The sequence below is a fragment of the Hymenobacter sp. UYP22 genome (genome assembly GCF_040547285.1).
Classification (GTDB): domain Bacteria; phylum Bacteroidota; class Bacteroidia; order Cytophagales; family Hymenobacteraceae; genus Hymenobacter.
In genome coordinates, this window is record NZ_JBEPPK010000005.1 from 1 (window position 1) to 57301 (window position 57301).

Here is a 57301-nt window from a genome sequence, read left to right on the forward strand (position 1 = left end):
ACTCACTCACTCACTCACTCACTCACTCACTCACTCACTCACTCACTCACTCACTCACTCACTCACTCACTCACTCACTCACTCACTCACTCACTCACTAAGTCTTCGAACGGAAGGTTGAGCAGGTCAAAATCGGCCCAGCGCTGGTAGTCGTAGTGCCACCACTCGTTGGGGTAATTGATAAAGCCCTGGCGTTTCATGGCGGCCAGCAGTACGCTCCGGTTGAAGAGGATATGGGGCGGCAGCTGGTTAAAGCGGGAATGCGCCTCGGGCGTCATTTCGTCATACTCAGTTGGCAGCGGCAAATGACGGCCAGTGGTATGTTCAACCAAGCCTACATCGACGGAGCAGCCCCGATTGTGGCGGGAGCCCCGCCAGGGTGGCGCAGCGAAATCCTCGTTACGCACATGCTCGAAAAACCGCACCGTTACGGCGTAGGGCCGGTAGGCATCATACACGCACAAACCCAAGCCCAGGAGGCGCAAGGCCTCTTGCACCCGTTGCAAAGCCTCGGCGGCTGGCTTGCGCAGAAAGGCCCTGGCTTGCGTATACGCGGGCTCGCCCAGCAAATTATGCGGTGTAGCATACCGGATATCCAGCACCAGATCAGGAATCAGACTGGTCAATTCTACCAGCTCGCGCTCCGGGTGGGCGGCTACTCGCTGGCGGTACTCCTGCACGGAAGAAACAACGGTGAGCCCGTACGCATTAACGGCCATACATTCAACTAAACCCTATGAAACCGCTGATTACGGGACTAACCGTTGCATACGCCACGGTTCAGCTTTTCGTTATTGTTTAGCCGTTTTTCAGCAAGATTCTACCGCTGCCGGCTTCGTTCCAGCTGGTACACGGCCTCACCCAGTCGCCGCAAAAAGGGCAAGCCCACCGCATCGTAGTCGTAGTGGTCATCGTTGAGCACCTCGTCCGCATTCACGTACAGCACCGCACTCAGCAGAAACTCTATTTTGTTGGCCTGGTCGGTTACGTAGGCGTTGTCAATGAGGAAGCCGTAGGCCTGGCCAATTTTGTTGTAGATGCGCACTCCTTCGGGCAGGCCCCCCGGGGCACCACCTGCCAGCAGAAACTTGGCGTAATTATCGGGGTAATGGCTGGGGGAGTAGCGGGGCCAGTGGCTTTGCCGGGGTTGCCGGTGCAAGTGGTCGAGGAGCAGCCGGCGGTCCAGGGTATCCAGGGCGAAGCGCTGCCGGGCGGGCACTGAAGCCGGGAACAACAAAGCACGTAATGTACGCTGCAAATCCGGCAGCGTGGTGGCGTTGCGGGCAGCAAAGGGCATGGGCTGGCCGATGCGCTGCTCGCTTTGTAGGTAGGCTTGGCCGACAGTACGCCGCCGCGGTGGCCCTTTCCCCCATTTGCCCGTGAACGTGGCTGGGGGTTGCACGTACAGGGGACGGCTCAGGCTGGAATCCGTGAACAGCGCAACGGGGTTGGTGTTTCGGGCCGTGGCGTCCTGGTCGCCTACCGACAGGCGGTGGCGTAGCACGGTACGACGCAGGCCGTGGCGGCGCAGCTCGGTTTGCAGGGTAGCGGGCCCGACAAACTCGTAGAGGCGGTTGTAGGCATCATTATCACTTACCAGCAGCAGTTTGCGCACGTACTGCCCCACGCTGGCCCGCTGGTTTTGGCTGCTGGTGTCGCGCAGTACCCGGTTTTGTCCGGCTGCAGCTGAATCGGTGCGCATGGGCGAGTTGCTGGAGAGGCCCGGCACCTGTGCAGCCAGGCGGTGTACTTTCTCCAGTGCCAGTATGGCCGCGGGCAATTTGATGGCGCTGGCCGGATAGAAATACTCCCGGGGCCGCAGCCGGTAGCTATACTGCCGGAAATGGGGCCGTCCCTGCCCGTCGCGGCGGATTTGGGTGTACAGCACTTGCAGCCGGTGCCGCCGAGCGTCCCGGGCCACGGGCGCCAGCACCGCATCGGTGCGGAACAGTCGGGGCAGCGGGTTTTGCGCCCTGCCTTGGCTATTGACGCCTCCCAGCAACGCACACACAATGAGCAACCATTTCATGCCGCTTAATATACCGGTATCTACCCAGCAACGCCCGGCCACATGCGGGTCAGGCATACGGTCGGGCGCTGTTGTAGGTAGCCGCAGGGCTATTCGTCAGTGTCAGGCTGAGCTGCTGGCTCACTGTTTTCCTGGGGCGAATCGGGGCCGCCTTCCAGGCCGTTGGTTTGGTCAGAGTTGCCGTAGCCGCCCCGAATGCCGGCGCCGCTGTCGGTGGATAGTTGCTCCTGGGTGGTTTCGGGCGTTTTAGCAGTGTTGGGCTGCTCTTGGGCAGGTTCTTGCGGATGCTGAGCCATAAGGGGAGAGAAGTGAAGAGTTACAGATTTACTTGGCCGGTTTCGCCGCCCGATACGCCGGTGCCGCTGCTGGTAGTGTTGCCGCCTACGTCGCCATCCTCGGCATTGCCGGGGGCATCGTAGTTAGGTGCGCCGGAGCGTACCCGGCTACCGCTAATGGCCTGGCCACCTTCGGTGCCGCCACTGCCGGAGTTGTCATCGGCGTTCAGGCCGGTATCGTGGCTGCCAGCCGCCTGGCGGCCTTCGGGCTGACGCTGAGCCGGCTGATTATCAGTGGCCTCGGGCAGGTTGCGGGCGTCGGTGGGTTTTTCGGGAGACTGATTCATGGGATAGGAAGAGTAGGTGGAAAAGCCCGGCCCGGGGGCTGAGCACTTACCAGCCTATACGCACCCGGCCGGGTCGCGTTCAACTCAGGGCTGTTGAAATGCGGCGGCTTTTCGGCAATTTAGAGCCGCTTTTACTTCCGTTACCCGTCGCTCTATCCACTCATGTCCTCGTCCTCCGATTCTTTTTTGCAGAAATCCAGCGAAGAGTTACTGTACCTGGTGCAGCACCCGGAGCTATATCATGCCACGCTGGTAGCCGAGGCCGGCCGGGAGCTGCGCCGTCGGGGTGTCGATTTACCCCGCCCCCACGTGCAGGCTCAAATGCCGGAGCAGGCACCGCAGCAAGCTGCTCCGGCATTTGAGCCTGCACCTCACCACTACGCGGAGGAGGCCCCCTCTCCCCTGGCCCGCTGGTGGCCCGCCGGCTTGATTGCCGCCGCTGTGGCCGGCCTTGCCTGGTGGGGCCTGCGCGAGTCCACTGCCACTTCGGCGGCCGTGGCGGCCAAGCCGGTTTCAACCGAGCCCATTGTGCTGGAGGCAGTGAAGGCCGACCGGATGCCCGATTTCGAGGCAGAAACCAGCCGGCAGGTAGCTACCACCCGTCGGCAGCTCTCCCCCACCGACCGCGCTGATACCACGGCGGCCGGGCGCTACGCCCGCATGGCTCGCCGTTATTGGCTGGCTGAAAACGCCGCCGCCTACCTCACCAAGCAGGCCGCCGGCAAAAAAGTATCTACCGTATTTCCGGGCCAAGTGACTATTGCTCTGGAGCGCATTACCTGGTTTATGAAGGCCAAGGCGTATAACCAGCACCTCACCCCCAAAATGGAAGAGCGCCTGGCCCTGATGCAGCAGGGCTTGGTGCTGCGCCGCAATTCTCTGGAAAACCTGAAAACCCGCTACGAAACGTACGGGGAGACTTACCTAGACCGGGACCTGAACCGCGCCGATTTTGAGGCCTCTGATATTGGGGGCGAATTGCTGGGCCAACCGAGCAAGCGCGCACCTATGCAGGGCAATATTTCGGAACTGTAACGGCTACTCTGCCCGCCGTGTAATCCTGTCAGGTAGCGGGGCCTGGCAGGGTTTATGACGCGTCCCGGCTGGCTTCACCACCGAAGCCCTGCTGTGCACGTTGTGGTATGCCTGAGTTACCTACACCCGCTGATATATTCGCCGAAAAGACGGATGCCGAGTTGCTGTACCTGGCCCAGCACGCGCAACAATACCCGGAGGCCGTGGGGCAGGCCGCCGTGCGGGAGTTACAGCGCCGGGGCCTGATACCGGATGTTTCGGCTGGCCCGCCGGTACCGCAAGCCGCTCCCCCCACTCCTACTGCAGACGCCACCATCGGCAGCACGCTGCTGGGAGTTTTCGGGTTTCGGGCGGGCTACCGCGTCACGCCCCTGCTGCTTTGGCTGAACCTGTTGGGGTATGTTCTGTTAGCATCGGCTGGCCGCAACTTCTGGCAGCCCCCGGCCGCTACGCTGGTGCAATGGGGCTCCAACTTTTCGCCCTTTACCCTGCACGGGCAGCCCTGGCGGCTGCTGACCAGCGTGTTCCTGCACGGAAGCGTGGCGCATTTGCTGATGAATATGGCCTCCCTGGTATTTCTGGGGCTGCTGACGGAACGCCTGACGGGTTCCCTGCGGCTGCTGCTCCTATACCTGCTGTGCGGGGTGGCGGGCAGCCTGGTTAGCCTATGGTGGCACGCGCAGGGCGTTAACTCGGTGGGGGCCTCGGGGGCTATTTTTGGGCTGTACGGGGTGTTACTGGCTACGTTGCTACGGCGGCCCGGCGCCTTTTCCAGGCCGCAGCGCTACACGGTGGGGCTGTTTGTACTCTACCTGCTGGCGGGTAGCCTGGCGGGCGGCCTCCAAACGTATACCACCGACAACGCCGCCCACATTGGTGGTTTGGTAACGGGGGCTGTGCTGGGGGCAGCCTTTCCGCCGCCTGCAGCGGCTACCCCGGCCAGTTGAGTTACGTACGCTCGGGGGCTGTAACAGTAACCTGAGCTCTTGGTTACGTATATTCTCCCCTTCCCTCCAGAGCCCAACCGCCTATCCACTGCTGACCCTGTGACCGAAACGCCCGACCTGCCCACTGACAACGCGGGCCCAGACAATGATGCGCCGCGCCCTTCGCGCTGGCGGCGGGCGGCAGCGGCCGTGGGCCGGGCCGCCCGCGCACCCTTCAATGGGGCGGGCTTGCTTTACCGCGTAGGCCAGGAGAACCTGCATTTCACCTTGCCAGTGCTCAACGGCGCGTTTGGCGACCAGTTGGCCGCCTGCCACGACCGGCGGGCCATCCGGATGAGCTTCCGCCGCTATGAGGCCGATGTGCCGGTGGCGGGGCTAAGCCTGCAGCCGGCGGCTGAAGGTAGGCCGCGCAAAACCGTGGTGTTTCTGCACGGGCTGATGGGCGACGAAATCATCTGGCAAACCGGCAACGGCCCCGAGGATTTGCGCTTCGGCCCGCGCCTGCAGCAGGAAACCGGCGTGTGCTGCCTATATGTGCGCTACAATTCCGGCCTGCACATTTCCGAAAACGGCCGCCTCCTGCACCAACTGCTCACGGAGCTACTGGCCACTTACCCCGACGCCGTGGGCGAGTTGATATTGGTGGGCCACAGCATGGGCGGGCTCGTGATTCGCTCCGCGGGGTATTATGGAGCAATTAAAAATGAAGAATTAAAAATTAAAAAAGAGTCAGATTCGGCTGATCCTCTCGATAAAGAATCTGTTCCTCCAACGACGAAACACCAACAACCAGCAACCAACAACGAACCACCATCCTGGCTAAACCGGCTGCGGGACGTATTTCTGCTGGGCGTGCCGAATGACGGCTCGTTTCTGGAGCAGAACAGCCACCTCACCAGCCTGATTCTGCGTAAAATCAACCTCTGGCCCACCCGCGCCATCAGCGGCCTGATTGACAAGCGCAGCAACGGCATCAAAGACCTGCGCCACGCCCGGCTGGTGGATGAGGACTGGCAAAGTGAGCACGCCGACGACCTGTTTCCGCCCCGTACGGTGGTGCCGCCGTTGCCGGGAGTGCGCTACCACATTCTGGTGGGCTCGTTGCTGAAATCGGCCATCTCCGCCCTGCACGACTACTTCGGCGACGGACTGGTGGGCGCGGGCAGCGCCCGGGGCCGCATCTTCCAGGACCCCGCCGCCCCGCCCGAACTGCTCATCAGCACCCACGTCTACGCCAAGCTCCACCACGGCACCCTGCTCAGCAGCCCCGAGGTGTACCATTACCTGCGGGAGCGGATTAGGGAGTGAGTTAACGACACTAAAACCTGTCATCCTGAGCACAGCGAAGGACCTTATCACGCAGAAACGACAATCGTAACAACGACTCGTTCAGGCGTGATAAGGTCCTTCGCTGTGCTCAGGATGACAGGTTTTAACTAATTACGCCCCCTTTACCCTCACACCCTATTCTACCCAATTACCAGCTCCGTGAAGTCGGCACCAACTACCACGGCGGGCAGGGTGAGGCCGGTTTCCAGGGTGGCTTCGGTAGCTTCGGCGGGCTGGCCGTCGGTGCTGAAGGCGGTGGGCTGGAACGGCAGGCCGTGGAGCACCACGCGGTAGGTGGTCCAGGTGGGCTGGTAGGCGCCTTCCGTTTCCTGTTGCAGCAGCAGGCCCTTTTCGGAGCCGGTTACGCGGAAGCGGCGGGTGGTGCTGTGGCCCTGCTGGTAGCCGTAGCCTTCGCCTCCATCCTCGTACAGCACGCTGGTTTCGGTACCCTGCTTGAAGTACACGTGCAGGGTTAATTCTTCCACCACTCTCTCTCCCACGTACTGCATGAGCGGGTACATGGGCACCACGGCTCCCGCCTTGATGAACAGCGGAATGCGGCTCAGGTCGGCGGCGGCCCATACTTCCTGGCCGCCGGTTTTGGCCTCGTCGGTGTAGTAGTAGAACCAGTCGCCGCGGGGCAGGTACATCCAGCGGCCATCGGCACCGGGCGTGGTAATGGGGCACACCAGCAGATGGTCGCCGAGGCTGAACTCGGCCATGCGCAGGTAGGTGTCCGTGTCGGCTTGGTCGAGGAAGGCCAGGGGGCGGAGCATGGGCGTGCCCTGGGTGGTGTGCTGCCAGAACGTGGTGTACATGTAGGGCAGCAGGCGGTAGCGTAGCTCAATGAACCCTTTAGCTAGCTCCATGAAATTCTCCCCGAAGCTCCAGGGCTCCTGGTCCCCGTGGTCGCCGGAGCTGTGGGTGCGGAAGAACGGGTGAAAAGCTCCCAGCGCCACCCAGCGCACGTACAGCTCGCCGTCGGGCGTGTCAATAAAGCCGCCAATATCGGAGCCGATAAAGGAGAAGCCCGAAATGCTCAGGCGCTGGCACTGGATGTTGGCCAGCCAGAGGTGCTCCCAGCTGGCAATATTGTCGCCGGTCCAGCCGGAGGAGTAGCGCTGCCCGCCGGCGTAGGTGCTGCGCGTGATGGTGAAGGGCCGGTTGGGGTAGCTGAAGCGCTTCACGCCCTCGTTGGTAGCCCGGGCCATCTGCATGCCGTAGATGTTGTGGGCCTTTTTGTGGGAGGCGTGGTGGCCATCGTAGCCAAAGCGCACATCATCCGGAAAGGTGCCCTTTTCGAACACGGCCGGCTCGTTCATGTCGTTCCACACGCCTTTCACGCCTATTTCCTGCACCAGCTCCTTAAACAGGCCGGCCCACCACTCGCGCACGTCGGGACGGGTGTAGTCGGGGAAGTTGCAGAGGCCGGGCCACACGGAGCCTTTCATCAAAGGCCCGTCGGCGCGGCGGCAGAAGAAGTCGTTTTTCAGTCCCTCGCGGAACACCGAGTAATCGGGGTCAATCTTGATGCCGGGGTCGATAATTACCACGGTTTTGAAGCCATCCTGGGCCAGCTCCTGTACCATGCGCTTCGGCTCGGGGAAGTGCGTAGGGCTCCAGGTAAAGCACCGGTACCCGTCCATGTAGTCGATGTCGAGGTAGATGGCGTCACAGGGAATTTTCCGGTCGCGGAAGCCTTGGGCAATGGCCTTCACGTTGCTCTCGGGGAAGTAGCTCCACTTGCACTGCTGGTAGCCCAGGGCCCACAGCGGAGGCAGTTCGGGCGGGCTCGTGAGGCGGGTGTATTCCTGAGTCACCTCCATCAGGGAGGGACCGTAGATGAAGTAGTAGTTCATTTCCCCGCCCTGGGCCCAGAACGAGGCCACGTCGGCCCGCTCGGCGGCAAAATCGAAGGAGGCTTTAAACGTGTTGTCAAAGAAGATGCCGTGGGCCACTTTCTGGTGCAGGGCCAGGAAAAACGGAATGTTTTTGTAGAGCGGGTCGGAGCCTTTCTGGTAGCCGTAGGTATCGGTGCCCCAGTTGGTGAACTGCTTGCCGCGCAGGTTCATGTTGTCGGGCTTGTCGCCGAGGCCGTAGTAGTGGGCTCCGCTCTGCACCTGCTTGCTCATCTTCACGATGTCGTTGCCCGACTCGTACTCGTACTCCCAGTGGAAGCCTTTTTCGTCGTCGGTGAGCACCAGGCCGGAGCGGTTAAGCACCCGGGTGCGCAGATTTTCCTTGTCCACCACGCAAATCAGGCGGTCGGTGGTGATGCGGTAATGGTCGGGCTTTTCGCGGAACTCCAGAAACTCCAACTCCTGCCGGGCGGGCACGCCATCGGAAAACGCATAGCTGAAATCAGGCGGGAATACGCCTTCCGTGATGTAGCGGAAGCGCAGCACTTTATCGGTAATTACCTGCAGACTGAGCTGCACGCCATTATCACAGCGGAAAATGAAGTCGGTACCCTGCCGCTCACTTGAAAGTACCCGGCCGGGGTACAGCTCCTGACGAGCCTGGGCGGCCAGGTCATTGACCATGTAGTTCAACTCCTGAATATTGTCGGCCATGCAAATAGGGTGTCGAAGAGAAAAAGTTGTGTATTCTGCGCGGCGGCAGCGCCTTACCGGAAAGGCATTCCGTAAAGGTAAACAGCTGGCGGGGTACGGCCCAGCGGAAAGCGCGCCGTTTTCGACCGGCCGCAGTTTTCGCGCTACCGGTACCTTTTTTCTCTACCTTGCCGTACTCCGGATTACTGCTTAGCTTACTTTCTATGCCCCCTGCCCCCTTGCATGTGCTGCTGCTTGGCTGGAACGATGCGCCCCGCACCGGGGAGTTGGTTCCAGCCCTTGGTTCGTTAGTTGGAAATCTGGCCCCGGCGGCCACCTTATCGGTGGTAGTGCCCCACCAGCCGACTACCGCGCTGGGGCAGGTGGCCCACGTCACTTCCCTGGCCGATCTAACGCCCGAACAAGCCTCCGCACCGGTTTCCCTGCCCCATCAACGGCCGGCAGCTTGGCAGCGCCCCGCCGCTCCTTACACCGGCACGGCGGCCGATGGCGCCGCTGGCCCCGATGCTCCGGCCCTGCCTAGCGGGGCCAGCGGCGGCTGGAACACTCCGGCCGCGCCCTACCTGGGCGCCACACCGGGCTTGCCGGACACGGCAACCAGCGCCGTGTTAACCGACGTGCACGGTTTTGCGGCGGCAGAGGAGCGCCCGGCGGTTATTGACCAGCGTGCGGCCCGGGTGGCGGTGCAACACTCGGTAGTTTCGCAGCTGGAAGCCGAAGCCTCTGAGCTGCCCGCACAGGATTTGCTGTTGAACCGCGACGAATTTGCCCAGGGCGCCGAGCCGGATTCAGGCGAAGCTACTGACCTCCAAGAACTCGCCGACACCCTAAGCCCGCACGCCGAGACCAGGACGGCTGCCCACGCTACTTTACCCGAGGCCCTGGCCGTGCTGGGCCTGGACCTCGCCCCCACTGCCGACCTCAATTTTCAGGTGATACAGTACGCCCGCTTTGCCACGCGCCAGGCACTGCAGGATACTTTTTCCGTAATTTACGCCTCCGATTGGCCTACCTGGCTGGCGGGCCTGGAAATTCGGCAGCAGACGGGCCGACCTTTGGTGCTACACGTGCACAGCCTGGCTCAGGAGCGCGCCACACCGGCCGACCGGGGGTGGGCCCTGGAGCTGGAGCGGCTGGCCCTGCGCCGCGCCGACCTGGTACTGGCTGCCTCCGATGAGCTGGCTCACCTGCTGCAAATGCGCTACCAACTGGGCCCCGAACGCCTGCAGCTAGTAGATCCCGCCGATACGGAAACGCTTCGCAGCCTGCTGCTGCAACTTGAAACCCGCACCCCCGGACGCTAATCCGCAGTTTTTTTGCCTACCGCATGAGTTTAGAAACACCCCTCCGCCACGAGTTCGATGCCCCCATGGAAATGGATGGGGCCGACAGCGGCGTTTTCCTGGTTGTCCCGTTCAGTGTGCCCGATACCTACGGCACAAAGGGTCCGTTGCCGGTTATCGGCACCATTGACGGGTTTCCCATCCGCACCAACCTGGTGCCGTTCGGCGACGGGCAGCATATGCTCAGCATCCGCAAAGAGGTGCGCAACGCCATCAACAAAACCTGGACGGATACGGTGCACCTGGTATTGGAGCGCGACACCGAGCCCGGTGGAATTGAACTGCCCACCGACTTTGAGCAGGCTTTGGAACGGGCCGGCCTCCGCGTGCAGTTTGACGCGCTGCCTTTCACCCAGCGCAAGGACTTAGCCCTGCGCATTGCCCGCACCAAGAAAGACGAGGCCCGCTCCCAGCGCATTGAAGACGCCCTGGAAGTTGCCCGGACCGGCCGCAAAACCAAGCAGTAGATTTGTACAGATATCAAACAGAAAAGCCGCTCGGTTCCTAAGAACTGAGCGGCTTTTCTGTTTGCTATCTGTTCGAGTCCGTTGAAATGCTGCCTGATTGGCACCGGCCGTTTTTCCAGTTACACCCGAGCCAATACCAAGGCAGTGCGACTAGTTACGTAGAGGCTCAGCTTGTTAACGCCATCATCCTGGAAGGTTTCGTAGGTCAGCCCGTCGTCAACCCGGCCGAAGCCGCCGAATTGCGCATCATCGGAGTTGAGTACGATGCGGTAGCGGCCGGGCGTGGGCACCACAAAGCGGTAGTCGGGCACGCTCCGGTCTACGTGGAAGCTGAACACAAATACCAGGTTGCCCCGCTCAAAAATCATGACCTGATTATTTGAGTCGATGTTGAGTTGGTGGGCCGGGCCGGCGGTGAGCAGGCGGTTGGATTTGGCCAGATTCAGCATGGCCTTATCAAACTGCAGCAGGTACTGGAATTTCAGGTCCGGGTTGTCGGCCAGGCTCCACTGGCGGCGGGCGAAGTGGTGGCTCCAACCGTTGCCCTCGCGCGGAAAATCCACCCACTCGGGGTGGCCGAATTCGTTGCCGATGAAGTTCAGGTACGCCTCGCCACCCAGGCTGAGCGTAGCTAGCCGGATGAGCTTGTGCAGGGCCACGCCCCGGGCCGTAATGGGGTCGGGGTCGGCGCGGTGCATGTGCTCGTAAATAGCTGAGTCGAGCAGCCAGTGGGCCAGGGTTTTGTCGCCTACCAGGGCCTGGTCGTGACTTTCGGCGTAGGCCACGGTTTTTTCGCCGGCGCGGCGGTTGGTGAGCACGTGCCAGAGGTCGTGGAGGTTCCAGTCCTCGTCGCGGGTGTGCTTGAGCAGCTTGATCCAGTAGTCCGGAATGCCCATGGCCAGGCGGTAATCGAAGCCGATGCCGCCCTCCTCAATGGGCCGGCACAGGCCGGGCATGCCGCTCATATCCTCGGCAATGAGCAGGGCGCTACGCTTCAATTCCCGCACCAGCGTGGTAGCTAGTTGCAGGTAGAGAATGGCGTCCTCGTCGGCGTCTTCGCCAAAGTACTGCTCGTAGCTTCCAAACCCGACTCCCTCGCCGTGGTGGTGGTAGAGCATGCTGGTAATGCCATCAAAACGGAACCCATCAAAGTGGAATTCCTCCAGCCAGTAGCGCAGGTTGCTGAGCAGAAACTGCTGCACCTCGGGCTTGGCGTAATCGAACAGCTTGGAATCCCAGCCGGGGTGGTTGCCGCGGGGCCCTTCGTGGAAATACTGCCCGCCCGAGCCGTCGAAATCAGCCAAGCCTTCGGCCTCGTTTTTTACGGCGTGGGAGTGCACCACGTCCAGCAGCACCGCAATGCCCCGGCGGTGGGCCTCGTTGATGAGCTGCTTCAGCTCCTCGGGCGTCCCGAACCGGGATGACACCCCGAAGAAATTGGCCACGTGGTAGCCGAAAGAGCCGTAATACGGATGCTCCATCACCGCCATCAGTTGCAGGCAGTTGTAGCCCTCGGCCTGAATACGGGGCAGAATCTGCTCGGCAAACTCTAAGTAAGAGCCCACCTTACCTTCTTCTAGGGCCATGCCCACGTGGGCCTCGTAAATCAGCGGCTCGCGCACAAAGTTGGGTACCCGAAACTTCTGATCCGACCACACAAAGGGCTGTTCCGGCTTCCAGACCTGCCCGGCAAAATCGTGGGTGTTGGGGTTTTGCACGGCCCGGCGCAGCATGGCCGGCAGCCGGTCTTTACCGCCCTTGGCCGTTACCACGTGTACTTTATAAAGTGAGTGGTGGGTGAGGCGGTCTTTGTAGTCTTTATCGGCCAGAAATACCTCCCATACGCCATCCTGGCCGCGGGTGAGCGGGGTAGCCTGCCGGTCCCAGTTGTTGAAGTCGCCTACCAGATACAGTGCTTCGGCGGCGGGGGCCCATTCCCGGAACCAGTAGCCCCGGCGGCGGCCATCGTAGTTGAGGCCCAGGCGCTGGTAGGCCAGGGCAAACTTGCTCAGGGAGCCGCACTGGGCCGTTATTTCGGCCAGGCGCTGCTCCAGGCGCTGCTGGCGCTGCCGCAGCACCGGCTCAAACGGGGCCAGCCAGGGGTCGTGCTGCACGAGGGGCAGGTGAGCCGTGGTTTCTTCGGTAGTAGCGGGGGCCAGCGGTTCGGTAGTCATAATCAGGAGGCACAGGTCTGGTTCAGGCCAAAGCTACGCGGATTAGGGAACCGGGGTTGGTTGTCGGTTAGCCGGTACTGGTTGCCGATTGGCCAGTTACTGGGTAAACCGGCACGCATGCGCCGCCTTTTGGCCGCGCCCCGGTCCGGCGGGCGGCAGCCCGTCGGGCCGGTTGAAGTTAGCTGACACCCGCGCGGCACGCCCGGCCCGGACGACAACCGGCCCGACGGGCTGCCGCCCGCCGGACCGGCGCATCCGGCACGAAAACTACTTGCGGCCTCTCGTACTTTTACATTCCTATGCGACACCGTATCCCCTTCCTGCTCCTGACGGCCCTGGCCGCCTGCACCACTGCCCAGCCCACCACAACCGCTCCGGCATCTGCCGCTGCCACCCTGGCCGCGCCCATTCCGGCGGCTACGCCCGTAGTCACGGCCAAAGCCATGGTGGTATCGGCTCACCCCGAGGCTACCCGGATTGGCGTGGAAATTCTGCAGAAGGGCGGCAATGCCTACGATGCGGCCGTGGCCGTGCAGTTTGCGCTAGCCGTGGCGTTGCCAGTAGCTGGGAACATTGGCGGCGGCGGATTTTTGCTCTACCGCGGAGCCGACGGCCAGGAAGGGGCCCTGGATTTCCGGGAAACCGCCCCGGCCGCTGCTTCCCGGGATATGTACCTGGATGCGCAGGGCAACGTGATACCCAACTTGAGCACGTTGGGCCACCTGGCCGCCGGCGTGCCCGGCACCGTGGCCGGCATGTGGGAGTTGCACCGCAAGCTGGGCAAGCTACCGTGGAAAGACGTGGTGCAGCCCGCCGTTGACTTAGCCGCCAAGGGCCTGAAGCTGACGGAGAAAGAAGCCGCCGGCCTCAACGGGCAGCACGAAACGTTTGCTAAACTCAACCCCGGCAGCGCGTATCTGAAACCGAACCCCTGGATGGCCGGCGAGATTATCCGCCACCCTGACTTGGCCCGCACGCTGGAGCGGGTTCGAGAACAAGGCAAGGCCGGTTTCTACGAGGGCGAAACGGCCAACCTATTGGTAGCCGAAATGCAGCGCGGCGATGGCATCATCACCAAGCAGGACCTGCTGAAGTACGAGCCCAAATGGCGCACCCCACTCCACGGCCAGTATCGGGGCTACGAGGTGCTGACGTTCCCGCCGCCCAGCTCCGGCGGGGTAGCCCTGCTGCAGATGCTGCAGATGCTGGAGCCCTACAACCTGGGCCGGGCCGGCTGGCACTCGCCCCAGGCTACCCACTGGATTACCGAAGCCCAGCGCCGGGTGTACGCCGACCGCGCCACTTACCTCGGCGACCCGGACTTTGGTAAAGTACCTGTGGCCCAGTTGTTAGAAAAGCCTTACAACAAGCAGCGCATGGCCACTACTCTGCCCTACCGCGCCACGCCCAGCGCCCAGGTTACGGCTGGGGCCAACCTGCCCGGCTACGAATCGGATCAAACCACGCACTACAACGTGGTGGATGCTCAGGGCAACGCCGTCAGCTGCACCACCACGCTCAACGGGGCCTACGGCAGCAAAGTAGTAGTAGCCGGGGCCGGATTCCTGCTCAACAACGAAATGGACGACTTCAGCAGCAAACCCGGCACACCCAACTCCTACGGGCTGGTGGGTGGTGCGGCCAACGCCATTGCCCCCGGTAAACGCATGCTGTCTTCCATGACGCCGGCCATCCTCACCAAAGGCAACAAGCTGGCTCTGGTAACTGGCACCCCCGGCGGCAGCACCATCATTACCAGCGTGCTGCAATCCATCCTTAACGTGGTGGATTATGGCATGAACGCCCAGCAGGCCGTGGCCGCCCCCCGCCTGCACCACCAGTGGCTCCCGGATCAGATTGACGTGGAACAGGGTGCTCTGTTGCCCGTCGCTCAGGACACCCTCCGGGCCCGGGGCTACACCCTCAACCCACGCAATGCCTGGGGACGGGTAGAGGTAATCCGGGTGCTGCCTGACGGCAAGCTGGAAGGTGGCGCCGACCCTCGCGGCGACGACGCGGCGGCGGGGTATTAAACGGTAAGCAGTGCTCTTACTTCTTCCGGAAGGTAGGCGGTGAGCCGCATGAATTCCAAAAGAAGCAGTACGCTACATTCACGGATGTTGTAGAAACGGTCCTGCTGGTCCGGTGGTTGATGGCCGCCGAACTGGCAGGACTGTTTGCGCAACCACTATTACCTACAAAGCGCACCTGGTTATTGCATATATTCAACTTTACATTAAAATACAAATATTCCTTTATCGTGTAAAACAGATCCTATATATTCGTCCCGCTTTCCGCTCCCCTTAGCCCCTGTGCGGGCTCCTTTCTCCTCTACCTACCTATTGCCAACTGCATATACCGTGTGGTTTCACACGCGGCCGGCATTTCCATGTCCATTCTTTCCTAAAACTTCCTCTATGGAACCAATACTTGGAGAAATCCGCGCAGTCGCATTTCCTTTTGCCCCGATGAACTGGGCTATCTGCGACGGCTCATTGTTACAGATTCGCTCGAACGCCGCGCTTTTTTCCATACTCGGCACGCAGTTCGGCGGCGACGGCCGAACCACCTTTGCCTTGCCGGATATGCGGGGCCGCGCCGTAGTGAATGCCGGCACCGGTGCCGGCCTGAGCTCCTATCCTGTGGGCACTAAAGCAGGGCAGGAAACCGTGACGCTGGATCCAACGCAGATGCCGGCACACACCCACACCCTGGGCAATATCAAGGTAAACCCAACCGATGCGAACGTCAGCTCGCCTAGTCAGGCTTACCTAAGCAATACCAGCAAAGCTCAATACGGGGAAACGCCTGGCACCAACACCGCCATGGCCCCCGACTCGGTGCAGGGCACGGGTATACCAACGGGGGGCTCACTGCCGCACAGCAACATGCAGCCCTACCTTACGCTCAACTATATCATTGCTCTGCAGGGCATCTTCCCGCAGCGTCCTTAGTTTTTCCTTCCCTCTCTTCGCATTCTATTCATGGAACAATACCTCGGAGAAATTCGCATTTTCGGCGGCAACTTCGCCCCGGTTGATTGGCTGTTCTGCCAGGGCCAGCTGCTCCAGATTGCAGATAACGACGCTTTATTCACCCTGCTGGGCACCACTTACGGCGGTGATGGAGTAACTACCTTCGCCCTGCCCAATATGGCCAGCCGCGTGACGGTTGGCCAGGGCCAGGGCCCCGGGCTGGCCAACTATGTCGTTGGGCAGGTAATGGGTACGGAAGATGTAACGCTGACTACGCTGCAGCTACCAGCGCACACGCATCCTTTCAATGGCACCATCAACGCCATTGCGGGCGACAGCGCTACTGGTCAGACCAACCCCACCGGAGCCTACTTCAGTGACCGGGGCGAATCGGCCTACAACACCGCGTTGGGTGATACTCCCGCCACGCTGGGAGCCGACGCCCTCAGCGGGCAAATAGCGCCGGCCGGCGGCTCCAGGCCCCACACAAACATCCAGCCGGTAACGGCTATCAACTACATCATCGCCACTGCCGGCATCTGGCCCTCACAGCCCTAAGCGCGGCCGGTAGTCGTTTTATCCTTTCATTTTTTTACGTACCTCCTTCTATATGGACGCTTTTATCGGGGAAATCCGTCTGATGGGTTTTCCTTTCGCACCGAAAGGCTGGCTGTTTTGCCAGGGCCAACTGCTCTCCGTTTCGGCAAACCAAGCCCTGTTCTCCTTACTAGGCACCATGTACGGCGGCGATGGGCGCACCACGTTTGCGCTGCCTGACCTGCGCGGCCGCGTAGCACTGGGTGCAGGCCAAGGGCCGGGGCTGGCTCCTTACGCTCAGGGCCAGATGGGCGGCACGGAAATCATAACGCTTACTGCGGATAGTATGCCGAAGCACGAGCACGCGTTTACGGGGGGCACCATCAAAACCGCCGCCGCCGCTGAATTCTCCCAGGCAGATCAGTCGTATCCGGCACCCGGCGCCGTTACGCAATTTGCCGTGGGTAAACCAAATGTTACGCTGGCCCCTGGCAGCCTGTCAACTACACTGTCGCCCATGGGCGGCAACCAGCCGCACGAGAACCGCCAGCCCATGGCCGTGATGAACTACGCCATTGCCACCCAGGGGTATTTCCCTTCGCGCGGCTAACGCATTCCCTTTATTCCCGAACGCCCCCGCGCTGGTAACCCTATGTAGGCAACTGGTTACCAGCGCGGCTTGCTTCCGGAACCTGCCCCATGCAAGTAGCCGTTATCATTAGTAGTACGCTGGGTCTGCCCGCCCTGCACGCCCTGGCGGCCCAAGGTGCCGTGGCGAGTGTAGCCGTACCGCTACTGCCCCAAACCGACGAGGCCGAGCAGCTGGTGCGGGCGGCTGCCACCCTGGGCCTGCCCGTGGTGCGGCTGCAACGCCCCGGCCTGGGTGCCGCTCTTGCGGAGTGGCTGACCCCGCTGGCCCCCGCGGCCGTGCTGGTGTTTACCTTCTCCTGGCGCATCCCGGCCGCCGTACTCGATCTGCCAGCCCACGGGTTTCTCAACTTTCACTTTGCCGCCCTGCCCGGCTACCGCGGCCCCGAGCCCCTGTTCTGGCAGATTCGCAACGGTGAAGCCGCCGGCGCCGTGACAGTGCACCGCATGAGCGCTGATTTTGATACCGGCCCGGTGCTGCTGGCCGAGCCCGTACCCATCGGGCCGGCCGATACGCACGGGCTACACCGCGCCCGGCTGGCCGCCCAGGCCGCCCCGGTAGCCCTGCGGCTGCTGGCCAGTCTGCGCGGCGAGGGGCCCGCGCTGGTGCCCCAGCCCCAGGCGGCGGCCCAGGCACGCTATTGGCCTCGCGCCACTCTGGCCGATGTGTGCGTGCGCTGGACCGACCCCTCCCCAGCCATTGACCGGCTGGTGCGAGCGGCCAACCCCTGGAACCGGGGGGCCCTGACCACGCTGCGCGGGCAGCCGCTTCGGCTACTGGGCGTGACGCCCCACCCGGCCGCCGCCACCGGCCCGGTGCCGCCCGGTACGGTGCTGCACGCCAACGCCACGGCCGGCCTGTGGGTGGCCTGCGGAACGGGCGAGGCCCTGCGCCTCGACATGGTGGCCCTGGACGAGGGCTATTTCAGTGGCATGCAGCTGATAGGCGTGGGTATTCAGCCGGGCGAGGTGTTGGGGGATTTCTCCGACATGATTCCCACATAGGCATAACTCCCGATAACAAGTCGACACTCTTGGTTTTCACTACTTCATCTGAGCTATATGAGACAAAAAATACTCTCACTCTTATTATTTCTTGTCGCCTTCGGGGTCAGGGCCCAGCAACTGACCATGCCAGTTGCGGAGGTTTTTGAGACGGACGGGAATAATGACCGCTACACGTCCAATTCGTTCGTGAAGAACAATCTGGAATATTTCCAGCGGGCAACCGTTGCCCAAGGGGCAGCCTACACCACTTTTCGGCAAGTAGCGCTGGGCAACCAGCAGGGAACCGGTTTCTGGGTGACGGAAGGCACGCGGAGCCAGGTCGGTTTTGCTTACGAACGGTCAGCCGGGCACGTAACACTTAGGGAAATCGATACCCGGAACTACAAGAACATTGTGGTTAAGGTGGCCTTCGCGGCCCCCCGCGGCGCGGGGGCCACCGGTGGTGGCTTAAACGCCGCACGAAACACTGACCGGATCAGAATCCGGTATTCCTTCGATGGCGGGGCGTTTGTTACGGCTGGCTTGCTGCTGGGCAACAACGCCAGTGGTGGCGGCGTGTTTCAGCAGGACATCAGCTCGCCGCTGGATAGCATTCCGGATGCTGCCGGGCCGCAGCTGGGCCCCAATTTTCAGGATGTTACCGTCAATATACCCGCCACCGGTAATGCGCTGCGCGTGCAGGTGGTGGTGGATAGCCAGGAGCCGGAGCTGGCCTTCGACAACATCCGGGTGACGGGTACGCTAGAAGAGACGGCCAAGCCGGTGCTGAGCAACCTGGGCACTACTGCCCTGAGCTATACTGAGGGCGGCCCGCCCGTGCAGCTTACCAACACGCTGACGGTTGCTTACTCCGACAACTCCGCCACCACGCTTACGGGCGCGACGGTCAAAATCACCAACTATCAGGCCCAGGACCAGCTGAACTTTACCAATCAGAATGGCATCACCGGCTCGTACAACAGCAGCGGAACGTTGACGCTGTCCGGCCCGGCCAACCAAGCCGCTTACCAGGCCGCCCTACGCTCGGTGACGTATTCCAGTACCAACACAACTACGCTCAACGGCGTTACGCGGCAGGTGGAGTTTCAGGCCTACAACGGCAGCGCGCTCAGCAACAACCCCTCGCGCAACGTGGCTGTTATGGTCACGCTCAATGCTCCGGCACCTCTGAACTACACTGAGAACTTTGATACGGACGGGGAAAGCACCCGGTACTTCGGCAACGGCTTTCAAAGTAGCAGCTTCGGGGCCGGCTTTTTCCGCTCGACAACCAACCCGGCCACCGGCAGCTCGACTACCTTTGGCGGCGTCAGCGGCGGCTTCTGGTACGGAGAGGGCACCAACGTTTCGGCTAACCCAACCACGCCTATCAGCACGCTGCAGCTGGCCCCGGTAAACGCTGCCGGCTACATCAACCTGCGCTTCACCATTGCCTTGGGCGCAACCACGGGTTGGGAGAACAGTGACTATTTTACGCTGTATTACCGCACCGACGGCGGCAGCTGGCAGGAGTTTGGCTCCTTCGTGGGCGGCGGTACCAATGGGGCCGTCAGCGGCAACGGCGCAACCCTCAGCACCACGCTGCAGGACGTGACGTTCAACCTTCCTAACGGAGCTGCCACGGCCAACCTCGACTTTAAACTGGAGCTGCGCTCGGACGCCGGCGAGGAACTGGCCTTCGACAACATCCGCATCACGGGTACGCAGCAGGTAGCCCCCACCGTAACCACGGCCACCCCGACCAGCGTGGCGAGTAACAGCGCCGTGCTCGGCGGCAACGTAACCGCCGATGGCGGGGCCACCGTGACGGAGCGCGGCGTAGTGTACAGCTCTACCAACACCACGCCCACCATCAGCAACACCAAAGACACCAACGGCTCCGGTACCGGCACTTTTTCCGAAACCATTGCCGGTCTGACGCCCGGTACTACTTACTACGTGCGGGCGTACGCCATCAACAGCGTGGGCACCAGCTACGGCGCGGTGCAGACGTTCAGCACAACCACTACCGTTACGTCCATCGTGCGGGCCGGGACCAACCCCACCAACGCCAGCCAGGTACCGTTCACGCTGACGTTTGCCACGCCGGTGACCGGGCTGACAACCGGCAATTTCAGCCTCACGACGACCGGTGCCCTCAGCGGCGCTTCGGTGGCCAGCGTGTCCGGCTCGGGCACCACCTATACGGTGGTTGTTAGTACCGGCTCGAACTCGGGTACGCTGCAGCTGAACCTGGGCAGCAGTACTGGTCTGACGCCCACGGTGAGCAACCTGCCCTACACCAGCGGCCAGGCCTACGACATCGACAAAACCCAGCCCACGGTAGCCCTCAGCAGCACGGCCGGTGCCTCGGGCAGCAGCACCACTACCACGCCCATTCCGTTTATGGTGACCTTCTCGGAAAATGTGAGTGGTTTTGTGGCCGGCGACGTGACGGTAACCAACGGCTCGATTACCGGCGGTACCGTGAGTGGTACCAGCCCTGGCACCGTCTACACCTTCACGGTGACGCCTACTACGCCCGGCACCGCTACCACGGTAGCCGTACCCGCCAACGTGGCTCAGGATGCGGCTGGTAACGGCAACACCGCCGCCCCCGCGTCATACAGCATTACGTACAACCAGCCCAACACCACGGTTACCTCGATAACGCGCCTTACGCCCACGCCTACCGCCACAGCCCAGGTAAGCTACCAGGTAGTCTTCGCCAATAGCGTGATGGGCCTAAGCGTCAGCAACTTCAACCTGACTACTTCTGGCCTGACCGGAGCCAGCGTGAGCAGCGTGAGCGGCACAAACGGCACGACGTACACGGTGACGGTGAATACCGGCACCGGCAATGGTACGCTAACCCTGAACCTACAAAACAGCACGGGCATCTCGCCCACGGTAACAAACGTGCCCTACACGGCGGGTGAGCAGTATACCATCACCAAGAGCTTTGCGGCCGCGCCCAAGCTGCGCATTCAAGCGGCGGGCAGCGCCAGCAACAACGGCGACGTGACGGCCTTCGTGGACGTGGTGCAGGTGCTCAATGCCAGCAACGGCAGCGCCGTGACCACCGGCCTGCAAAACGGCAGCTTCGAAACTAATAACGTGCCGACCAACTTCAAGAAAACGGCGGATGGGGTGACAGCCGACTTTTGGAGCTTCACCGGCCTTGCTGGCATCTCGCGCAACGGCGGCGACTTCGGCTCGACGGCGGCCGACGGCACCTCGGTGGCCCTGATCCAGAGCGCCGGCGACAACAATGCCAGCATCTCGCAGAACCTGGCCGTGCCCACAGGCAGCTACCAGGTCAGCTTCCGGGCTATCCAGCGCAATTACACCTCGCTCGACCAGCGCTTGAACGTGTTCGTCAACGACGTGTTCGTGGGCAACATTCAGCCCAACAACATCCCTACCTACGACCCCTTCATCTCGGCCTCGTTCAGCGTGACGGCCCCGGCCCTGACGGCTACTATCAGCAGCACCGCCGGCGCTTCGGGCAGCACCACGTCCACCTCGCCGCTGCCCTTCACCGTGACGTTCTCGCAGAGCGTAACCGGCTTTACCGCCTCGGATGTGGCCGTATCGGGGGGCACGCTCTCGGGCTTCTCGGGCGCGGGCACTACCTATACCTTCAACGTAACGCCCTCAGCCAATGGCACCGTAACGGTGAACGTACCGGCCAACGGCGCCGTGGATGCCAACAACACCGGCAACACCGCCGCCACGCCGTACAGCCTCATCTACGCGCAGCCGGTAACGGCCGCCCCGGTAGTAACGGCCCCAGCCAACGGCAGCCTGCTTAACGTACCCACACCCACCTACCAAGGCATTGCCCCGGCTGGCAGCCTCGTCACGGTGTACGTCGATGGCTCGGCCATCGGCACAACCACGGCCGCAGCCGGCGGCACGTTTAGCCTCACCCAGCCTGCGCCCTTGGCTCAGGGTTCGCACACGGTATACGCCCGCGCCCAGAGCAGTGGCTCGGCGCAAAGCAGCAACTCAAACACGAACACCTTCACGGTGGACACCACCCCGCCGGCCGCGCCGGTGGTAACAGCCCCCGCCAACGGCTCCACCACCCCCAACAACACGCCAGTATATACGGGCACGGCGGAAGCTAATTCAACGGTAACTGTCATTGTGGACGGTAGCGCCATCGGTACTGCTACGGCCAATGCCAGCGGTAACTGGAGCCGCACTCAGCCCACGGCCCTGGCCCAAGGCAGCCACACGGTGCGGGCCACGGCCACCGACGCCGCCGGTAATACCAGCCCCAGCAGCAACACCAATACCTTCACGGTGCTGGACCCGGCCACGTATGTCAGCAGCACGGCCGAGCAGCCGAACACCAGCCTGGTGCAGGTGAGCAGCATGAACCAGGAAATCCTGCGCGTGGCCGTAGTCATTAGCGGAGGCACTTCGGCTCCGCTCAGCGCCACGTCACTCTCCTTCACTACCAATGGCAGTACCCGGCCGGCCGATATTGCTACTGCCCGCGTGTACTACACTGGTACAACTGGCACCCTGAGCACAAACACCCAGTTTGGCAGCGCCGTGGCCAGCCCCAATGGCACCTTCACCGTAACGGGCAACCAGCTGCTCACAACCGGTACCAACTACTTCTTCCTGGTGTACGATGTGGCCGCTACCGCCACGCCCAGCGGCGTGCTGGATGCCACCCTGACGAGCTTGACCGTTGGTGGCACTGTGCGTATACCAACGGTAACGGACCCGACCGGTAACCGCCGGATTGTACAGACCAGCCGCGTGGCGGGTACGGCCCTGCGCTTTGTGGGGGGCAGCACCCCGGGCTACGTGGATTTCAGTGCCAGCACGGCATTGCCTGCCCCGCTACTGAACACACCATACACGCAAATAGCCTGGGTGAAGCCCAGCGTTAGCACAGGTAGTACCACTTATTACGTGCTGGGCAACGGCTCCGACAACTCGGCCGCTCCTTACATTGCAATTACTGGTAACGGCCGCATTGAAGCCGGCTACGGCACGGGGCAAGCATTACGCAGCATTCAAACCGGTCCACAGGCGGTTAGCGCCAACATCTGGAACCAGCTTGCAGCGGTGTACAACGGCAACTCGCTGACGATATATGTGAATGGCCAAGCCGAAGCGACGCTGAACAGAGCCGATACCCCAGCCGGCAACCGCGTTAACTATATCGGCAGCATTGGTACCACGGGCAGTAACTTCTTCCCCGGTGATATTGATGAGGTGAGCCAGTGGAACCGGGCCCTGAGCCAAACGGAGCTGCGCCAGCTGCAGCACCTGACGCTGACGGGCTCCGAAAATGGCTTGGTGTCGTACGTGCAGTTCAACGACAACGGCTCCACCACTATCGACGGGGTTAGTGGCTCGGCGGGCACTTTGGCAGGAGCTACCCGGGTAACCAGCACGGCACCGGTGGGGGCTGGTGTAAGTAACCTGCAATCCGTTACCAGCCCCAGCAATTACACGTTCACAGGTACCAATGTGGCCATCAACTTCACCTCGGTGCAGGGTACGCCCTACGACGTGGTGGTAACCCGCCTGGAGGGCACACCCCTGGGCACCCAGGTAAACGACCCAAACCTACGCAACACCCACACCCGGGCTTACTGGGTTGTGGACAGCTACAATACCAATAACTTCACGGCGACTGTTACCTACACCCTCGACCAGGGCCTGATCAGCGCTGGTGATGCCGCAGCCCCCAGCAACCTGAAGCTGTATAAGCGGGGCAGCAACAGCGACGGAGCGTTTGAGGCGCCCATTTCGGCTACGGCCGCCAACGCCGCCGCCAGCACGGTGACCTTCCCGGTTAACTCGTTCAGCCAGACGTTCATTGGCACCTACGGTAGCTCCCCGCTGCCGGTGGAGCTGGTACGCTTCACGGCGGAGCGCAAAGCCAACACCGCGCTGCTGCAGTGGGCCACGGCTCAGGAGCTGAACAACGACTACTTCGAGGTGGAAAGCAGCGTGAATGGTCGTACGTTCGGAGCCGTTGGCCGCGTAACGGGCCACGGCACCAGCAACCAAGCGCACGAGTATCAGCTCACGGATGCAAACCTGTCGCGCTACGGTAGCCCGGTGGTGTACTACCGCCTGCGGCAGGTAGATACCAACGGCAACGTGTCGCTGTCGGCGGTGCGTACGGTACAGGTGCCCGGCGTAGCCTCCGCGCTGACGGCCGTAGTGTTCCCCAACCCGGCTACCGATCAGCTGACGATTCGGTTGAGCAGCCCGTACGCGGGTAAAGCCCAGGGCTGGCTGTTTGATGCCCAGGGTCGGAAAGTACAGGAGCTCAGCCAGCAGTTGGCGGCGGCTACCAGCACCGATATTCCGCTGTCGGTGAAACACCTACCCAACGGGGTGTACACGCTGCGCCTGGTGCTGGATGGCCAGGTGCTACATCAGCAACTCGTGGTGCAGCACTAAGCGGTAGCCCGCAGTGAAAAGCCCCGACACACTACGTGTCGGGGCTTTTTTCTATATCCGGCAGCGGAATTGGCTAGCTAACTTTCAGGTTGCCGGCGGCGGTGATGAGCGTTTGGCCCAGGTGACGGAGCTGGTCGCCGGTGCTGTCGTGCAGGTTGCGGGCAATGAGGGAGGTTTCCTGGCCGAGGTGTTGCAGGGAGGCAGCAATGGCAGCCCGGTCGTCGCGCTCCACGTAGCCGCGCAGGTTGCGCAGCTCGGTTTGCAGCCCCGTCAGGGCCGAGCCACCGAGGCCATCGAGGGCAGAAATCCAGCCGTCGATGTAGCCAATACCGTTTTCTACGGGGTGGTCGTGGTGATTTTCCAGGGCATCGTAAATGTTCTGGATGGTTTCTTCGATGCGGGCGTTATGATTCATAGGGCAGTGAGATTGAGAGACGGTAACGGGTTTTCAGAAACTGTACGCCGCCGGGGGCGCTGGTGTTGCCACGGGCACTACGGGGCGGCAGTTGCTTACCAGGCAGCCGCTCCCGCTGCCCAGGCCTATCAACGGCCCTCCTTTTCTCTCACCACATCGAAGGCCAGCTTGAACCCGTTGCGAATGGCGTAGCTATCCAGATTCTGAAAAAAGCTACTAAAGTTGCAGTTAAAGCCGCTTGCCAGGGCAATGCCCTACCGAGTGAAATGCTGGGCGCCGGGGGGGCGACACAGCGGCGCTTTGCCCTATCTACCCGGTAACTGAAGAGTGGCGGAAATGAGCCGGGGCGACAGGCCAGTATGTGCCACCAGCAGCGCCTGCGCCACCACGGCCCACAGCACCACAACCAACGGCCTAGAGGGTTATTTGCATGAGCGAGGCGGTATCTTTGGCTGGTTCCAGAAAAACAGCCGTTTCTTTTTACCCACCCGCATGAAAGCCAAAGTCGTGGAATGGATGCGCCGCTACCTGCCGGCCGAGGGGCTGTCGGTGGTGGCGACGCTGGGCGGCGCGGGCCTGGCCTGGCACCTGGCCCCAGGCCGGGAAGTGCAGGCGGCGCTGGCCGGTACCTGGGCCGGTAACGTGGCGTACTTCGGCTGGCTGCTGCTCCAGGATGTGCGCCAGACCCGCCGCCAGCTGCACCGCGGCGGCCAGCGGTACACCCGCCGCACCTTCGGGCAAAATGTGCGGGCGTTGGTAGTGGAGTTTGGCCCCGCTGAAGTTCTCGACAGCCTGCTGATTCGGCCCACTCTAATGGTATGGCTACCCCGCCTGTTAGGCAACCGCAACGGCGGTATTCTGGCTGCCAAACTGCTGGCCGATGTGACATTCTACGTGCCCGCCATCATCAGCTACGAACTCAGCAAAAAGCGCCTGCGCCGGTTTGAGGAATAGAATTGGCGCCCACAGATCAGATCAAAGCTACAAGCTAGCTTCCCTCCTCAGACGAGGAGGAGTTAGGGCTGGTTGATGAACGACAGAACGATTATTAGAACTAGAGCTAGGTGGTGTTCAATGGTTCTCAGCCACCCCTAGCCCCTCCTCAGCTGAGGAGGGAAACTAGCTTGTAGCTTGACTAATGCTCTCTCACAACACTCTTCCGTTACACACGGGATGCCGTTTCCTAGTCGCCTCCTACCTTCACGCCCGCTCACCCTCTTATCCTAGCTGTATGTCCCTGCCCGTTCTCACGCTTGAATCCTTTCCGCAGGGACGGACGCGGCGGCCGTGGTACCTGGAGCGGCTGGCCCAACACGTGGCCAATTTTCCCGGCGTAAGCGTACCCCACGCCCACGATTTTTACCTACTGCTCTACGTTACGGAGGGCCACGGCACCCACACCATCGACCTGATCAGCTACGAGCTAAAACCAGGCAGCGTGTTTTTTATGACGCCCGGCCAGGTGCATCACTGGCAGCTCTCCGACGACGCCCAGGGCTACGTGGTGCTGTTTGAAGCCGATTTTTACCTGCTCCGCTACCCCGATAACCGCCTGTTCGAGTACCCATTCTTCGACCACGCCCACGCCCCAGTGCTGTACTTGCCCGCCGCCGAAACTACGCTGCTGCCCCTCATTGAGCGTATGTGGCAGGAGCATACCGCGCCGGCTCCGCAGCAGGATGAGGTTTTCCGGGCGTACCTGCTGCTGTGTCTGGAGTTAGCCGCCCGCCAGTATCCCGCAGCCCCGGCGCGCCAAGTGGAGGAGCCCCGCCATGCCCAGCAGTTGTTACGCGAGTTTGGCAGCCTGCTCAACCAGCACTTCCGGCAGCAACGGGAGGTGCAGCAGTACGCCGATTGGCTGCACCTCTCCCCTAACCACCTCAACGCCCTGTGCAAACGTCACCTGGGCAAAACGGCCAGCGCCCTCATTCAGGAGCGGGTACTCATTGAAGCCCGCCGCCTGCTGCGCCACACCGATGCCACCGTGGCCCAGATAGCCGACCAGTTGGGCTTTGAGGATGCGTCCTACTTCGGCCGCTACTTCCGCAAACACACCACCCAAACCCCTGAAACCTTCCGGCTGGCCGGTAGTGCGGTAACAGGTAACAGGTAACAGGTAACAGGTAACAGGTAACAGGTTGGTACGTCATTCCGAGCGCAGCCGAGGAATCTCGCGTGCTGAGGTTGGGCTAGTAATCTAACGAAGCGGTAGAGATGCTTTGACTTCGCGGACGCCAGATTAAGCATGACAGATAGTTTGGCAACCGCAGCACGCGAGATTCCTCGACTGCGGCTGCGCCTTCGCTCGGAATGACGTTCTTAATTTATATGGTACTGGTTTATCAGCGCCGGCATGTGAAAGCCTTTCCCTAATACTCTTGCCACCGCACCTGGCCTCGTTGATTTGTACCAGACAAACCCCGAAACGCCTCTTACGCCCGCGTAAGGGGCGTTTTACCTTTGTTCTGTACTTACTCAAGCACTCAATCCAGCATGGCAACTATAGATTCAAATACCCTGGCGCTGTTGCAGCAACGGTGCCCCCGCTGTCACGAGGGTCACTTGTTCACGCATTCGGCTTTTAATCCGGTACGCTTCGCCGAAATGCCGGAACGCTGCCCCGTGTGCAGTCAGGCTTACGAGCCCGAGCCCGGCTTTTACTGGGGAGCCATGTTTATCAGCTATGCTTTTTCCACGGCCATTATGCTGATAACGGGCTTTCTGGTGTACCACCTGCTCCACGACCCGGCTGTGTGGGTGTACGTGACCAGTGTAGCGGTAGGAGCCGTGCTGCTTACCCCGCTGAGCCTGCGTTACTCCCGCACCATTATGCTGTACCTGTTTGGGGGCGTGCAGTACCAGCCGCGCCGCTACCAACCGGCCGGCCACCGGTAGCGGAGCAGCACTTCGGGCTAACAGGGCCGTGGAATTCGTAACGGCAACCCCGCGGCCCTATCGGCGGTATGCAGGGCGGCTCCGGCCGCGTTGTTGCCCCTCCCGCATGACTGATTTTGCTCCCCTGTTCCTGACTCCCGATGGCCCGCTCCTGGGCCACTACCACGCCGGCTTGGTGCGCGCCAGCGGCATCCGCTACGCCCGCGCCGCCCGGTTTCAGTCCCCCACCGACGAGCCCGCTCACCCCGAAACCCGCCAGGCCATTGCCCCCGGTCCGGTCTGCCCCCAGGTGCCCGACCCTGCTTTGCAGGAGGCCTTGGGCCCTGCTCTGGCGGGCCGCACCTTCGAGGAGGATTGTCTGCGGCTGACCGTAACGGCCCCGGCTGATTACCAAACGGGTCCGGCGCGGGCGGTGTTGGTCTGGATTCATGGGGGCTCCTACGTGAGCGGAGCTGGCGACCTGGCCTTTTACGACCCCGCTCCGCTGGTGCGCGAGCAGGGGCTGATAGTAGTAGCCGTGAGTTACCGGCTGGGCATTTTAGGGTTTCTGGGCCATCAGCATGCCCCCGCCAACCTGGGTCTGCTCGATTTACTGGCCGCTCTGCGCTGGGTGCAGCGCAATATTGCCGCCTTCGGGGGTGATGCTGGGTGCGTGACACTGCTGGGCCATTCCTCCGGCGGCGATGCGGCTGCACACCTGATGCTCGTCGAGGGCGCAGCCGGGCTGTTCCGGCGAGTGATTCTGCACAGTGCCCCGCTGGGCCTGGCCCCCGGCCGCGCCCGCATGACCCGGGCCATGGCCGGCGCCGTAGCGCCCCTCCCACTTGATGCCCCACTGGAACAAGTGTTGGCCGCCCAGCCCCGAGCAGCGCGGGCCGCCCGGTGGTCGGGGTTGAAGGCGGGCATGCCGTTTGGAGTGCAATACGGGGCGGCTCCTTTGCCACCCGAAGCTGCCGCCGATGCGGCCTGGCGGGCGGCAGCTACTCACTTCGATGTGCTGATTGGGGCCACCGCCGACGAGTTGCGGTTCTTCGCCGTTATTGCACCACCACTACGCCGCCTGCTCACGCTGCCCCGGCCGGCTCCGGCTCTGGTGCAGGCTCTTATTGCGGCGGGTTCCCAGCGTATTTATGTGGGGCCGGCGGCTGCTTTTGCCCGCCGCCACGCCCGGGCCGGCGGCCGCGCTTACCTGTTTACGGTGCGGTACCACCCAGCGGGGAGCGAGTTTGGCGGGGCCCACACCGTTGATTTGCCCTTGCTGTTTGGCTCCGCCGAAGCTTGGGCCCCCGTGCCGCTGCTGGGCCAAGCAGCCTGGCCGGAGGTAGAAGCTGCCGGCCGCCCCGTCCGCCAGTTCTGGGCGGATTTTGCTCGCACCGGTCAGTTGCCAGCTCACATTCACCTGCCCGGTGTTCTGGACGTGGAAGAGGTCTAAAAAGCCTATACAAAAGGCTCTGGCTAGGTAGTCGGAGCCTTTTTTAATTTCATTACCACAGATAGCCAATACTTTACCGGAACACACTATACGGCGGGCAACCCTTCCGGTTAGCTGTCCATCTGCCCTATCAACTACCCGGTTGCAACCGCACCGCGGATACCTGCTCCTCAACTCCCTTCTACTATGAAAACGCCTTTCCGTTCCCTGTGTGCCGGTCTGCTTGGCAGCGCCTTGCTCTTGACATTGGGCCTTGCCTCCCCCGCTGCTGCGCAAACCGCCCCCACTACTACCCAAACTGCCCCGGCCGACAGCGTGGATATGCTAGTGCAGCAGGCTATGCGGCAGCTGCGGATTCCGGGCCTGCAGCTGGCGGTAGTGCGCCACGGTAAAGTCGTGAAGCTGGGACAGTATGGCCTGGCTAACATCCAGGATTCAGTATCCGTAACCGGGCAAACGCGCTTCTTTCTTAACTCCATCACCAAAGCCTTTGTGGGGGTGGCGGTAATGCAGTTGGTAGAAGCTGGTAAGCTGGATCTGGATGCTCCCATCGGCCGCTACCAGCCCGAGTTACCCGCCGCCTGGCACCCCGCTACGGTGCGGCAGCTGCTCACCCACACCTCTGGACTGCCCGATATTTTGCCCGAGGATGCGTTGGTGACGGAAAACAACGAGGCCGCCGCCTGGCAGCAGGTGCAGAAGCAGCCACTGGAGTTCAAGCCCGGGGAGCGGTTTGCCTACAACCAGACCAATTACCTGCTGCTCGGCCGCCTCATCACCCAGCTCAGTGGGCAGCCATTTACTGAGTTCATCCAGCAGCGGCAGCTGCAAGTGGTGGGCATGCCACGTACCAGCTTCGGCGACGCCCATAATGTGCTACCCCACCTCTCCCGCGGCTACACCTACACACAGTACGTGAACGGTGCGCCGCGCCGGGGTAAAGAGCTGCGTAATCTGTTCGAGGTGTTTCCGCCATCCTTGCGCACCGCGGCTGGCATGAGTTCCACGGCTCAGGAGGTGGCCAGCTGGCTGTTGGCCTTGCAGCAAGGAAAACTGCTACAGGCCCAGAGCCTTACCACGCTCTGGACGCCGGGCCGCCTCAACGACGGCTCCACGCAAAGCTTCGGGGGTAAGCTCAACGGCTACGCATTGGGCTGGCCCACGGCCGACCGGCCCGAGCACCCGGCCGTAGCCCCGGTGGGCGGGGGCCGCTCCGCCGTGTTCGTGTACCCCCAGGATGAGTTGGCCATTGTGGTGCTGACCAACCTGCAGGGTGCCAACCCCGAGCGGTTTGTAGATGCCCTGGCGGCCTGCTACCTGCCCGATATGCGCGTAGCCGATGGGTTCGGTCTGCCACCTACTCTGCGCGCGTTGCATCGCACCCTGCGCCAACGTGGCTTCTCCCACCTAAATGAAGAACTACGCAAAGTCCGCCGCCAGAACCCCGCCGCTGAGCTGCCCGAAACAGCTGTCGATGCCTGGGGCTACTCGCTGGTGGGGCAGGGCCAGCTAACCGACGCCCTGGCCGTGTTCCAGCTCAACACGCAGCTTTACCCCAAAAGCGCCAACACCTACGACAGCCTAGCAGAAACCTACGCCGCCCTGGGCAACAAAAAGCTGGCCACCCAACACTACACCCGCGCCCTGGCCCTCAACCCCAAAAACCGCGCCGCCGCCGAGTATCTAAAGCAGTAGAAGTCATTGAATCATTGAACGTCATGCAGAGGCGGAGCCGAAGCATCTCGCGTGCTGACGCTGTGAACCATAAACCGTCATGCTGAGCTGGTCGAAGCATCTTCTACCGCTTCGCCTGAACTGTTGCAACGCAGCGGTAGAAGATGCTTCGACCAGCTCAGCATGACGGTCTGATTCTAGTATAATGTTCTGGCTTTCCAGGTCTTTTGCCGTACTACCTCTGAAATAAGAACCTCCACCGCTGCCCGTCGTTCAACCGCAGGAAACGACCATGCCATGACTGCCGAAGAACCCTTGCACCCGCACTCCCATCTGTTTCGGGTGCGCCACCCGGAGTGGGCCACCAACGCCACCATCTACGAGGTCAACCTGCGTAATTTCACTTCGGAGGGCACTTTTCGGGCGTTTGAGGACCACTTGCCCCGGCTGGCGGCCATGGGCATTAGCATTGTGTGGCTGATGCCGATTCACCCAATTGGCCAGGTAGAGCGCAAGGGCACACTGGGCAGTCAGTACGCCGTGCAGGACTATTTTGGGGTGAACCCCGAGTTTGGCACCCTGGATGATTTGCGCCACTTGGTGCAGACGGCCCACAGCCTGGGCTTGCGCGTGCTGCTGGATTGGGTAGCCAACCACACCAGCTGGGACAACCCGCTGGTGCAGCAACACCCCGAGTGGTACCAGCACGATACGCACGGCCAGCTCGTGCCGCCCGTAGCCGACTGGACCGACGTAGTAGCTTTCGACTACACCAACCGGGAGCTACGCCGCTACATGACCGGCGCCCTGCTGTATTGGGTGCGCGAGGCCAATATTGACGGGTACCGCTGCGACGTAGCCGGCCTCGTGCCGACCGATTTCTGGGACGAGGCCCGCCTGGAGCTGGATGAGGTGAAGCCGCTGTTTATGCTGGCCGAGTGGGACGAGCTGTACCCCAGCGGTGGCCTGAGCTGGGAGGAATTCAACTCCGACACCAAGCTGCTGGAGCGGGCTTTCAATATGACCTTCGGCCTGCGCCTGCACTACCTGCTCGACCACATTGCCGAGGGCAAGGCCCGCCTGGAGGATATTGATGTGTACCTGGCCGCCGAACGGGCTAAATACCCGCCCTCGGTGTACCTGATGCACTTCACCAGCAACCACGACGTGAACAGCTGGGACGGCACCGAGTACGAGCGGCTGGGCCCGCTGGCACTACCGTTTGCTGTACTCACGGTGCTGCTGCCTGGCATGCCGCTGGTGTACACCGGCCAGGAAGCCGCCCTTAGCCGCCGCCTGCAGTTCTTCGACCGGGACACTGTGGGCTGGTACACCATCCCGCTGCAGGACTTCTACACCAAGCTGCTCCAGCTCAAGCGCCGCCACCCCGCCCTGCGCAACGGCGACGTAGCCAGCCGCTTCAGCCGCCTCCCTGGTCCCGAACAGCTGTATGGCTTCCTGCGCGAGAAAGAAGGCGCAACCGTCCTCTGCGTTATCAATGCCGAAGTCCGGGAAACGCCGCTTATCCTACCGTCGGAAGCAGCCGGGACTTGGCTGGATGTGTTCAGCGGGCAGCAACTACTATTCCAGCAGGGCGACGAATTATCGGTACCCGGCCACGGCTGGCGTGTGCTGGAACGGGTGTAAAAAAAATCCTGTCATCCTGAGCGCAGCGAAGGACCTTGTCACGTTGGAATAGCTCTGCTAACGTGATAAGGTCCTTCGCTGCGCTCAGGATGACAGTTTCATCAATCTTCTGTGCTACTCCTTACCCGGTCCATACAAGACCTGCCCAGCGCGTTGGCCGGTGTGCTGGCCTTCGCGCACGGTGAGGCGGCCATTGACCAGTACGTAGCGCATGCCGACGGAATACTGGTGGGGCTGGGCGAAGGTAGATTTATCCGCTACCACGGCGGGGTCGAACACGACGATATCCGCCGCGAAGCCGGGGCGTAGCAGGCCCCGGTTGGTGAAACCGAAGGTTTGGGCGGGTAGGCTGGTCATGCGGCGGATGGCTTCTTCCAGGGTGATGACGCGCAGCTCCCGGACGTAATAGCCCAGTACGCGGGCATTGGAGCCGTAGCCGCGCGGATGGGGCACGCCCTCCTGCCACACCCGAATGCTGGCATCCGAGGCCACCATATTCTGTGGGTAACGCATGATGTTCTGCACATCGGTTTCGCTCATGCCGTGGAACACCATGCCGGCATCGTACTGCAGCACCAAATCCAAGATAGTGGCGGCTTCGGCGCGGACGTTGTGGGGGCGGTGACGTAGCTGGTTGATTTCCTCGATACTCCGGCCGTTGTAGCTGGGCTCGGGCGGGAAGCTGGCTACCACGGCGTAACTGAAGTGCTTAAGACCCTTGCGTTTTAACCGGTGCGCCAGAAACTGCTCAACCTCGCGGCGCACGATTGGGCGGGCCAGACGGGCACGTAGGGAGTCGCGGCCATCAGCCTGCACGTCGTCGGGTAGCAGGGTGCTGAGGCTGGTGGAGCTGGCAGTGTACGGGTACTGGTCGATGGTGACGGGCTGCCCCTGCTGGCGGGCGGCTTCGATGAGGTTGAGCAACTCATCCGTATGGCCCCAATTCTGCTGCCCGCCCAGCTTGAGGTGGGAAATCTGTACTGGCAGCCGAGCTTCTCGGCCTATCAGCAGCGCCTCCTGAATAGCCTGCCGCACGCTGTCGGACTCGTTGCGCATGTGGGTAGCGTAGAGGCCGTGGTAGCGTCCGGCTACCCGAGCCAGCCGCACTAGCTCGGGTGTGCGGGTGTAAGTACCCGGAATGTAAATCAGTCCCGACGATAAGCCTACCGCCCCGTCCCGCATGGCACTGCCCGTCAGAGCTTCCATACGTTGCAGCTCGGCTTCGGAGGGTTGCCGCTGGGTCCGGCCCATCACGGCTTTCCGCACCGTACCCTGTCCTACCAGTGAAGCCACGTTTACAGATAAGTGCAGGCTGTCAAGCTCGCGGAAATAGCGGCGCAAGTTGGGCCGGGAGGAACCGCAGTTACCGGTTACTACCGTCGTCACGCCGTCGTAGAGGAAATTATCGGCCGTGGGCTGGCGCACTTCGTCGTCCTCAATATGCGTGTGCACATCAATGAAGCCGGGCGCCACCGCCAGGCCGCGGGCATCCAGCACAGTATCGGCGGGGTAGCTTGCGGGTAGTTGACCTACGGCCACAATGCGGCCGGCGCGCACGGCCACGTCGCCCAGCGTCCAGGTGTTGCCGGTGCCATCATACAAGCGGCCGTTACGAATCAGAATATCGACCCGCTGGGGCGTTGTTTGGGCAACCAGCAGCTGGGGCAGCAGAAGTATTGCAAGCAATAAATAAAGGCGCATGCTGCTAAAGTAAAAGGAGACGACTGACCGGATTGTGTCTGAATCAATAAATAGCGTCCTGCTGAGCGCCGCCGAGGCATCTCTACCGCTTCGTCTGCATTGATTCAACGAAGCGGTAGAGATGCCTCGGCGGCGCTCAGCAGGACGTCCCTATTCGCCTTATGAACCTTGAATTGCTGGTACAGTCCGTATCCCTTCAGCTTACAGCCACTTCAGTTCCCGCAACACGGCTTCGGTTACGGCGCGGCGGCTGGCAATGAACTGGTCGTCGTTGAGGGGGCCGGGCTTGGGCGCAATGTTGAGGGCGAAAAAGGCGCGGCGGCCGTTGGCCCGTGTTATCCAGCCTACCAGCCAGCCGTTATCGGGGTTACGGGCCGAGCGGAAGCGCCAGCCGGTTTTGCCGTAAAGCGTGTATTCCGGCGTCTTTTTGAGAATGAGCAATTGCTGCACGGCGCGTTGGTGGCGCTTTTCCACCGGCAGCGTTTCGGCCTGCAAGCGGCGCAGGAAATCCACCTGCTCAAACTGGCTGATCTGGGACTTGCCATCCAGCCAGAAGGTCTCCAGGGTGGCCGGCGTGATTATCATGCCGGGGTAGCCCAGTTTCGGAAGCCACTGCTGGTAGCGGGCCACGCCAATGCGCCGGGCCAGCTGCTGGTAGCACGGCACGCACGACACCCGCAGGGCCTGGGCATAGCTCATATCCTGATTCCACTGCGGGAAACTGCGTTTTACCCCGTCCCAGCGGCAAATTTCGCTTGTATCAGGCAGGGCGCCGGTTTGCAAGCCAATGAGAGTGTTCGGAATCTTGAAGGTGGAAGCCGGCAGAAACCGTTGGCGGCAGCGCTTCAGGTTGTAGGCTACGTACTGCCCGGCTGGCTCATCATAGAGCAGAAACGAGCCCTGCACTCCGTACTGGTCGAATTGCGACTGAAAATTTCGCTCCACAACAACCGGGGCCGGAGGCGCCGACGCAGTAGTCAGCAACAGCAGGCTCAACAGAAATACGGGTATCCAACGCATGGCGCGAAGATACGGCAACCTGTTGCAGAGGCCCAGCTTACACGGCCCGCTCGTTGCGGGAAGCTTTTTCTATGATGCGGGCAATGCGCTGCCGGCGGGTTTCGGGGCGTTTCACGGCTACCAGCTGCTGCAGGATGTGCTTGCGGGTGCTGGGCGGGAAAGCCTGGAAGTTCTGGTGCGCCGCTGCATGTTCCGCAAAGGCAGCAGCCAAATCCGGTGGCAGCTCCAGGGCATCCACCGTATCCAAGGTGGCCCAGCTGCCATCCTGTTGGGCCGTTTCTATCTTGGCTATTCCGGCGGGGTGCAGCTGGCCCGCTGCCTGCAAGGCCGCAATGCGCCGCTTGTTCAGCCCCGACCACACGCTGCCCGTCTTGCGAGGCGAGAAATACTGCTGGTAACATAGCGCGTCGCCTTTGCGGGGCACCGAGTCAATCCAGCCGAAGCACAGGGCCTCTTCCACGGCTTCGGCGTAGTTTAGGTAGCCAAGCCCCTGGGCCTTTTTGTAGAGCGTGAGCCAGATACCGTCTGGCTGGGTGTGGTGAGCTGTTAGCCAGGTGCGCCACTGCGCGCGGGTGGGGGCCTCCAGTACGGGCAGAGTATCGAGTTTGCGGGCCATACCCGAAGATACGCGGACAACGCTACACTCCCGTGCCAGCCGTATCCTAATAACTATCGGGCGTAGCTGGTAGTTATACCGGCTCCTGTCGGCAGGGCTTCGCCTTGCCGTTCTTCCTTTCCTCCTTTCCAAATAAGCAATGCAACATCGTGAACTGGGCCGCTCCGGCCTGCAACTTGCCCCGCTGGTTTTGGGCGGCAACGTATTCGGCTGGACGGCCGACGAAGCTGCTTCTTTCCGCGTGCTGGATGCCTTTGTTGCCGGGGGCGGCAACGCCATTGATACTGCCAACGTGTACTCGGCCTGGGTGCCCGGCCACCAGGGCGGGGAGTCGGAAACCGTACTGGGCAAGTGGCTCCGGCAGCGCGGCCGCCGCGACGACGTGCTCATCCTCACCAAGGTAGGCATGCAGATGGGCGACGGTTCCCAGGGCCTGACCAAGGACTACATCCGCCGTTCGGTGGAAGACTCGCTGAAGCGCCTGCAAACCGACTACATTGACCTCTACCAGAGCCACAAGGACGACGAAACCCTGCCGGTTACGGAGCCTCTGGAAGCTTACGCCGAGCTGATCAAAGAAGGCAAGGTGCGCGCTATTGGGGCCAGCAACTACTCGGCCAGCCGCCTGCGCGAAGCTCTAGAGGCCAGCGCCACCCAGGGCCTGCCCCGCTACGAGAGCCTGCAGCCGGAATACAACCTCTACAACCGCGCCGACTTTGAAAAAGAGTTGCAGCCGCTGATCCTGGAGCACGGCGTAGGCGTGATTCCCTACTTCGGACTGGCCTCCGGCTTCCTCACGGGCAAGTACCGCACCGAGGCCGACCTGTCCAAAAGCATCCGGGGCAGCAGCATCGGCCCCAAATACCTCAACGACCGGGGCCGGGGCATTCTGGCGGCCCTGGATGCCGTGGTAGCCCGCCACGCCGGCTCCTCCCCGGCTCAGGTGGCGCTGGCCTGGATACTGGCCCAGCCCGGCCTCACCGCCCCCATTGCCAGCGGCACCATGCCCGAGCAGGTGCAGGAACTGCTGAAAGCCATGCACCTGCCCCTCACCGAGGCTGATGTGCAGGAGCTGAATCAGGCCAGCGCCTAAGCAGCATCTGGGCTACACGCCACGCCACAGCGCCTCCGGCAGCAGCTCTGCCGGAGGCGTTTGTGTACCCCGCAGCGGTGCACCAGCCCATTTCCTGCCTCTCCTTATTTCACCACCAGAAATTGAGTTTCCGGCTCCTGGTGCGCATCTTACGGCTTCGTCCGCATTTCTCCCCTCATGCTTATTCGTCCGGCCACCCGCTCCGATTTACACGCTGTGTACCGCCTGTGGTGTGAGCTCATGGCCACGCACGAGCAGTACCACCCGGTTTTCGGCTACCACCGCATGGCCGAAGTGGAGCTGAAGCAGGCACTGCTCAACCGCTTGCGGGAGCCGTACACCCGGTTTTTTGTGGCTGAAGTACCGGAGGGCCTGGCCGGCCTGCTGATTGCCATCTATCAGGTTGGCAACGGCGGCATGCACTACAAGCGCCGCGGCTACATTGCCGAAACCATGGTGCGCCCACCTTTCCGGCGGCTGGGCATCGGGCGGGAGTTGTTTGGGGCGGCCCGGGAGTGGCTGCTGCGCGAAGGAGCCGACCACTTGGAGCTGCAGGTAGCCGTGCAAAATGAAGTAGGTCACCGGTTTTGGGCAGCCATGGGATTCGCTCCCACTACCCACCACCTCATGCTGCCCCTGCAGCCCCCGCCCGGCCCCCACGACTGGCCCGAATAACGGCGTGGCGCTAACTGTCGAGCCTTGCTTTGCGTTAGCCAGTATGTTTCCGCTACGTTAGCCGCCCCCACTGCTCATGCTCCTTGCCGCCGATATTCAGCCCTTCGATTGGAACCGCATCCTTTTCTCCGACGAGTCTCCACCGCTGTTTCTGCTGGAAGTAGGGCTGCGCTGCCTGCTTACCTACCTCATGATTCTGGGGGCCTTGCGCGTGACGGGTCGGCGCGGCGTACGGCAGTTGTCCATCTTTGAGCTGAGCATCATCCTGGCCTTGGGCTCAGCCGCCGGCGACGCCATGCTTTACCACGACACCCCCCTGCTACACGCGGCCGTGGTGTTCGGAATGGTATCGGGGCTGTACTTGCTTTTTAACCGGCTTACCGAGCGGTTCCCGAAGTTTTCGGATTGGCTGGAAGGTGCCCCGGTGCTGTTGGTGGAAAACGGCGAAATCAACTTGCCTAACTTCACCAAACAGAACCTCACCCAGAAGGAGCTATTCGGGGAGCTGCGGCTGCGGCAGGTAGAGCATCTGGGCCAGGTGCGCCGCGCTTACATTGAGGCTACTGGCGAAGTCAGCATTTACTTCTTCGCCGACGAGGACGTGCGGCCCGGCTTGCCCATTCTGCCCGAGCGCAAGGCCGATAAGCGCCACCGCGTGGAGCAGGCCGGCACCTACGCCTGCGCCTGCTGCGGCCACGTGCAATCCATTGCCAAAGGTGAGCACGCCGAGTGCGGCAACTGCCACGAGGGCGTCTGGATTCCGGCTTGTGACACCCAGCGCATTGCGTAAGTTGTTGCTTGTTTATCCTTGATTTGCCCGTATGCTGCCCCTGCTCCACGTTCATCACATTGCTATTATTGCGGCTGATTACGCCCGCTCCAAGCGGTTCTACACCGAAGTGCTGGGCCTGCGTATCATCCGGGAAGTACACCGGGAAGCCCGGCAGTCGTGGAAGCTGGACCTAGCTTTGGGCGAGCAGTACATCATTGAGTTGTTTTCCTTCCCCAATCCGCCCCGCCGCCTTACGCAGCCCGAGGCCACTAGCCTGCGCCACCTGGCCTTCGCCGTGGCGGATATCGACGCCACCGTGCGCCACCTCACGGCTCATAGCGTAGCCTCCGAGCCCATTCGGGTGGACGAGCTGACGGGCCGCCGCTTTACTTTTATTGAAGACCCCGACGGCCTGCCGCTGGAGTTCTACGAAGCCTAACCAAAAAAACAGCGCCCCGACCTTAAAGGCCGGGGCGCTGTTGCAACTGCGAATCGAATTTGAGCCAATTCGCAGGCTTGCATGGTATGCGTCGGGGTATACGCACCACTAGGCGCGTAGGTTTCGCCCTTTGCGAACCAGCCAGAATTGAGGCTACCAGTTACTGCGTTGGCGCTACCATCAACCTCCAGTAAGACACAGATCCTTCCCGGCCATTGGGAAACTCCAGCCGCTTCAGGTACAGCGTATTCTTATCCACCCAAAATAGCTCCTCAGGCTCCCAACTGGTGGGCCGCACCTCCCACAACGGCCGTAGCGTACCATTTTGCAGCCGGAAAATCTGCAGGGCGTTGGGCTGGCCGCCGCTGTATTCCAACCCTGGGCAAATAGTGGCAATACGTTGCTGATCGGGTCCGTACACGGGCCTTCCGTACAGCGTCAGCCGCCGTCCTTCCGGGCTAATCAGCCACCACTCACTGGTTTCGTAGAACGCCACTTCCACTACGTGCCGCCGCAAACCTGGCAGAAATCCGTGGTAGGTGTATTGGGTCGTTTCTTCCTCCCCGTGTCCGTTAGCAATGGCTTTTTCGTCGATGACTACGTTGCGGAAAGTTTGCGGGCCGGTACTGGTAGGAATGACGAACTGCCCGTTGAGGGGTTTTATGGGAAAAGTCGTCGGCACTTGTACCGTTTTGGCTGCTCGCCGGGCCTGGGCGTAGGTAGCCGCCGTAATCCGGTGCAGAGTGACAGCCGGGGGCGCAGGCGGGCCAGGTAATAGCGTGAGCAGGGCTAGTAGTAGTTGCATGACCCAAAATACGAGCCTTATTTAAGCAATAAGTGCTGAGGCCGGTACTCTTTCCTGGTTTGAAATCGTAGAGCTGTTGCGGTACAGCTTATGCTGCATTGCCTGCCGCCCCCTACCTTGCCCCACTATGCCCGACAACCCTACTTCCTCTGCCGACGATTTACAGTTGCTCCGCACGCTCCTGCAGCTACCCGGCGAAAGTGAAGTAGTCGAACTGAAGGAGGCAAAGGATAACTTCGACTTCGATAAACTAGGCAAGTATTTCAGTGCGCTTAGTAATGAGGCGAATCTGAAAGCAGCCGACCAGGGGTGGCTGCTCTTTGGCGTAAACGATCAACGGCAAGTGGTTGGTACAAATTACCGGCCTGAACCAGCCGCCCGTAACACGCTTATTCGGGACATAGCCGACCAAACAGGCTCCCGCATCACTTTCCGCAGCATTCGGGAAGTTGCCTGGGAAGGTAAGCGCGTATTGCTGTTTGAAATTCCGCCCGCACTACTCGGGTTACCCACTGCCTGGAAGGGCCACTACTACGGCCGCGACGGGGAAAGCTTGGGCCCATTAAACCCGGATGAGCGCCGCCAGATTGAGCGGCAGCTTCACGAGCACGAGTTTGAAAAAGAGCCGGCTATGCGCAACGTCACGGCTACTCACGTCCGGGAGCTGTTGGACTGTGAAGGCTTTTTCAGGCTTTTTCGCCTACCCCTTCCTTCCAGTGTGCCCAGCGTTATTGAAAAGCTGTTGCAGGAGCGTTTGATTGCGCGCAATGCTGAAGGCCGTTTTGATATCACGAACTTGGGGGCTATCCTGTTTGCGCGGGATCTGCAACGATTTGACCGGCTGGAGCATAAAGGCTTACGCGTCTTTTTTTACGAAGGTCACGGTCCAACCAGTAGGGTCAGGATGCGGCAGGAAGGCCGATTAGGATATGCCTTAGGCTTTCTGGGCATGGTAAGCTACCTGAACGAACGACTTCCTTCCAATGAGGCGATTGAGCAGATAAGGCGGGAAGTTGTACCAGTTTATCCGATACTGGCTCTTCGGGAATTAGTAGCCAACGCGCTGATTCATCAGGATTTCACTATCCGGGGTGCTTGGCCAACGGTAGAGGTTTTTGCTGACAGAATCGAAATTACCAATCCAGGGGCGCCTATTATCGACACTCAACGTTTCATCGACCATGCCCCTCAGAGTCGGAATGAAGCGTTAGCCGCCATGATGCGTCGCCTGGAGTTCTGTGAGTTGCGGGGGAGCGGAATTGACCGGGTAGTAGAGGAATGTGAGAAGTATCAGTTGCCCGCTCCAAACTTCATTCGGGGCGACAACTACACCCGAGCCATCTTGTTCAGCCCACGCCCCCTTCGGCTCATGGACAAGCCCGATAAGATCCGAGCCTGTTACCAGCATGCCTGCCTCAAATACACAGTGGGAGAACAAATGACCAACCAGACATTTCGCGCACGAATGAATATTGAAGAAAAGAATTACCCTGCTGTATCGCGCATCATTGCCGATACCATTGAGAAAGGTTTGATAAAGCCTTTTGACCCGGATAACAAATCAAAGAAACACACCCGTTACATTCCTTTTTGGGCCTAGAAGGCTGCGTAATCGTCGGAAGGTTGTCGCTTCTTTCTTCCACGATACTCTTTGTCATTTCTTATGTAACCGTTATGTAATTATATGTTACAGAAACAGCTCAGACACGATGGTTTGGCTATTTTCTTATGTAACCGTTATGTAACTGCCGCCTCTTACTCTGCCCCCACTATGCCCGACAACCCCGTGCCACTCCCCTATCTCATCATTGATTTCGACAGCACCTTTACCCAGGTAGAAGGCCTGGATGAACTGGCTGATATTGCCCTTACCGGCCAGCCCAACCGCCTGGAAGTAGTAGCAGCCATCCGCGCCCTCACCGACCGGGGCATGAGCGGGGAGCTGAAGTTCTCGGAGTCGCTCAGGGAGCGGCTGGCCCTGCTGCCGGCCCGCCGCGAGCATATAGCCCTGCTGGTGGAGCGGCTGAAAGGTAAAGTGTCGGAAAGCATCCGGCGCAACCGCAGCTTCTTCGAGCAGTTTCCGGGCCGGGTGTACATTGTGAGCAGCGGCTTCCGGGAATTTATCGAGCCGGTAGTGGCCGAGTTTGGCATCGACGCCGCCCACGTACTGGCCAACACTTTCACTTTTGATACCGAGGGCCGCATCACCGGCTTCGACCCCAGCAACCCGCTTAGCCAGGACGGGGGCAAAATTCTGCAGCTGCGCCAGCTTGACCTCCACGGCCCCGTCTACGCCCTCGGCGACGGGTACACCGACTACCAGATCCGGGAAGCGGGCCTGGCCGACCGATTCTATGCCTTTACCGAAAACGTAACCCGCGAGGCTGTGGTGGCCCGCGCCGATGAAGTACTGCCCTCCTTCGACGAATTTCTCTACCAGAACAAGCTCCCCATGACCCTCTCTTATCCCAAGAACCGCATCAAAGTTCTGCTCCTTGAAAACCCCGACCCCCGCGCCGCTGAGCTGTTTCGGCAGGAAGGCTACCAGGTGGATACCGTGCCCGGTGGCTTGGATGAGGAGGAGCTGGCGGCCCGTATGGAAGGCGTGAGCATCCTGGGCATCCGGAGCAAAACGCAGGTGACGCCCCGGGTTTTGGAAGCGGCCAACCGCCTGATTGCCGTGGGCGCGTTCTGCATCGGCACCAACCAGATTGACCTTACCGGCTGCATGAAAAAGGGCGTGGCCGTGTTCAATGCTCCCTTCAGCAACACCCGCTCGGTGGTGGAGCTGGCCCTGGGCGAAATAATTATGCTGGCCCGCCGCATCCCCGAGAAAAGCCCCAAAATGCACCAGGGCGAGTGGGATAAATCGGCCAGCGGCTCGTTTGAAATTCGGGGCAAGAAATTGGGCATTGTAGGCTACGGCAACATTGGGGCGCAGCTCTCGGTGGTGGCGGAGGCCGTAGGCATGCAGGTGCTGTACTACGATGTGGCCGAGAAGCTGCAGCTGGGCAATGCCGTAAAAATGCGCACCCTGGATGAGCTGCTGCAGCAAGCCGATATTGTGACCCTCCACGTGGATGGCCGCCTGGAAAACACCAACCTCATTGGAGCCCGGGAGCTGGCCCTGATGAAGCCTGGTGCCCTGCTCCTGAACAATGCCCGCGGCCACGTGGTAGATGTACCGGCCCTGGCCGCCGTGCTCCGCTCGGGTCACCTCGGCGGGGCAGCCGTAGACGTGTTTCCCTACGAGCCCAAAACCAACCAGGAGAGCTTTGAAAATGAGCTACGCGGCTTGCCCAATGTGCTGCTCACCCCCCATATTGGGGGCAGTACCGCCGAGGCCCAGCGCAACATTGCCGAGTTCGTGCCCGAGCGGATTATGCAATACGTGAACACCGGCAACACCCAGCAGAGCGTCAATTTCCCCAACATTCAGCTGCCCGAGCAGCAGGCCCACCGCCTCATCCATATTCACCAGAACGTGCCCGGTGTACTGGCCCGCATCAATAACGTGCTGGCCCAGCACCACGTCAATATTCTGGGTCAGTACCTGAAAACCAACGAGCACATCGGCTACGTGATTACCGACATCGACAAGCAATACGACCAGGAAGTAATTCAGGCCCTGCGCGAAGTGGAGCACACCATCAAGTTCCGGGTGCTATATTAATGGCAGTAGCGCGAACTTTGCAGTTCGCGTCCCCGAGCCATCCGGCTGACTATAATGGCCTGGGAGGACAAAGCCGGATAATCCCGCTTGCTGACGTTGCTAGAATACGTCCAATTTCTGAAAGCCCCTCGGGCTGTACCGGCAATTGTGCAATGCAATGGCCGGTACAGCCCGAGGGGCTTTCACTATTCTGCCCGCTCTTTCAGCAGATCATTGTATTACCGGACCAGTTCAGTGTATAGGCCATACACATACAGGAGTTTGTCTTTACAATCGGCCAGGCTATCAAGTTGGTAGGGCACTACGGACTCAGCCACCAGAGAAGCCGGGGATGCAAGCTCCCGGCAATCCGCCGCGAAATCGTGGTGAATTACGATACCTACTCGCTTAATAAAATCGAAGCTCAGATTTGGATCCTCAAAGCGCCGGTAGAGGGTAGGCCGACTGATAACAAGTCAACTACTCCCGACAACGCGCAGAATCCCATGCCGATGAACATCAGCAGCATGCCCAGGTACAGCATCAAGGCAACGGGGCCGTATTTCGGCCTTATAGACGCTCCCGCATCAGCGTTAGTACCCGCTCCATTTCCCGGCGCACCTCGGCGGTAGGCACCACGTGGTTGTTGTTCAGGAAGCTAAAGGCTAGCAGCCGTCCTGATTTGGTACGCAGGTAGCCTACTAGGTTGTGGTTGTTGGTGAGCGTACCGGTTTTCCCCCAGAGCCAGGGCCCGCGCGCATCCCGGTACACACGGCGCAGGGTGCCCTGCCCACCCCCGGCAGCCAGTAGGCTCAGCAGGCGCGGCTCAGGCACGCGCTGGTGCAGTTTCAGCAGTAGCGCCACCAGGGTCCGCGGCGTTACCAGGTTCAGGCGCGAAAGGCCGGAGCCATCCACCCACACGGCCGCATCGGGCAGGTCGCGTAGGTAGTTGGCCTGCATTACCCGAATGGTGCGGGCTGTACTCAGGGAGTCGTTGCTGAGAGTAGAGGCACCCATCAGCAGCAGCTGTTCGGCCAGAAAATTGTCGCTTACGCGCAGCATACGACGGTATAGGGAGTCAACGGGCAAGCCACGTAGAGTACGCACGGAGTCTTGAGCGCGCAGGCGCAACGGGGCCAGGGCTACCGGGCGGCGCAAGGTATCCTGTAGTAGTTGCAGCAGCAGCGCCGGACTGGTACGGAAGGGAGTTTCATCCACCCAACTGCTGGCGGCTGGAAATGCCCAAAACCGGTTTTCCTGCTCTTGGCGCCGCACATGGTCCTGGGCGGGGTTGGGCATGCCGGCCGGGGCTGGCTGGGTGAGCGGACGGAAAAAGCGGGGCAGCACCTTGGGCAGGGGTTGGCCGGCGCGGCCGTAAAAGCGCACGGTGTGCCCATAAATGGGTAGCGGCCCCCGCTCCGGCTGGAAATAGTAGTTGTAATCGTCCCAGCTCCAGCCGGGGCCGTAGGCCGGGGCGGTGGGCACTGGCGCGTACACCAGCTGGCCTGGGTAGGTTTGCAGGAAGGTAAAGGCCCGCCGCGAGGGCACGTCGCCGTGCAGGAGCGTAGGGTCGCCGGTACCCCAGAACAGCAGGGTATCGGGGCGCTGCACGTAGTGCAGGCTGGGCAGGGAATCGGGCAGCAGCTGCAGGCCGGCGTAGAGGCTGAACAGCTTCATGGTGCTGGCGGGCGTGAAATACTGGCTTTCCTGGCGGCCAAACAGCTGCTGGCCGGTGGCCACGTCGGCCACGCACACTCCCACTTGGTGCCGCCGCAATATCCCCGACTCCTGCAGCAACTGCTCCAGCCAGGCGGGGTTAGGAGCCGGACGCGGCGCGGCAGGAGCCGTAGGCTGCGCCTGGGTTGATACAGAAAGCAGGAGGCCAAACAGGGCCAGGTAATGGGCAAGAGCAACACGCATAAGGGGCGCAAGATGGCAGATTCGTAGATGAAACAGGCAGATTAGCCGACCTTTTGCGGCCCCGGTTAAACCTTGACCCCAATTTCGTTTCTATGCGAAGTAGACCAATGCCGGCGTTGGCTATCTTCCCACTACCTCTCCACAGTTGAACCTGAGCTGATGAACCTTGCCCGACTATCCTCCCTGGCCCTGGGGGCTATCCTTACCGTTACCTCGCTTACCAGCCAAGCCCAGCAAACCGGCCCAGCAGCACAGCCGGCCCGCGCCGAAACCAGGGCCTACATCAGCCGGAATGTGCTGCCTACGCTGCGCATCCAGCGCCAGAAGCTGGAGGCCCAGCTAAGCACTTCCGATAAAGCCCAACTGGCCGTATTCCGGGCCCAACTCCACGACCTGCGCCAGCGGGGCCGTGAGCTACGCCGCCCGGCCGCGCCGGCCCGCCCCGCCCTCACGGAGCCTGAGCAACAACTGGCGCAGCAGCTGCGCACCGAAACCCGTACCCTGCTGCAAAGCGTGGAGCAGCTGGCCCGCAAGTACGACGCTGATATTGCCCGTCTGACCCAGGAGCTGAAGCCGCAGCGTGAGCAGTGGGCTACTGATTTGCAGGCCATTGCCGCTCAGCACCCTGGCCCGACTACCCAACCCCACCCGCGCAAACACCGCCGCTCCGACGGGGTACGTCGCTTCCTGCAGCCAGCCCAGTTTCTGCTGCTCCAGCCCGAGGCTCCCACCCCAACTCCCGCTGCACCGGGTGGTACTGCCGGGCTTGGAGGCGTGTTTCCTAATCCCGCCACCGCCGCCAGCCAGCTGGAGTACGAGGTTACTAAAGCGGGCCCTGTCACGGTGGAGCTGCTCGATGGGCGGGGCAACACCTTGCGCACGGTAACGCAGGCCGCCAAACAGGAAAAAGGCCCGCACACCCTGGCCGTAGATGTAGCCGACCTGCCCACGGGTACCTATTTCTTCAAGATTACCACCCGCACCGGAGCCGAAACCAAACGGTTCGTGAAAGAATAGCCCGCCGCATCAATAACCAGCCCTGGGGCAACGTTCTGAAGCCGGCCTGCACTGCGTAGGTCGGCTTTTTCGGGGCCCAGCCCCCGTACACGGCGGTCAACCCTCTATCTTTACGGTACTATGCTGCGTTTTTCCCTGAACTGGTGCTTATTCGTTCTTACGGCTGCGGTGCTGGCCTCCTGCTGCGGCTCCGTGGCCTGCGAGTGTGATGACCGGTACGCTGAGGCAATCAAGCTGCAATTCAGCGCCGATGCCGTGAAGGGCTTCCAGGACCGCGAAATCCGCAACGTGTTTCTGGTGCGCGTGCCCAACGATACGGCCCAGCGGCCCCGGGCCGATACCGTGGCCTTTACCCGCACCAATGGGCAGCGGCTGCGCGACACCCTGGTTATCAACAACCTTACGCCCTTCACCCGCAGCGGCAACCGCAACCTCAACGAGTACCGCTACCAGGTGTACCTGGCCCGCACCCGCCGCGACTCCGTATTCTTCCGCTACACCATTGACAGGGTAGCCCTGGAAACCCGCCTCCAAGGCGACGGGTGCTGCACTTGCTACCAGAACACCAGCAAACTGGTGTACACCAACGGCAGCACCACGCCCATCAACCTCACCGACCCCAGCGCCAACAACCAGTTGGTGCCGCTGGTACTGGCCCGGCCCTGAGCCGCCCCAACGGCCCGCTCCCTTTACCGTATAACCAACGCCTCAGCTTCCCACCTTGCCGGGCGCTGCGGCGTGCCCCCTCTGTTATGCTGAAAGAACCGACCCCGGCCGTCTCGCCCACTTTTCCGTTCCGGACTACCCTTAGCCTGGAACCCCTGATTGCGTACTGGCGTGCCGGCGAGGAGTCGCTGAACCAGGGTATTGCGCTGCTGTCCCGCTCGGTGGGCCAGCAGGTAGCCGCCGCCGACTGGGTGCGGGGTGCCCTTACCGACCTCACGCTGCTGGAATGCAACTGTGACCTGATTGAAACCCTGATGCTGGCCGTGTTTCCGCCCGCCTCTTTCAACACGGACATTGTGGGGGCTATTCCGCCATTTCAGCGGCACAGCTTCTACCACACGCCCCGCTTCGCTGAGGTGCTGCTGAATGCCAGCAACATCATTAAGCAGCCGCTGAATATTGATATGCGACAGCTGGAGGTGTACACCACGCGCATGGCTTACCAGCTTATTCTGGAGAAGGTGTACGAGGTGCAGCTGCCGCTGCAGGGTAGCATCATCTTTACCGTGCCCGACTATAGCATTGGCCTCTACCGGCACTACAGCGTGGAGTTCAACTCCACTTTTTTGCAGGTGCAGGTGCACGGCGAGAAGCCGGAGCTGACCCCGGAGCAGCTTGATTTTCTGAGCCGGAACCCCCACCGCACCGAGTTGTGGCAGGAGCTGTTACCCCCGGAGCATTTCGAGTTGGTAGGCTTCAACATTCTGCACCTGGTAGATGTAACGGAGCAGGAAATCCTCTCGGAGCTGAAGTACGACCTGCTGGAGCGGGACGTGCTGCAGGCTTCCGACCGGTTGGAGCAGATTCAGGAGAAGTTGCGGGTACTGTTCGGTAAGCCGTTTTTGCAGCTGGGTATTGCAGCCTACGATGAGAAGAAGCGGGCTTTCGTGGATTTTGGCCGCAAAATCAACCACAGCTTCCTGACTAAGCAGCTGCACAATCCCGATGCCAGCTCCGGCTTCCGGCAGATTTACAGCCAGCTCTGGCAGGACCGCCGCCCCCTGGTGCTGGAGGATGTGGAGCGGGCCGATATGCCCGAGGATTTGCGCCAGCAGATTCTGAGCCTGGGTATCCGCTCGGCTATTCTGGCCCTGCTGCCCTACGGCGACGATACCGTGGGCCTCTTGGAGCTGGGCTCCCCCACCGTAGGCGACCTGAACGAGTTCAGCCTCGAAAATGTGAACCAGTTTCTGCCCCTGTTTGCGGTAGCCGTAAAGCGCAACGCCGAGGACATTCAGACGCGGGTGCAGGCCATTATCAAGGAGAAGTTTACGGCCATTCACCCCACCATGGAGTGGCGCTTTACGGATGCGGCCCAAAACCTGCTGCAGAAAGTGGAGGATGGCAACCGCCAGGCCGAAATGGAGGACATTGTGTTCCATGACGTGTATCCTCTGCACGGCTCCAGTGATATTCGGGGGAGCAGCACGGCCCGCAACGAGGCTATTCAGGGCGACTTGATTGAGCACCTCACGCTGGCTGGCAAGGTGCTGAAAAAGGCCTCGGAGTTTCAGCAGCTACCCATCCTGGATGAACTGAAGTTCTACGTGAACAAAAACCTGCGCCGCCTGCGCCAGGGCATTCTGAGCGGCGACGAGGTGAGCATCTTCGAGTCGTTGCGCACGGAAATGGAGCCGTTGTTTGAGTACCTGCGCCAGAACACCCCGGAGCTGCAGCCCGTCATTCAGCAGTACTGGTCCCACATCGACCCCGAGCTGGGCATCCTTTATAAGCGCCGCAAAGCTTTTGAGGAAACCACTACCCTGCTCAACGATGCTGTGAGCAGCTACCTGGACGAGGAAGATGCCAAGGCCCAGCAGATGTTCCCGCACTACTTCCAGCGCTTCAAAACCGATGGCGTGGAGCACAACATTTACGTGGGAGCAGCCTTGGTGCAAAACAAGCCCTTCGACCTGGTATTTTTGAAAAACCTGCGGCTGTGGCAGCTGCTGGTGATGGTGGAAATTACCCGCCGCACGGCCGCCCTCAAACCCAGCCTGCCAGTGCCGCTGGAAACCACTCAACTCATTCTCATTCACAGCCAGCCCCTGAGTATCCGGTTCCGGCAGGATGAGCGTCAGTTTGATGTGGACGGGGCTTACAACATCCGCTACGAAATCATCAAGAAGCGCATCGACAAGGCCACGGTAGTGGGCACCGGGGAGCGGCTCACCCAACCCGGACTTATTGCTTTGGTGTACAGCCAGCAGCGCGAGGCCGATGAATACTATGAGTACATCGACTACCTCCAGGACCGAGGCTTGTTGGAACCCGAAATAGAGGAGCTGGAGCTAGAAGAACTACAGGGCGTGAAAGGGCTCTTGGCTTTGCGCGTGAAGGTGAAAGTGAATTGAGAAGTTATGTAAGCGTCACTACCGTTGTTTTCCTAACCCTATGAAACTAAGTCATTCCTTCAGCGGTGCGTTGCGCACATTTACTTACTTCATGGCCAGTGGAAGACACTATATGCTTAAGGGCGTTGATTACCTTGAGTTGTATGGTGAGGAGCCAAGCGCCATTGAGCAGGTGTACGCCATTTATGCCAATGTCATTGAGTTGGACGAAAATGGCCTAGTATTAAATGGAGAATACGCAGAGAAGCGGGCAACCGATTACCTCCGCTCCTATTGTGATGCATCTTTCGAAGTAGCCCCTCCTTACAATGACTGGGAGCTGGAATTACATTAAGCTCCGCCTTCACTAGATAGAAACGGTCTTTTTGACGGAAGGCAAGCCTAGGCCCCTTTTCACTTATTTTATTACTTGTTTCTCCCGCCACCAGAAGCGCAAAGCGGCGCGCAGCAGAATCAGCCAGAACAGGCCGCCGGCGAAACCGGCCGCTACATCGGTGGCGTAATGCACGTGCAGGTAGACGCGGGTCAGGCCGATGAGCAGGGCAAACAGCACCAGCAGAGCCGCCCAGGCTGGGTGCCGCCGATGCCGCCACAGCATCCAGGCTAAGCAGCCATAAAGGGCCAGCCCAATCATGGCGTGGCCGCTGGGAAAGCTCATTCCCGGCTGAAATAGCAGCGCCGAACTAGGACGCAGGCGGTGGAAGTGCGTTTTCAGCACCTGGTTCAGCAGCGCCGCGCCGGCCACGGCACAAAATACCTCCAGGGCTTCCCTCCGATGTCCGCGTGCCCGCAGCAGCAGCGGAATACCGGCCCCCGCCAGCACCAAAAACGGTAGGGAGGCAAAAAACGTCAGGCCGGAAACCAGCGGGTCCAATCCGGGCCAGGCGACCCGGAGCGCATCCATCCGTTGGAAAGCCCAGGTATCAAACTGCACCGAGTGCTCTACGAATACTACTCGCACCAGGAAGAAGAAGAACAGCGCGGCCCCGATAAACACCCCGCCCACTACCGCTACTTCCACAGTAAGCAGGCTGAACAGAGCAAGCAGGCGGGCCGGTAGTTTCTTCATTCAATCACAGATTAGCGCTGATTGAGCAGATTACGCAGGTTGTTACGTGCAAGCCTGCGGATGCGGCCGGACCTGGCCATAGTGGTAGGCCAGGGTGTGCGTTTATCGGCGGTTGAGACAATGTTACCTGCTTGACCGGTAAAATCTGCAATAAAAAAAGCCGACCCATTGCTGGGTCGGCTTCTGTGCGCTCGGAGAGACTCGAACTCTCACACCGTTAGGAACTGCCGCCTGAAGACAGCGCGTCTACCAATTTCGCCACAAGCGCAGCACTCTTTTTATCAGCTGACCTCCGGGTGAGTGTCATTTGATGCTGCAAAGATAGGCTGATTTTTCAACGCCTGTCAAGTTTCGGAACAAAAAAACTGGTAAAATATTTTTCTAAAAAGAGTGATTTTACGCTATACAGGCTGTTTTTCAGCGGCTTGCAGTTGATTTTTAAATCGTTTTTTCGCCTGCATTTCTAAGCGTTTCAGTACCGGAATGGCTACTACCAGCCACGCCAGCCCCGCTGCGAAGCCCGCCAGCACATCGGTGGCGTAGTGCACCCGCAGGTATACCCGCGTCAGGCCGATGAGCAAAATCAGGAGCGCCAAAGCCCCGCTAAGGCCGTAACGCCAGGCGGGGCGGCGCACATGCGTCCAGACGAGGTAAATGAGCAAGCCGTAGAAGGAAGCCGAAATCATGGCGTGGCCACTGGGGAAGCTCAGGCCGGAAGCGGAAGTAAGCGGCAGCAATGGCCGGGGCCGCTGATAAAACTGCTTTAACACCAGATTCAGGGTGATGCTGCCCAAGGCCACTACTGGCACCAGCAAGGAATACCAGCGGTGGCGCTTCAGGAGCAGAAACCAGTTGATGAGCAGGCACCCGGCCCCGGTGATAAAGTTGCGGGAGGCGAAGAACGTAACGGCCTCTACCCAGCTCTGCCGGCTGGGCCCCAGCAAACGGCGCGCCCAGCGGAAAGCCTCCGCATCAAACGTGGCCGCGTCCTGGTCGAACACCTCCCGGCCCAGGGCCAGAAACAGAACCACGCCCAGCGTACCCAGGGCCAGGGTAATGGCAAACTCCGTCAGAAAAAGCGTAAACCCGGCCAGCAGCCGCTGCAGTGTGCCCCTCATGCAGCCTAATACGGATTGAGCGGGAAGGAAGGTACGCGAATAACAGGCCCAAGATGATAGTACCTTCGTCAATCTGTTTCTGCTTACCCTTTGCCCCCACTAGCTCCCAATGCTTCTGCCCGATTCTGGTTTTGATGCGGTAGCGGCGTTTTACGATGCCCTGGCCCGGCTGGTATACGGCCCGGCCCTGCAGCGCGCTCAGCAGGCGGCCCTGGATGCGGGACTACCCCTGGGCCCGGTACGGGTACTGGTGATTGGGGGTGGCACTGGCTGGGTGCTGGGCGAGATTTTGCGGCGGCGGCCCGAGGCACGTATTCTGTACCTGGAAGCTTCTCCGCGCATGCTGGCCCGCAGCCGGGCCTGGCTGCCGCGGCACGCCCCCCACCAGGCCCCACAGGTGGTATTCCGGCTGGGCACGGAAGCCGTTCTGCAACCCCAGGAGCAGTTTGACGCGGTGCTGACGTTCTTTTTCCTGGATTTATTCGCCCCAGACCGGCTGCGCAGTATTGTGGAGCGGCTGCATCCGGTGCTGGTGCCTGGTGGTAGGTGGTTGCTGGCTGATTTTGGGCCGCCCAGCCGCTGGTGGCACCGGGTGCTGCTCTGGCTGATGTACCGGTTTTTCGGCTTCAGCGCCGGTATCAGCGCCCGGCAACGGCCGCCCATAGAAGCGGAGCTGCGTCGCCTGAACCTGCGGGCCCAGGCTGCCGGGCAGTTTTTTGGCCAAATGGTGCAGGCCAGCGTGTGGCGCAATCAGTAATAGGCTGCCGGATGGCGGGCAGGCGCCGGGTTGGCGGGTGACAAACGCAAACCAACAAGTCGATGCGAGAAACTAGCAACGGAAACCCGTAGGTTCGTGTCTGTATCCGTCTTTCTCTTTTTCTTCCCCTTATGATAGTGCGCAAAACTGCCGCCCTGTTGCTGCTCGCCCTTCCCCTGGGGCTCAGCCAGTCGGCTCTGGCCCAGGCCCCGATACAGTATGAGTTGGCCTTTCCCAACGCCGTTCACCACGAAGCCCGCGTTACGGTCACGTTTCGGGAAGTGCCGGCTGGGCCGTTGCAGGTGCGGATGGCGCGCTCCTCCCCGGGCCGCTACGCCTTGCACGAGTTTGCCAAGAACGTGTATGACGTACAGGCTACCGACGCCCAAGGCAAGCCTTTAGCGGTAACCAAGCCTGACCCCTACGGCTGGACGGTGGCCGGCCACAGCGGCACAGTGGTATTTACCTACACCTTGTTCGGCGACCGGACCGATGGCACTTACGCCGGCATCGACCAGCGCCACGCCCACCTGAACGCGCCAGCTACCTTTGCCTACGCCCAAGGCCTGGAGCAGCGGCCGGCCGCCGTGAAGTTTCAATTACCCGAAGGCTGGACGGTGGCCTCGCAGCTGAAACCCGAAGCTGGCGGTACCTGGACGGCCCCCAACCTGCAGTACCTCATGGATTCGCCCACCTCGCTGGGGCCGCAGCAAACCCGCACCTGGCAGGAACAGGGCCGCACCATTGAATTGCAGGTGCTGCACGATGGTACATCGGCCGAGCTGGACGCGTACACGGCCAATACCAAGAAAGTGGTGAAGGAAGCCGCCGCTATTTTCGGGGGGCTGCCGGAGTATGATTTTGGCCGCTACACCTTCATTGCCAATTACCTGCCCCAAACCAGCGGCGACGGTATGGAGCACCGCAACTCGACCAGTCTCACCAGCAACCGCCCCCTGCGCGGCCCGGGAGCCACGGACAACCTGGGCACGGTGGCCCACGAGTTTTTCCATAGCTGGAACGTGGAGCGCATCCGGCCCCAGGATCTGGAGCCCTTTGATTTTCAGCGGGCCAACATGAGCAGCAACCTGTGGTTTGCTGAGGGCTTTACGCAGTATTACGGGGAGCTGCTGCTGCGCCGGGCCGGCGTGTATACCGATGATGAGTACGCCAAAGAAGCCCTCAGCGGCATCGTGGGGGCCATGCTGCTTTCCCCCGGGGCCGCCCGTTACTCTCCGGTGTACATGAGCCAGCAAGCCCCGTTTGTGGATGCGGCCGCCGCCATTGACCCCAACAACCGCTCCAACACCTACTTGAGCTACTACTACATCGGCGCGGCCAATGCCCTGGCCCTGGACCTGGAGCTGCGCCAGCGTTTCAAGACCGACCTTGACACCTACATGCGCGCCCTCTGGAAGGAGCACGGCCCCCAGCAGAACTACGCCCCGGCCAAGCCCTACACCCTGCCTGACCTGCAGCGGGTGCTGGGCCAGGTAACCAAGGATACTACGTTTGCCGGGCAGTTTTTTCGCCAGCACATTACCGGCCACGAGTTGCCTAACTACGAGGAGCTACTGGCCCCGGCCGGACTGCTGGTGCGCCCGGCCCGCGCCGGCCAAGCTACGCTGGCCGCCCGCCTGCAGTTCAACCCCGACAGCACGGCTACCCTGGGCACTACCCTGCTGAACAGCCCGCTCTACCAGGCCGGCCTCGACCGGGAAGATGTGGTGCTGAAAGTAGACGGCCGCAAGCCTACCAACGCCAAGGAAATGCAAGCCCTGCTAGCGGCCCACAAGCCCGGCGACTTGCTGCCCGTAGAGTACCGCTCCCGGGGCCAAGTGCGTACAGCCTCGGTAACGCTGCAGCAGGACAACACGCTGGAAGTAGTTACCTACGAGCAGGCCAAGCGCCCCGTAACCAAGGCCCAGAAGAAGTTCCGGGCCGACTGGCTGAATGGCAAGTCCAAAGGGTAGTTTTCAGCTATACACTTTGCAGCTTGCCGCATAACGAAGCCCCCAACAGCCTATGTTGTTGGGGGCTTTTTGTTTGGTGGTCCGCAGAACTGAGTTGCCAACCGCTCATTTTGAGCGAGGCCGGGCAATGACAGCTCGCTAATCCGGCAAAAGGGCTCCGGCTACACTCGGGTTGGCCTTGGCATGCTCTTAGGTCAAACATCCTCGGCTTTTTCGCCCAGCACTTTTACCTGCTCGCCCCACCACTTGCGGTTTTCTTCCACCTGGTAGCCGGCATCTACAATCACCCGGCGCAGGTGTACCCCTGCCTTTACGTGGCTGCCGCCTAGTAGCACGCACTCTTCCAGCACGGCTCCGGCTTCCACCGTCACATCGGGCCCCAGTACACTGCGGCGCACGGTACCGGCTACGCGGCAGCCGGGCGCAATCAGGCTGTCTTCTACTAGGCTACCGGCTTGCACTAAGGCTGGCGGCCGGGGCAGCACCAGGGTATACAGGGGCCAATCGGGTTGGGCCAGGGCTACGCCCTGATTATCGAGCAGGTCCATGTGGGCTTGCCAGTAGGCTTGCGGAATGCCCACGTCGCGCCAGTAGCCCTGGAAGGGAAAGGAGTACGCCTGCCCTTCCCGCACCAGCGCCGGCAGCAGGTAGTCTCCGAAGTCTTTCAGGTTGGTGTGCTGCTCGGCTAGTTGCGTAAGCGTCTGGTCCAGGGCTGGCATATCGTACAGGAACACCTCGGTGGTAATGGTATCCGATAAGGCCTTGGCGGGTTTGTAGGCGAAGCGCCGCACGCGGCCGGTGCGCGTGAGTACTACGTTGCCGAAGCGGGTGGCCTCATCCTGGGGCGGCACGGCGGTGGTTACCATCGTTACGTGGGCCCGACGACGCAGGTGCTCGGCCAGCACCGGCCCAAAATCGAGGGTGTACAGGTGGTCGGCCGACAGTACCAACAGCACATCGGGGGCAAATTGCCGGATCAGGGGCAGTTGCTGGTACAAGGCGTCGGCGTTGCCGCCGGCGAATCCGCCCCCCTCCGGCCCGGTTACCGGGGGTAGCACGCGCATGCCGCCGTAGGTTCGGTCAAGGTCCCAGGGCCGGCCCCCGCCCAGGTGGTCGTTGAGCGTGTGCAGTTCGTAGGATTCCAGCACCCACACATCGGTCAGACCCGAATTTACGCAGTTTGACAAGGCAAAATCGATGAGCCGGTAGGTGCCCGCAATGGGCAGCACGGGCTTGGCCCGGCGCTGAGTGAGCAGGCCCATGCGGGAGCCTTTGCCCCCGGCCAGCACTAGCACCAGCACTTTCTGGCCGAGTAGGCGCGTGCCGCGCGCCTGATTGAGGACGGGAGTTTGCATGCAGAAGCGTAACCATTGGGCGAGAACAGCCTCCCCCCGTTTTCATACGCAGCCCACCGGACAAATGCCGGAAAGTACTGGTTTGCGCCAGCCCGCAAGGTGCGCCGGCCATTTCTTTCGCCACTTGGCTGGTTTATATCAAGCAATGTGCTGGCAGAGCGCAACCTACCTGCGCAAACCTGGTTCTTAGGCGAGCAAGTGCACGCGTTAGCCTTGGTTTGCGTTTGTATCTTCGCTGTCCATCCGTACCACTGCCCGGCAGTACCATCTGTATGCTTTCACGCTTTTTATGTTGCGGGGTCCTGGCCTTTATGCTGACGGCGGCTTCGGCCCAGGCCCAAACCGCCGAGCCGACTGCGGCTCCGGCACGGCTGGGGTTGCGGCCCCAGTACAGCCTGCAGGCCGGTGCTATGTTTGCCGGCCGCTATGGCTCGGCCACGTACCTGAGCCCTACGGTTTCGGTGCCGGTTACGCCACGGTTTTCGGTATTTGGGGGTGTTACCTACCTGCGCACCATGCCGGGCCTGGCTTACGCACCGTTTGGCGAAGCCGGCCGCCAACTGCCCCAGGGCACTAACCACTACTTGGTGCAGGGCGGCGGCCAGTACGCCCTTTCGCCCCGGGTTGTGCTTACCGGCTCCGCCTGGAAAGACCTCTCGCCCACTGCCGGCCCGCTGGTGAGCCCTTACGCTGGTTTTGGCGGCAATATGGGCACGGGTGTAAATCTGCGCGCCGACTACCACATCACCGAAAACTTCTCAGTTTCGGGTGGCGTGCGGGTGAGCAACGGCGCTACGGCGTACCCGGGCGGCTACTCCCCCCTGTTTGGGCCAGGCGCACCGCTGGGCTATTAATGTACTGCCGCTCCGGCCGGTCTGGGCCGCCTGAACCTGGTTCGGGCGGCCCGGTTGTTTTTGGCGTTTCTTTGAGCTAATCTTTCCTTCTTTCCTCTTTGCCTGCTTATGGCTGCCGCCCCACGTTTTGTGCATAATTCGCAACTGCCCATTATCAAGCCCAACTACCCCGGCAATAAGATGGTTGGGCGCGAGTACTGCAATGGCGAGGAGCTGTACGAACCCAATTTCGGCACAGTACTCAAGTGGCAGCTCAGCAAAAACCCGCAAAAGGAAGAAAAGAAGGCTGATACCTGGGTGCCCGAGGTGGTAGACTGCACGGCATTTCTGGAAAGCCAGGAAGACGGCTTGGTGTGGCTGGGCCACGCTTGCTTTCTGCTGCGCGTAGCCGGTAAGCTGCTCATCTTCGACCCGGTGCTGCTTAGCTCCCTGGGCCTGCGCCGCCGCCACGCCCTACCCTGCCAGCTGGCCCAGCTCACCGGCATCGACTACCTACTGCTCAGCCACGGCCACCGCGACCATCTGGATGCGAAATCGGTGCAGGCGCTGAGCCGGCAGAACCCCAACTTGCGCGCGTTTGGGCCGCTGGGTATGGCGGGTTTGCTGCGTAGTATGGCTCCTGGCTTGCCAGTGCAGGAGGCTGGCTGGTGGCAGCAGTTTGATGTGGGCCCGGAGGCACCGTTTGAGCTATTTTACTTGCCGGCTTCCCACTGGCACCGCCGGGGCTTGCTCGACCTGAATACCGTGCTGTGGGGTTCCTTTCTGCTGCGCCTGCCCGATGGCCGCACCCTCTACTTCGCCGGTGACACGGCCGTGGCGGGGCATTTTGAGGAAATTGAGCGGCAGTTTGGGCCCCTGGATATTGTGCTCATGCCCATTGGCGCCTACAAGCCCCCCTACATGATGCAGCTAAGCCACGTAAACCCCCACGAGGCAGCCAAGGCGATGAATCTGCTGCGGGCGGGCCATATCGTGCCCATGCACTACGGCACCTTTGACCTGAGCGACGAGCCTGCCTCCGAGCCGATTAGGGAGTTGCAATTGGTGGCTAATGGTGGAATGCTGCGCGGGGAGCTGCACGTGCCGGCCGTGGGCGAAGTACTGCGCTGGCAGGATTGGGAGTAACTTCCTAAAGCACACACAGGTGTGCGGGGATTGTACTGGAAGCTGAGCAGGGTGCGCCCTGCTTCAGCGGGTTAAAGGCTGTTCCCA

At 61.2% G+C, this 57301-nt stretch carries 46 protein-coding genes and 1 tRNA gene; 31 read left to right on the top strand and 16 right to left on the bottom strand.

Going from position 1 to position 57301, the window contains the following annotated elements:
- Positions 1 to 86: 86 nt before the first annotated feature.
- From ABIB60_RS10245 to ABIB60_RS10260, 4 genes are all read right to left on the bottom strand, one after another.
- Positions 87 to 719, bottom strand: a complete 633-nt coding sequence (locus ABIB60_RS10245) for a M15 family metallopeptidase (RefSeq protein ID WP_354579647.1) — start codon at positions 717 to 719, stop codon at positions 87 to 89.
- 101 nt (positions 720 to 820) lie between these two features.
- Complete coding sequence (locus tag ABIB60_RS10250; RefSeq protein WP_354579648.1) at positions 821 to 2029, bottom strand: serine hydrolase; 1209 nt, start codon at positions 2027 to 2029, stop codon at positions 821 to 823.
- 89 nt (positions 2030 to 2118) lie between these two features.
- On the bottom strand, positions 2119 to 2325 hold the full coding sequence (locus ABIB60_RS10255; protein WP_354579650.1) for a hypothetical protein: 207 nt from the start codon (positions 2323 to 2325) through the stop codon (positions 2119 to 2121).
- Positions 2326 to 2345: 20 nt separating this feature from the next.
- Positions 2346 to 2651, bottom strand: a complete 306-nt coding sequence (locus tag ABIB60_RS10260) for a hypothetical protein (protein WP_354579651.1) — start codon at positions 2649 to 2651, stop codon at positions 2346 to 2348.
- A gap of 162 nt (positions 2652 to 2813) precedes the next feature.
- Between ABIB60_RS10260 and ABIB60_RS10265 the strand changes: the two genes are divergently transcribed.
- The 3 genes from ABIB60_RS10265 to ABIB60_RS10275 all read left to right on the top strand — a co-directional run bounded on the left by ABIB60_RS10265 (position 2814) and on the right by ABIB60_RS10275 (position 5941).
- Positions 2814 to 3686 carry a hypothetical protein gene (locus ABIB60_RS10265; RefSeq protein ID WP_354579652.1) on the top strand — a complete coding sequence of 291 codons (873 nt, stop codon included), beginning with the start codon at positions 2814 to 2816 and terminating at the stop codon, positions 3684 to 3686.
- 107 nt (positions 3687 to 3793) lie between these two features.
- Positions 3794 to 4633 (top strand): rhomboid family intramembrane serine protease, encoded by an 840-nt coding sequence (locus ABIB60_RS10270; protein ID WP_354579654.1) that lies wholly within the window; start codon positions 3794 to 3796, stop codon positions 4631 to 4633.
- Positions 4634 to 4732: 99 nt separating this feature from the next.
- Positions 4733 to 5941, top strand: a complete 1209-nt coding sequence (locus ABIB60_RS10275) for an esterase/lipase family protein (protein ID WP_354579655.1) — start codon at positions 4733 to 4735, stop codon at positions 5939 to 5941.
- 161 nt (positions 5942 to 6102) lie between these two features.
- Here the strand turns inward: ABIB60_RS10275 and ABIB60_RS10280 are convergent, their stop codons facing one another.
- On the bottom strand, positions 6103 to 8535 hold the full coding sequence (locus ABIB60_RS10280) for a glycoside hydrolase family 31 protein (RefSeq protein WP_354579657.1): 2433 nt from the start codon (positions 8533 to 8535) through the stop codon (positions 6103 to 6105).
- Positions 8536 to 8738: 203 nt separating this feature from the next.
- On the opposite strand from ABIB60_RS10280, the gene ABIB60_RS10285 reads away from it, so the two are divergent.
- Positions 8739 to 9839 carry a glycosyltransferase gene (locus tag ABIB60_RS10285; protein WP_354579658.1) on the top strand — a complete coding sequence of 367 codons (1101 nt, stop codon included), beginning with the start codon at positions 8739 to 8741 and terminating at the stop codon, positions 9837 to 9839.
- Positions 9840 to 9862: 23 nt separating this feature from the next.
- Complete coding sequence (locus ABIB60_RS10290) at positions 9863 to 10345, top strand: YdeI/OmpD-associated family protein (RefSeq protein ID WP_354579659.1); 483 nt, start codon at positions 9863 to 9865, stop codon at positions 10343 to 10345.
- A gap of 119 nt (positions 10346 to 10464) precedes the next feature.
- Here the strand turns inward: ABIB60_RS10290 and ABIB60_RS10295 are convergent, their stop codons facing one another.
- A complete protein-coding gene (locus ABIB60_RS10295) occupies positions 10465 to 12519 on the bottom strand; it encodes an alpha amylase C-terminal domain-containing protein (RefSeq protein ID WP_354579660.1) in 2055 nt (684 codons plus the stop codon).
- 299 nt (positions 12520 to 12818) lie between these two features.
- On the opposite strand from ABIB60_RS10295, the gene ggt reads away from it, so the two are divergent.
- The 6 genes from ggt to ABIB60_RS10325 all read left to right on the top strand — a co-directional run bounded on the left by ggt (position 12819) and on the right by ABIB60_RS10325 (position 24110).
- Positions 12819 to 14552: a gamma-glutamyltransferase gene (gene ggt, locus ABIB60_RS10300; protein WP_354579662.1), complete on the top strand. Its 1734-nt coding sequence runs from the start codon at positions 12819 to 12821 to the stop codon at positions 14550 to 14552.
- A 435-nt stretch (positions 14553 to 14987) separates the two neighbouring features.
- Positions 14988 to 15473, top strand: a complete 486-nt coding sequence (locus ABIB60_RS10305) for a phage tail protein (protein WP_502915120.1) — start codon at positions 14988 to 14990, stop codon at positions 15471 to 15473.
- A gap of 30 nt (positions 15474 to 15503) precedes the next feature.
- Positions 15504 to 16052, top strand: a complete 549-nt coding sequence (locus ABIB60_RS10310; protein ID WP_354579665.1) for a phage tail protein — start codon at positions 15504 to 15506, stop codon at positions 16050 to 16052.
- 52 nt (positions 16053 to 16104) lie between these two features.
- Positions 16105 to 16641 carry a phage tail protein gene (locus ABIB60_RS10315; RefSeq protein ID WP_354579666.1) on the top strand — a complete coding sequence of 179 codons (537 nt, stop codon included), beginning with the start codon at positions 16105 to 16107 and terminating at the stop codon, positions 16639 to 16641.
- A gap of 89 nt (positions 16642 to 16730) precedes the next feature.
- On the top strand, positions 16731 to 17684 hold the full coding sequence (locus ABIB60_RS10320; RefSeq protein ID WP_354579668.1) for a methionyl-tRNA formyltransferase: 954 nt from the start codon (positions 16731 to 16733) through the stop codon (positions 17682 to 17684).
- 57 nt (positions 17685 to 17741) lie between these two features.
- Positions 17742 to 24110, top strand: a complete 6369-nt coding sequence (locus tag ABIB60_RS10325) for a T9SS type A sorting domain-containing protein (RefSeq protein ID WP_354579669.1) — start codon at positions 17742 to 17744, stop codon at positions 24108 to 24110.
- Between the two features lie 73 nt (positions 24111 to 24183).
- On the opposite strand, the gene ABIB60_RS10330 is transcribed toward ABIB60_RS10325, so the two are convergent.
- On the bottom strand, positions 24184 to 24525 hold the full coding sequence (locus ABIB60_RS10330) for a hypothetical protein (RefSeq protein ID WP_354579670.1): 342 nt from the start codon (positions 24523 to 24525) through the stop codon (positions 24184 to 24186).
- A gap of 492 nt (positions 24526 to 25017) precedes the next feature.
- On the opposite strand from ABIB60_RS10330, the gene ABIB60_RS10335 reads away from it, so the two are divergent.
- The 6 genes from ABIB60_RS10335 to ABIB60_RS10360 all read left to right on the top strand — a co-directional run bounded on the left by ABIB60_RS10335 (position 25018) and on the right by ABIB60_RS10360 (position 32173).
- Positions 25018 to 25479, top strand: a complete 462-nt coding sequence (locus ABIB60_RS10335) for a hypothetical protein (protein WP_354579671.1) — start codon at positions 25018 to 25020, stop codon at positions 25477 to 25479.
- A gap of 277 nt (positions 25480 to 25756) precedes the next feature.
- Complete coding sequence (locus ABIB60_RS10340; protein ID WP_354579673.1) at positions 25757 to 26638, top strand: AraC family transcriptional regulator; 882 nt, start codon at positions 25757 to 25759, stop codon at positions 26636 to 26638.
- Between the two features lie 380 nt (positions 26639 to 27018).
- A complete protein-coding gene (locus ABIB60_RS10345) occupies positions 27019 to 27420 on the top strand; it encodes a DUF983 domain-containing protein (RefSeq protein ID WP_354579674.1) in 402 nt (133 codons plus the stop codon).
- Between the two features lie 106 nt (positions 27421 to 27526).
- The gene (locus tag ABIB60_RS10350; RefSeq protein WP_354579675.1) at positions 27527 to 28852 is read left to right on the top strand and encodes a carboxylesterase family protein; all 1326 of its coding nucleotides are present in this window, start codon (positions 27527 to 27529) and stop codon (positions 28850 to 28852) included.
- A gap of 186 nt (positions 28853 to 29038) precedes the next feature.
- Positions 29039 to 30547 (top strand): serine hydrolase, encoded by a 1509-nt coding sequence (locus tag ABIB60_RS10355; protein WP_354579677.1) that lies wholly within the window; start codon positions 29039 to 29041, stop codon positions 30545 to 30547.
- 276 nt (positions 30548 to 30823) lie between these two features.
- Positions 30824 to 32173: an alpha-amylase family glycosyl hydrolase gene (locus ABIB60_RS10360; RefSeq protein WP_354579678.1), complete on the top strand. Its 1350-nt coding sequence runs from the start codon at positions 30824 to 30826 to the stop codon at positions 32171 to 32173.
- A 114-nt stretch (positions 32174 to 32287) separates the two neighbouring features.
- Here ABIB60_RS10360 and ABIB60_RS10365 read toward each other — a convergent pair whose 3' ends face one another.
- The 3 genes from ABIB60_RS10365 to ABIB60_RS10375 all read right to left on the bottom strand — a co-directional run bounded on the left by ABIB60_RS10365 (position 32288) and on the right by ABIB60_RS10375 (position 35510).
- Positions 32288 to 33874 carry an N-acyl-D-amino-acid deacylase family protein gene (locus ABIB60_RS10365; protein ID WP_354579679.1) on the bottom strand — a complete coding sequence of 529 codons (1587 nt, stop codon included), beginning with the start codon at positions 33872 to 33874 and terminating at the stop codon, positions 32288 to 32290.
- A 201-nt stretch (positions 33875 to 34075) separates the two neighbouring features.
- Positions 34076 to 34894: a class D beta-lactamase gene (gene blaOXA / locus ABIB60_RS10370; RefSeq protein WP_354579681.1), complete on the bottom strand. Its 819-nt coding sequence runs from the start codon at positions 34892 to 34894 to the stop codon at positions 34076 to 34078.
- Positions 34895 to 34931: 37 nt separating this feature from the next.
- Positions 34932 to 35510: a YdeI/OmpD-associated family protein gene (locus ABIB60_RS10375; RefSeq protein ID WP_354579682.1), complete on the bottom strand. Its 579-nt coding sequence runs from the start codon at positions 35508 to 35510 to the stop codon at positions 34932 to 34934.
- A gap of 139 nt (positions 35511 to 35649) precedes the next feature.
- Here ABIB60_RS10375 and ABIB60_RS10380 point away from each other — a divergent pair, with 139 nt between their 5' ends.
- The 4 genes from ABIB60_RS10380 (at position 35650) to gloA2 (ending at position 38489) form a co-directional block, all read left to right on the top strand.
- Complete coding sequence (locus ABIB60_RS10380) at positions 35650 to 36603, top strand: aldo/keto reductase (protein WP_354579683.1); 954 nt, start codon at positions 35650 to 35652, stop codon at positions 36601 to 36603.
- A 177-nt stretch (positions 36604 to 36780) separates the two neighbouring features.
- A complete protein-coding gene (locus ABIB60_RS10385) occupies positions 36781 to 37278 on the top strand; it encodes a GNAT family N-acetyltransferase (protein WP_354579685.1) in 498 nt (165 codons plus the stop codon).
- A gap of 76 nt (positions 37279 to 37354) precedes the next feature.
- The gene (locus tag ABIB60_RS10390; protein WP_354579686.1) at positions 37355 to 38068 is read left to right on the top strand and encodes a DUF421 domain-containing protein; all 714 of its coding nucleotides are present in this window, start codon (positions 37355 to 37357) and stop codon (positions 38066 to 38068) included.
- 31 nt (positions 38069 to 38099) lie between these two features.
- The gene (gloA2, locus tag ABIB60_RS10395; protein ID WP_354579687.1) at positions 38100 to 38489 is read left to right on the top strand and encodes an SMU1112c/YaeR family gloxylase I-like metalloprotein; all 390 of its coding nucleotides are present in this window, start codon (positions 38100 to 38102) and stop codon (positions 38487 to 38489) included.
- Between the two features lie 160 nt (positions 38490 to 38649).
- Here gloA2 and ABIB60_RS10400 read toward each other — a convergent pair whose 3' ends face one another.
- On the bottom strand, positions 38650 to 39294 hold the full coding sequence (locus ABIB60_RS10400) for a hypothetical protein (protein WP_354579689.1): 645 nt from the start codon (positions 39292 to 39294) through the stop codon (positions 38650 to 38652).
- 127 nt (positions 39295 to 39421) lie between these two features.
- Here ABIB60_RS10400 and ABIB60_RS10405 point away from each other — a divergent pair, with 127 nt between their 5' ends.
- Together ABIB60_RS10405 and serA are read left to right on the top strand one after the other, a co-directional pair.
- Entirely contained in the window at positions 39422 to 40894 is a 1473-nt protein-coding gene (locus ABIB60_RS10405; RefSeq protein ID WP_354579690.1) for an ATP-binding protein, read from the top strand.
- Positions 40895 to 41065: 171 nt separating this feature from the next.
- On the top strand, positions 41066 to 42967 hold the full coding sequence (gene serA / locus ABIB60_RS10410) for a phosphoglycerate dehydrogenase (RefSeq protein WP_354579691.1): 1902 nt from the start codon (positions 41066 to 41068) through the stop codon (positions 42965 to 42967).
- Positions 42968 to 43516: 549 nt separating this feature from the next.
- Here serA and ABIB60_RS10415 read toward each other — a convergent pair.
- A complete protein-coding gene (locus tag ABIB60_RS10415; RefSeq protein ID WP_354579692.1) occupies positions 43517 to 44866 on the bottom strand; it encodes a D-alanyl-D-alanine carboxypeptidase/D-alanyl-D-alanine-endopeptidase in 1350 nt (449 codons plus the stop codon).
- A gap of 159 nt (positions 44867 to 45025) precedes the next feature.
- Here ABIB60_RS10415 and ABIB60_RS10420 point away from each other — a divergent pair, with 159 nt between their 5' ends.
- The 4 genes from ABIB60_RS10420 (at position 45026) to ABIB60_RS10435 (ending at position 49297) form a co-directional block, all read left to right on the top strand.
- Entirely contained in the window at positions 45026 to 45883 is an 858-nt protein-coding gene (locus ABIB60_RS10420; protein ID WP_354579693.1) for a T9SS type A sorting domain-containing protein, read from the top strand.
- Positions 45884 to 46003: 120 nt separating this feature from the next.
- Entirely contained in the window at positions 46004 to 46549 is a 546-nt protein-coding gene (locus ABIB60_RS10425) for a hypothetical protein (RefSeq protein ID WP_354579694.1), read from the top strand.
- 86 nt (positions 46550 to 46635) lie between these two features.
- The gene (locus tag ABIB60_RS10430; RefSeq protein ID WP_354579696.1) at positions 46636 to 48963 is read left to right on the top strand and encodes a GAF domain-containing protein; all 2328 of its coding nucleotides are present in this window, start codon (positions 46636 to 46638) and stop codon (positions 48961 to 48963) included.
- A gap of 40 nt (positions 48964 to 49003) precedes the next feature.
- On the top strand, positions 49004 to 49297 hold the full coding sequence (locus ABIB60_RS10435) for a DUF7677 family protein (RefSeq protein WP_354579697.1): 294 nt from the start codon (positions 49004 to 49006) through the stop codon (positions 49295 to 49297).
- Positions 49298 to 49360: 63 nt separating this feature from the next.
- On the opposite strand, the gene ABIB60_RS10440 is transcribed toward ABIB60_RS10435, so the two are convergent.
- From ABIB60_RS10440 to ABIB60_RS10450, 3 genes are all read right to left on the bottom strand, one after another.
- Entirely contained in the window at positions 49361 to 50032 is a 672-nt protein-coding gene (locus ABIB60_RS10440; RefSeq protein WP_354579698.1) for a phosphatase PAP2 family protein, read from the bottom strand.
- A 186-nt stretch (positions 50033 to 50218) separates the two neighbouring features.
- Positions 50219 to 50300 (bottom strand) — tRNA-Leu (locus ABIB60_RS10445).
- Positions 50301 to 50433: 133 nt separating this feature from the next.
- Positions 50434 to 51150: a phosphatase PAP2 family protein gene (locus ABIB60_RS10450; RefSeq protein WP_354579699.1), complete on the bottom strand. Its 717-nt coding sequence runs from the start codon at positions 51148 to 51150 to the stop codon at positions 50434 to 50436.
- 109 nt (positions 51151 to 51259) lie between these two features.
- Here ABIB60_RS10450 and ABIB60_RS10455 point away from each other — a divergent pair, with 109 nt between their 5' ends.
- Together ABIB60_RS10455 and ABIB60_RS10460 are read left to right on the top strand one after the other, a co-directional pair.
- A complete protein-coding gene (locus tag ABIB60_RS10455) occupies positions 51260 to 51907 on the top strand; it encodes a class I SAM-dependent methyltransferase (protein ID WP_354579701.1) in 648 nt (215 codons plus the stop codon).
- 131 nt (positions 51908 to 52038) lie between these two features.
- Positions 52039 to 53880, top strand: coding sequence for a M61 family metallopeptidase (locus tag ABIB60_RS10460; RefSeq protein WP_354579703.1), 1842 nt, complete (start codon positions 52039 to 52041; stop codon positions 53878 to 53880).
- Between the two features lie 194 nt (positions 53881 to 54074).
- Here ABIB60_RS10460 and ABIB60_RS10465 read toward each other — a convergent pair whose 3' ends face one another.
- Entirely contained in the window at positions 54075 to 55235 is a 1161-nt protein-coding gene (locus ABIB60_RS10465; protein ID WP_354579704.1) for a glucose-1-phosphate adenylyltransferase family protein, read from the bottom strand.
- Between the two features lie 272 nt (positions 55236 to 55507).
- On the opposite strand from ABIB60_RS10465, the gene ABIB60_RS10470 reads away from it, so the two are divergent.
- Together ABIB60_RS10470 and ABIB60_RS10475 are read left to right on the top strand one after the other, a co-directional pair.
- Complete coding sequence (locus ABIB60_RS10470; protein ID WP_354579706.1) at positions 55508 to 56089, top strand: hypothetical protein; 582 nt, start codon at positions 55508 to 55510, stop codon at positions 56087 to 56089.
- Positions 56090 to 56197: 108 nt separating this feature from the next.
- Positions 56198 to 57214 carry an MBL fold metallo-hydrolase gene (locus ABIB60_RS10475; protein WP_354579708.1) on the top strand — a complete coding sequence of 339 codons (1017 nt, stop codon included), beginning with the start codon at positions 56198 to 56200 and terminating at the stop codon, positions 57212 to 57214.
- The last annotated feature ends 87 nt before the right edge of the window (positions 57215 to 57301 follow it).

What these genes read in the sequence shown, in the direction of transcription:
- ABIB60_RS10245 (WP_354579647.1), bottom strand. Translation starts at nt 719, where the DNA reads ATGGCCGTTAATGCGTACGGGCTCACCGTTGTTTCTTCCGTGCAGGAG.
- ABIB60_RS10250 (WP_354579648.1), bottom strand. Translation starts at nt 2,029, where the DNA reads ATGAAATGGTTGCTCATTGTGTGTGCGTTGCTGGGAGGCGTCAATAGC.
- ABIB60_RS10255 (WP_354579650.1), bottom strand. Translation starts at nt 2,325, where the DNA reads ATGGCTCAGCATCCGCAAGAACCTGCCCAAGAGCAGCCCAACACTGCT.
- ABIB60_RS10260 (WP_354579651.1), bottom strand. Translation starts at nt 2,651, where the DNA reads ATGAATCAGTCTCCCGAAAAACCCACCGACGCCCGCAACCTGCCCGAG.
- ABIB60_RS10265 (WP_354579652.1), top strand. Translation starts at nt 2,814, where the DNA reads ATGTCCTCGTCCTCCGATTCTTTTTTGCAGAAATCCAGCGAAGAGTTA.
- ABIB60_RS10270 (WP_354579654.1), top strand. Translation starts at nt 3,794, where the DNA reads ATGCCTGAGTTACCTACACCCGCTGATATATTCGCCGAAAAGACGGAT.
- ABIB60_RS10280 (WP_354579657.1), bottom strand. Translation starts at nt 8,535, where the DNA reads ATGGCCGACAATATTCAGGAGTTGAACTACATGGTCAATGACCTGGCC.
- ABIB60_RS10285 (WP_354579658.1), top strand. Translation starts at nt 8,739, where the DNA reads ATGCCCCCTGCCCCCTTGCATGTGCTGCTGCTTGGCTGGAACGATGCG.
- ABIB60_RS10290 (WP_354579659.1), top strand. Translation starts at nt 9,863, where the DNA reads ATGAGTTTAGAAACACCCCTCCGCCACGAGTTCGATGCCCCCATGGAA.
- ABIB60_RS10295 (WP_354579660.1), bottom strand. Translation starts at nt 12,519, where the DNA reads ATGACTACCGAACCGCTGGCCCCCGCTACTACCGAAGAAACCACGGCT.
- ggt (WP_354579662.1), top strand. Translation starts at nt 12,819, where the DNA reads ATGCGACACCGTATCCCCTTCCTGCTCCTGACGGCCCTGGCCGCCTGC.
- ABIB60_RS10305 (WP_502915120.1), top strand. Translation starts at nt 14,988, where the DNA reads ATGAACTGGGCTATCTGCGACGGCTCATTGTTACAGATTCGCTCGAAC.
- ABIB60_RS10310 (WP_354579665.1), top strand. Translation starts at nt 15,504, where the DNA reads ATGGAACAATACCTCGGAGAAATTCGCATTTTCGGCGGCAACTTCGCC.
- ABIB60_RS10315 (WP_354579666.1), top strand. Translation starts at nt 16,105, where the DNA reads ATGGACGCTTTTATCGGGGAAATCCGTCTGATGGGTTTTCCTTTCGCA.
- ABIB60_RS10320 (WP_354579668.1), top strand. Translation starts at nt 16,731, where the DNA reads ATGCAAGTAGCCGTTATCATTAGTAGTACGCTGGGTCTGCCCGCCCTG.
- ABIB60_RS10325 (WP_354579669.1), top strand. Translation starts at nt 17,742, where the DNA reads ATGAGACAAAAAATACTCTCACTCTTATTATTTCTTGTCGCCTTCGGG.
- ABIB60_RS10330 (WP_354579670.1), bottom strand. Translation starts at nt 24,525, where the DNA reads ATGAATCATAACGCCCGCATCGAAGAAACCATCCAGAACATTTACGAT.
- ABIB60_RS10335 (WP_354579671.1), top strand. Translation starts at nt 25,018, where the DNA reads ATGAAAGCCAAAGTCGTGGAATGGATGCGCCGCTACCTGCCGGCCGAG.
- ABIB60_RS10340 (WP_354579673.1), top strand. Translation starts at nt 25,757, where the DNA reads ATGTCCCTGCCCGTTCTCACGCTTGAATCCTTTCCGCAGGGACGGACG.
- ABIB60_RS10345 (WP_354579674.1), top strand. Translation starts at nt 27,019, where the DNA reads ATGGCAACTATAGATTCAAATACCCTGGCGCTGTTGCAGCAACGGTGC.
- ABIB60_RS10350 (WP_354579675.1), top strand. Translation starts at nt 27,527, where the DNA reads ATGACTGATTTTGCTCCCCTGTTCCTGACTCCCGATGGCCCGCTCCTG.
- ABIB60_RS10355 (WP_354579677.1), top strand. Translation starts at nt 29,039, where the DNA reads ATGAAAACGCCTTTCCGTTCCCTGTGTGCCGGTCTGCTTGGCAGCGCC.
- ABIB60_RS10360 (WP_354579678.1), top strand. Translation starts at nt 30,824, where the DNA reads ATGACTGCCGAAGAACCCTTGCACCCGCACTCCCATCTGTTTCGGGTG.
- ABIB60_RS10365 (WP_354579679.1), bottom strand. Translation starts at nt 33,874, where the DNA reads ATGCGCCTTTATTTATTGCTTGCAATACTTCTGCTGCCCCAGCTGCTG.
- blaOXA (WP_354579681.1), bottom strand. Translation starts at nt 34,894, where the DNA reads ATGCGTTGGATACCCGTATTTCTGTTGAGCCTGCTGTTGCTGACTACT.
- ABIB60_RS10375 (WP_354579682.1), bottom strand. Translation starts at nt 35,510, where the DNA reads ATGGCCCGCAAACTCGATACTCTGCCCGTACTGGAGGCCCCCACCCGC.
- ABIB60_RS10380 (WP_354579683.1), top strand. Translation starts at nt 35,650, where the DNA reads ATGCAACATCGTGAACTGGGCCGCTCCGGCCTGCAACTTGCCCCGCTG.
- ABIB60_RS10385 (WP_354579685.1), top strand. Translation starts at nt 36,781, where the DNA reads ATGCTTATTCGTCCGGCCACCCGCTCCGATTTACACGCTGTGTACCGC.
- ABIB60_RS10390 (WP_354579686.1), top strand. Translation starts at nt 37,355, where the DNA reads ATGCTCCTTGCCGCCGATATTCAGCCCTTCGATTGGAACCGCATCCTT.
- gloA2 (WP_354579687.1), top strand. Translation starts at nt 38,100, where the DNA reads ATGCTGCCCCTGCTCCACGTTCATCACATTGCTATTATTGCGGCTGAT.
- ABIB60_RS10400 (WP_354579689.1), bottom strand. Translation starts at nt 39,294, where the DNA reads ATGCAACTACTACTAGCCCTGCTCACGCTATTACCTGGCCCGCCTGCG.
- ABIB60_RS10405 (WP_354579690.1), top strand. Translation starts at nt 39,422, where the DNA reads ATGCCCGACAACCCTACTTCCTCTGCCGACGATTTACAGTTGCTCCGC.
- serA (WP_354579691.1), top strand. Translation starts at nt 41,066, where the DNA reads ATGCCCGACAACCCCGTGCCACTCCCCTATCTCATCATTGATTTCGAC.
- ABIB60_RS10415 (WP_354579692.1), bottom strand. Translation starts at nt 44,866, where the DNA reads ATGCGTGTTGCTCTTGCCCATTACCTGGCCCTGTTTGGCCTCCTGCTT.
- ABIB60_RS10420 (WP_354579693.1), top strand. Translation starts at nt 45,026, where the DNA reads ATGAACCTTGCCCGACTATCCTCCCTGGCCCTGGGGGCTATCCTTACC.
- ABIB60_RS10425 (WP_354579694.1), top strand. Translation starts at nt 46,004, where the DNA reads ATGCTGCGTTTTTCCCTGAACTGGTGCTTATTCGTTCTTACGGCTGCG.
- ABIB60_RS10430 (WP_354579696.1), top strand. Translation starts at nt 46,636, where the DNA reads ATGCTGAAAGAACCGACCCCGGCCGTCTCGCCCACTTTTCCGTTCCGG.
- ABIB60_RS10435 (WP_354579697.1), top strand. Translation starts at nt 49,004, where the DNA reads ATGAAACTAAGTCATTCCTTCAGCGGTGCGTTGCGCACATTTACTTAC.
- ABIB60_RS10440 (WP_354579698.1), bottom strand. Translation starts at nt 50,032, where the DNA reads ATGAAGAAACTACCGGCCCGCCTGCTTGCTCTGTTCAGCCTGCTTACT.
- ABIB60_RS10450 (WP_354579699.1), bottom strand. Translation starts at nt 51,150, where the DNA reads ATGAGGGGCACACTGCAGCGGCTGCTGGCCGGGTTTACGCTTTTTCTG.
- ABIB60_RS10455 (WP_354579701.1), top strand. Translation starts at nt 51,260, where the DNA reads ATGCTTCTGCCCGATTCTGGTTTTGATGCGGTAGCGGCGTTTTACGAT.
- ABIB60_RS10460 (WP_354579703.1), top strand. Translation starts at nt 52,039, where the DNA reads ATGATAGTGCGCAAAACTGCCGCCCTGTTGCTGCTCGCCCTTCCCCTG.
- ABIB60_RS10465 (WP_354579704.1), bottom strand. Translation starts at nt 55,235, where the DNA reads ATGCAAACTCCCGTCCTCAATCAGGCGCGCGGCACGCGCCTACTCGGC.
- ABIB60_RS10470 (WP_354579706.1), top strand. Translation starts at nt 55,508, where the DNA reads ATGCTTTCACGCTTTTTATGTTGCGGGGTCCTGGCCTTTATGCTGACG.
- ABIB60_RS10475 (WP_354579708.1), top strand. Translation starts at nt 56,198, where the DNA reads ATGGCTGCCGCCCCACGTTTTGTGCATAATTCGCAACTGCCCATTATC.